The following is a 57,671-nucleotide window of genomic DNA, read 5'->3' on the forward strand; positions in this document are numbered from 1 at the left end:
GGCGTCCCTGTCTCAGAGGTATAAACGCCAAGGGCATATGGGCCGATTCGATCCGGGGTGACGAGGGTGCGAAATCATGTGTCGTTCTGCGATTGACTCCGCGCGGGCGCGCAGCCAAGGCTCGCGCGTCTGTCGGCTCCCCGCAGGGGATTCGACCGGCCGCGCGGGAGAGCGCGGGGCAGGCGACTGCACCGCCACCGAAGGAGCAACCGCCCCGGAAACTCTCAGGTCAAGGGACCGCGCAGCCGGACTGGACACTCTGGAAAGCGTCGTGGCTCGCGCCCGACCACCGAAGGGGTAACTCCATGATTGCATGGAGGAAAACTCTCAGGTTCCCGTGACAGAGGGGGCATGGCGGAAACCGCGGCACCGGGCCGTGCGTTCGCCATGTCAACGCGGGAGATTGTTATGACCGACACCGAATTGCCGGCCGAGGAAGCGGTGGAAACCGCGACGCTGCCGCTCGACGCCTGGCACCGCGCGAAGGGTGCGCGAATGGTCGAATTCGCCGGCTACTGGATGCCGATCCAGTATGAAGGCATCATGGCCGAACATCTGTGGACGCGCGAGCACGCCGGCCTGTTCGACGTCAGCCACATGGGCCAGATCAGTCTGGAGGGCGAGGGCGTCGTCGTCGCGCTCGAAGCGCTCGTCCCCGGCGACATCGCGGGGCTCAAGCCCGGCTGCATGCGCTATTCGCTGCTGCTGGCGGAAGATGGCGGCATCCTCGACGACCTGATGATCACCAACGAGGGCGACCGGCTGGGCATCGTCGTCAACGGCGCGGTCAAATGGGATGACATTGCCTATCTGCGCGAGAATCTCCCCGACGCCGTGACGCTCAACCACAACGAGGATTATGGCCTGCTCGCCTTGCAGGGACCAAAGGCCGCGACGGCGCTCGCGCGGCTGGTGCCGGAAGTGCCGGAGCTCGTCTTCATGCAGACGGCGCGGGCGACGTGGCAGGGGCACGCGATCGCGCTCAGCCGTTCGGGCTATACCGGCGAAGACGGCTTCGAAATCGCGCTGCCGAACGAGGCGCTCGCGCCCTTCGCCGACGCGCTGTGCGCGATGGAGGAAGTGAAGCCGATCGGCCTCGGCGCGCGCGATTCGCTGCGGCTGGAGGCGGGGCTGCCGCTCTATGGCCACGATCTCGACCCGGCGACCGATCCGATCGAGGGCGATCTGGCCTTCGCGATCAGCAAACGCCGCCGCGAGGAGGCCAATTTCCCCGGTGCCGCGCGCATCCTCGGCCATCTGGCCGATGGCGCGCCGCGCAAGCGCGTCGGCCTGACGGTCGATGGAAAGCTGCCGGTGCGCGAAGGCGCGAAGCTGTTCGACGGCAATGTCGAGGTCGGCATCGTGACCTCGGGCGGCTTTGCCCCCAGCGTCGGCGCGCCGATCGCGATGGCCTATGTCCCGACCGGCCTCGCCGAACCCGGTACCGCGCTCGCGGCGGAGGTGCGCGGAAAGCGCGTGCCCGTCGTCGTCGCCGCGACCCCCTTCGTTCCGCATAACTATGTCCGCAAGCAGGGAGCCTGATCGATGCCGCGTTATTTCACCGAGGAACATGAATGGATCGACGTCGACGGCGATGTCGCGACGGTCGGCATCACCGATTTCGCGCAGGGCCAACTCGGCGATATCGTCTTCGTCGAGGTGCCCGATGCGGGCGCCGAACTGACCAAGGGCGGCGACGCCGCGGTCGTCGAATCGGTGAAGGCGGCAAGCGACGTCTATGCCCCCGTCGACGGCACCGTCACCGAAGGCAATGGCCAACTCGAGGAGGACCCGGCACTGGTCAATACCGACCCCGAGGGCGAAGGCTGGTTCTTCCGGATGACGCTCGGCGACAAGAGCCAGCTCGACGGGTTGATGGACGCCAAGGAATACAAGACCTTCTGCGATAGTCTTTAGATCGGAATCGCCCCCTCCCGCTTGCGGGAGGGGCAGCGAGACTTGCGAGCTTGCTCGCTAGTCGCAGCGGGGTGGGCCCGAACGATGGGATCACCTCTGCGGCTATGCCCACCCCCAGCCCCTCCCGCTTGCAGGAGGGGGGAGACAGTGAAATGCGCTACCTTCCGCTCACTCCCGATGACCGCGCCGCGATGCTGGCGGCGGTCGGCGCCGCGTCGATCGATGATCTGTTCGCCGACGTACCCGCCGAGGCGCGGCTTTCCGGTCCGATCCCCGGCCTGCCGATGCATGCGAGCGAACTGGCGGTCGAGCGCCATATGGCCGCGCTGTCGCGCCAGAGCCGCGTCGCGGGCGATGGACCCTTCTTCCTCGGCGCCGGCGCCTATCGCCACCACGTCCCGGCAAGCGTCGACCATCTGATCCAGCGCGGCGAGTTCCTGACCGCCTATACGCCCTATCAGCCCGAGATTGCGCAGGGCACGCTGCAGATGCTGTTCGAATTCCAGAGCCAGGTCGCGCGGCTGTTCGGCACCGACGTAGCCAATGCATCGATGTACGACGGCTCGACCGCCTGCTGGGAAGCGATCGTGATGGCGCGGCGGATCACGCGGCGGGGCAAGGCGTTGCTCTCGACCGGCCTGCACCCCCATTACCGCAGCGTCGCGCGCACCATGGCGACCTATACGGGCGACACGCTCGTCGATGGTGACCCGACCCTCGAACCCGGAACCGACTGGGCGGCACTTTCGCGCGCGATCGACAAGGATACGAGCTGCGTCGTCGTCCAATATCCCGATATCCTCGGCCGCATCGACGACATGAGCGCGCTGGCGGAGGCGTGTCAGGCTGCGGGCGCGCTGCTGATCGCCGTCGTGACCGAACCCGTCGCGCTGGGGCTGATCAAGGCGCCGGGCGAGATGGGCGCCGACATTGTCGTCGGCGAGGGGCAGGCGATCGGCGTCGGACTCCAGTTCGGCGGGCCCTATGTCGGCCTGTTCGCCTGCAAGAGCAAATATGTCCGCCAGATGCCGGGACGCCTGTGCGGCGAGACGGTCGATGCGAACGGCAAGCGCGGCTTCGTGCTGACGCTCTCGACGCGCGAGCAGCATATCCGCCGCGAAAAGGCGACGAGCAATATCTGCACCAATTCCGGTCTTTGCGCGCTGGCGTTCAGCATCCACATGACCCTGCTCGGCGAGGCCGGATTGCGCCGCCTCGCGGCGATCAACCACCAGCGCGCGAAGGCGGCCGCGACCGAACTGGCGAAGGTGCCGGGGGTGTCGCTGCTCAACGCGGCCTTCTTCAACGAATTCACCCTCGTCCTGCCGACCGAGGCGCGGCCCGTGATCCACCGGCTTGCCGAAAAGGGCATCCTCGGCGGCGTGTCGCTCGGCCGCCTCTATCCCGACAATGATGCGCTGGCGAACGGGCTTGCGGTCGCCGTGACCGAAACCGTGACCGAGGACGATATCGCCGCCTTTGCCGCGGCGCTGAAGGAGGTGCTGGCATGACCGCGCTCAACCCCGCCGGCTGGCGCCCCGAAATGAACGCGGGCGGCGCCGACGACAGCACGACCTTCACCGGCAACCGCGCGCTGATGCTCGAAGAACCGCTGCTGTTCGAAATCGGTTCGACCGAAACCACCGGCGTCGATTTCGACGAGGATGTCGCCGCGGCCGACCTTGGCCCGCTCGCGCGGTCGGCGCCGATCGGCCTGCCGGGGCTCAGCGAATCCGAGACGGTGCGCCATTATACGCGCCTGTCGCGCCAGAATTATGCGATCGACCTCGGCCTCTTTCCGCTCGGAAGCTGCACGATGAAGCACAATCCGCGCCTCAATGAAAAGGTCGCGCGGATGCCCGGCTTCGCCGACGTCCACCCGCTCCAGCCGCAGGAAACGGTTCAGGGCGCCTATGCGGTGATCCACGAACTCGCCGAATGGCTGGTGACGCTGACCGGCATGCACGCGGTCGCCATGTCGCCCAAGGCGGGCGCGCACGGCGAACTGTGCGGCGTCCTGTGCATCAAGGCGGCGCTTGCGGCGCGCGGCGAGGACCGGCGCGTGCTGCTCGTCCCCGAAAGCGCGCACGGCACCAATCCCGCGACCGCCGCCTTCGCGGGCTTCACGGTCGAGGATATTCCGGCGAACGCGGAGGGTCGCGTCGATCTGGCGGCGCTCGAGGAGCGGCTGGGGCCCGACGTCGCCGGGGTGATGATCACCAATCCGAACACCTGCGGTCTGTTCGAGCGCGACCTGAAGGCCATTTCCGACGCGGTCCACGCCGCGGGGGGCTATATCTATTGCGACGGCGCGAATTTCAACGCGATCGTCGGCCGGGTGCGGCCCGGCGACCTGGGGGTCGATGCGATGCACATCAACCTCCACAAGACCTTCTCGACCCCGCACGGCGGCGGCGGACCGGGGTCTGGGCCGGTGGTGCTGTCGGCGGCGCTGGCGCCCTTCGCCCCGCTGCCCTTCGTGACGAAGGACGGCGACCGCTTCCGCCTGATCGAGGAGGAAAATGCGGGCGAGGCGCATCCCGACAGCTTCGGCCGCATGACCGCCTTCCACGGCCAGATGGGCATGTTCACCCGCGCCCTCGCCTATATCCTCAGCCACGGCGCCGACGGGCTCAAGCAGGTGTCCGAAGATGCGGTGATCAACGCAAACTACGTCCTGCGCAGCCTCGAAGACGTCCTCGAAGCGCCTTTTGCGGCGTCGGGCCCGTGCATGCACGAGGCGCTGTTCAGCGACAAGGGACTGGCCGAAGGCTTCTCGACGCTCGATATCGCCAAGGGGCTGATCGACGAGGGCTATCATCCGATGACGGTCTATTTCCCGCTCGTCGTTCACGGCGCGATGCTGATCGAGCCGACCGAGACCGAGAGCAAGGCGGTGCTCGACCAGTTCATCGGCGCGCTGCGCAGCATTGCGCTGCGCGCGAAGAACGGCGACCCGGCGCTCAAGTCGGCCCCGCATTTCGCTCCGCGCGCCCGGCTCGACGAGACGCTCGCGGCGCGCAAGCCGGTGCTGCGCTGGGAGGGGTGATGACCGAAGCGGGAGGAAGATCGCGATGAGCTGGGACAGCCTGTTTCTGCTGGCCAATTACTGGGCGGTCGCCGGGTGGCTGGTGTTGGCCTTCGCGCCGCGCAGCCCTTGGGTCCTGTCGCTGATCCTCTATGCGGTGGTGGCGCTGCTCTGCCTGCTTTACCTTGTGCTGATCGCCGGGTTCCTGAGCGGCGGCATCGATCTGGGCAGCGCGAGCCGCGGCGATTTTACCTCGCTTGCCGGGGTGATGAAGCTGTTCGGTACGCCGGGTGGGGCGACGCTGGGGTGGGTGCATTATCTGGCGTTCGATCTGTTCGCCGGGCTGTGGATCGCCCGCGACGCCGACGGCAAGGGTTTCGGCCGCATCGTTCAGTTCCCCTTCCTGCTGCTGACGCTGCTTGCGGGGCCGGTCGGCCTGTTCCTGTGGCTGGTCTGGCGCGAACGCCGCGCGCGGGCCGGAGCGCGGATTGGGTCGAGGTGACGCCGAAACCCTGGCTGTCGGCTGACGGAGGCAGCGGCGAGAAACGCCACGCCCCCGCGACGCTGCGCAACCGCGACGCGATCGCCGCGGTGCTCGCCGACTGGCTGCCCGCAGCGGGCACTGTGCTTGAAATCGCGAGCGGATCGGGCGAGCATGCCATCCATTTCGCCGCCGCCTTTCCGGCGCTGACATGGCAGCCGAGCGATCCCGATCCCGCCGCGCTGACCTCGATCGCAGCGTGGAGCAGGGATGCGGTGGCCGCGAACGTCCTGCCACCGTTGCGACTTGATGCTGCAGCGCCTGATTGGCCGGTCGCTCGCGCCGATGCAATCCTGTGCATCAACATGGTGCATATCAGCCCGTGGGAAGCGACGCTGGGGCTGTTCGCGGGCGCCGCGCGGCTGCTGCCGCCTGGCGCGCCGCTGATCCTTTATGGTCCCTATGTGGAGGCCGACGTGCCGACGGCCGAGAGCAACCGCGCGTTCGATGCCAGCCTTCGCGTCCGTAACCCCGCCTGGGGCCTGCGCGACACGGCGGCGGTCGCAGCGGCGGCGGAGCAGGCGGACCTTAGTTTGGCTGCTCGCCGCGCAATGCCGGCGAACAATCTGATGCTTCTGTTCCGCTGCCGCTGAGTCACCCTGTCACATCTGCGCGCTTTTCCCTTGCGCGCAGAGCCGCTAGCCTTGCCCTCGATTGCAAAAAGCAACGCGATTCGAGGAGAGAGGACCGATGGTCGATATTACGGACCTGGTGACGTTCGACGAATTCATCACGCATTGGGCCGCCGACCGGCCTGACCGGATCGCGATGCGCGAGGAGGATCGCGTCTTCACCTATGCCGAACTGGAAGAGCGTACCGCGCGGGTCGCGACGGCGCTCGCGGAGGCGGGGCTGGAAAAGGGCGACCGCATCGCGTGGATCGGCAAGAACAGCGATCTGTATTTTACCCTCTTTTTCGGCGCGGCGCGCGCCGGCATCGTGATGGCGCCGATCGGCTGGCGTCTGTCGCCCGCCGAATGGGCGTTCATCGTCAATGATACGAAGGCGAAGATCGTTTTCACCGGTCCGGGGTTCGATGCGGTGGCCGACCAACTCGCCGGCAAGCTTGACCATGGCCCGCGGATCATTGGCGCCGACGCGACTCGCGCGCTGATCGACGCGACGCCGCGTGGGGCCTTCATGCCGTCGGGTCCCGACGATGCGGTGCTGCAACTCTATACCTCGGGCACCACCGGCCATCCCAAGGGCGCGGTGCTGTCGAACCGCAACCTCTTTGCACTGCGCAAGAATTCGGCCGATCTCGACCTTCCCTACACCAAGTGGGAGGATGACGAGGCGGTTCTCGTCGCCATGCCGTGCGCGCATATCGGCGGCACCGGGCTCGGCATCATGGCGCTCGCCGCAGGGCTGCCCGGCGTGATCCTTGCCGAATTCAACCCCGAAGGCGTGTTCGACGCGGTCGAGCAGCACGGCGTGACGCGCTTCTTCATCGTGCCCGCCGCGTTGCAGATGCTGCTGATGCATCCGCGGTGCGCTAGCGTCGATTACAGCCGGCTCAAATATATCCTGTACGGCGCCGCGCCGATCCCGCTCGAACTACTGCGCCAATGCATCCGGATGTTCGGCGCCGAGTTCATCCAGGCCTATGGCATGACCGAGACGACCGGGACGATCTGCATGCTGCCGCCGGAGGATCACGATCCCGAAGGCAATGAGCGGATGCGATCGGCGGGCAAGCCGCTGCCCGGGGTCGAAATCCGCATCGTCGGCGCCGACGGCCGCGACGTGTCGACCGGCGAGGTGGGAGAGGTCGTCACCCGATCTTCGAACAACATGCTCGGCTACTGGAACCTGCCCGAGGCGACCGCGAAGACGATGACCGACGATGGCTGGATCCACACTGGCGACGCCGGATATATGGACGCGGACGGCTATCTCTATATCCACGACCGGGTGAAGGATATGATCATCTCGGGCGGCGAAAACGTCTATCCGGCCGAAGTGGAAAGCGCGATCTACGGCCATCCCGCGGTGCAGGAGGTCGCGGTGATCGGCGTGCCCGACGCCAAATGGGGAGAGACGGTCAAGGCAGTCTGCGTGCCGAAGCCGGGAATGACGATCGACGAGGCCGACGTCATAGCCTGGGCGCGCGAGCGCATCGCCGCGTTCAAGGCCCCGCGCAGCATCGACGTGATCGAGGCGCTGCCGCGCAACGCCAGCGGCAAGATCCTGCGCAAGGACCTGCGCGCGCCCTATTGGGAAGGTTATGAGCGGATGGTGAATTAGGGGGGGAGTCGACGGATTCCGCGCTCGTCGAAATGGTCAGATTACCCGCGACATTTTATTTCAAAGTGTATGAAAGTCACACTACGCCCCCCTCTTTTTGATCGTCTGGGCGGGAAAGGTCGCGTTGCGGAAAGGAGGAGAGGAGGCGATCGACGCGGCGCATCGCAAACGGGCTATCATAGCCGGATATTGTAGGAATGCGCAGCGGCTTCGGGATGGATTCCAGATATTCCTATCTTGTCATCCCCGCGAAAGCGGGGATCCAGAGCGTGTGTCAGCTGACCTTTCACTGGGTTCCCGCCTTTGCGGGAATGACGAAGGGAAAAGACGTGGGATCGGCCTGAAGCCATCCCGATCCTTCCCGATCACGGGCCGGAATCGCGGCGGAACGCGTTTGCCTCTCCTGTGTTGTCAGTGTAATACGCAGGCGAAAGCATGCTCTGGTCCCGTAAACCCGTCGCCATCGAAGCCGCCGCCGTGCCCGCGGCGGGCGCGTCGTTTCCCGATCCGAATGCCGCCTTTCCGCCGCCCGCCGAGACGCGGGCGCGCAAATGGCTGCGGCGGTCGGGACGGGCCTTTGCGGTGCTGTGCGCCGCTTTCATCCTGCTGATCGGGTGGCTCGCATTGACCGCGCCGCTGTCGAAATCGCTCGAGCCGATTGCGCCGCCCGAAATCACGCTGCTCGCCGCCGATGGCACGCCGATCGCGCGCATGGGGGCGGTGGTCGACACGCCGGTCGAGGTCGCGAAACTGCCGGCGCATGTTCCCGCCGCCTTCCTGGCGATCGAGGATCGGCGCTTTTACAGCCATTGGGGCGTCGATCCGCGCAGCATCGCGCGCGCCGTCTGGGCCAATGTTTCGGGCGGGCGGCGGCAGGGCGGCAGCACCATCACGCAGCAGCTCGCCAAATTCACCTTCCTGACCCCGAAGCGCACGCTGGGACGCAAAGCGCGCGAGGCGCTGATCGCCTTCTGGCTCGAAGCGTGGCTGACCAAGGACGAAATTCTCGAACGCTATCTGTCGAACGCCTATTTCGGCGACAATCGCTATGGACTGCGTGCTGCCTCGCTCCACTATTTCTCCCGTCAGCCTGAGAAGCTGACCCCGGCGCAGGCGGCGATGCTGGCGGGGCTGGTGCAGGCGCCGTCGCGGCTCGCGCCGACGAAGAACCCCGATCTCGCCGAAAAACGGATGCGGTTGGTCGTCGGTGCGATGGTCCATACCGGCGTGCTGTCCTCCGCCGAGGCGCGGGCGATCCGCACCCCGCGTATCGACGTACGGACGCGCGACGACCTGCCGACCGGGACCTATTTCGCCGACTGGGCATTGCCCGAGGCGCGCAAGCTGTCCGACGTCGGCTATGCGCGGCGCACGATCCGCACCACGCTCGACGCACGGCTTCAGGCGGTGGCGCGCCGCGTCGCCGGCCGTGCGGTGCCCGGCAAGGCGCAGGTCGCGCTGGTCGCGATGCGGCCGAACGGCGAAGTCGTCGCGATGGTCGGCGGGCGCGACTATGCTGCGTCGCCCTTCAACCGCGTGACGCAGGCGCGGCGCCAGCCGGGATCAACCTTCAAGCTGTTCGTCTATCTGGCCGCGCTGAAGGATGGCTGGCGGCCCGACGACACCATCGCCAATTCGCCGATCGCCACCGGCGCCTATCAGCCGAAGAATGCCGGCGGCGCCTATTCGGACAGCATCACGCTCGAAGAGGCATTCGCGCGGTCGAGCAACGTCGCCGCGGTGCGACTGCTGCAACAGGTCGGCGACGACAAGGTGATCCGCATGGCGCGCGAACTGGGCGTCACCGCGCCGCTCGCGAAGGGCGATCCCAGTCTGGCGCTCGGCACGTCGAGCATGACGCTGCTCGAACTCACCGCCGCCTATGCCGCGGTCGCGGCGGACAGCTATCCGGTCGTTCCGCACGCCTTTAAGGAAGCGGAGCCCGGCTGGTTCGAATCGCTTTTCTTGGGGCCGCATCATTTCGGCCGGCGCGTCCACGGCGATATCGAACGGATGCTGCGCGCCGCGGTCAACCGCGGCACCGGGCGCGCGGCGCGACTGCCGCAGGCCAATTACGGCAAGACCGGCACGACGCAGGACAGCCGCGATGCGCTGTTCGTCGGCTATGCGAACGGGCTGGTCGTCGGCGTGTGGATCGGCAACGACGACAATTCGCCGCTTAGCGGGGTGACGGGCGGGGGGCTGCCCGCGCGCATCTGGCGCGACTTCATGGTGCGGGCGCGCGGACACAATGCGCCGCGGTCCGCGCCTCCCGCCCGTGCGACCGATCCCGGCGGCCCCGTCCAGCCGCTCGACGTGCCGGAGATTCCCGCGATCCCGGTGTCCGACCGGACCAGCGTCGGGCTCGAAAAGGGAAATGCCGTGATCAGCACGGAGATCAACGGCACGCGCATCGACCTCAAGCTGCCCATCGGCGGCGACCGGCCCGCCGAGGTGCAGGCCCAGCCGGCCCAGCCGCCGCCGCAGGGGCCGCAATGACGGGCGGAGAGGATGCTTTTTCGCTGTCCCGAAGGGCGCCGCCGCGGTAGCGTCGCGGGCATGATCGCCTGCTTTCCTTCCGCCGCGTTCCGGCGCCTGTCATGCTGAGCGTTGAGACTCACCAGGCCACGCCCTGGCCCGATCCGCTCGACTGGGACGCCCGCGCGGCGGAAGCGGTCGCGGCGGCGCTGGCGCTGACGCCCTGGGCGGGGCTTGCCGACGCCGCGCCGCTCGTCGAGGTCGCGGTGCGGCTGACCGACGATGCCGAGGTGCAGGCGCTCAACCGCGATTTTCGCGGCAAGGATCGGCCGACCAACGTGCTGTCCTTTCCGCAGGTACAGGCCGACCTGCTCGACACGCTCAGCAACAGCGACGACGGCGAGATACTGCTCGGCGACATCGTGCTGGCGCGCGAGACCTGCGTGCGCGAGGCGGTGGAAAAGGCGGTGCCGATCGCCGATCATGCGACGCACCTGATTGTCCACGGCACGCTCCATCTCGTCGGATACGACCATCTCGATGACCCCGCTGCCGACGCGATGGAGGCGCTGGAGGTGAAAGCCCTTGCATCGCTGGGCATCGCCAATCCATATGCGGTGCAGGATTAACGGAAAAAGCGAGCGACATGCCCGACGAGCCTGGGGCTTCCAACCGATCGGACGAGGACAGTAGATCCGGCCTGTGGGCCGGAATCCGCACATTGCTGTTCGGCGGCAACAGCGAACCTTCGCTGCGCGAACAGATCGAAGAGGCGATCGACGAGGCCGAGGAGGAAAGCGCCGAACGCCGCGGCAGCAGCATCGTCGGCGATCTGTCGCCGATCGAGCGCAAGATGCTGCGCAACCTGCTGCATTTCGGCGAGCAGACCGTCGACGACGTCGCGGTGCCGCGCGCCGACATCATCGCGATCGACGAGAGCGCGGGCTTCGACGAGGTCGTCGCGCTGTTCGTCGATGCGGGGCACAGTCGTCTGCCGGTCTATCGCGGCAACCTCGACGAGGTGGTCGGGATGATCCACGTCAAGGACGTGTTCGCGGTGCTCGCCGAGGGACGCGACCCGCCGCCGCTGCTCGACCTGATCCGCCAGCCGCTCTATGTCCCGCAGTCGATGGGGGTGCTCGACCTGCTCGCCGACATGCGCGCGCAGCGCACCCACCTCGCGATCGTCATCGACGAATATTCGGGAACCGAGGGTCTCGTCACCATCGAGGATCTGGTCGAGGAGATCGTCGGCGAGATCGAGGACGAATATGACGACGAGCCAATGGCGCTCTTCGCGCCGGGCGAGGACGGCTGTTGGGAAGCCGACGCGCGCGCCGAACTCGACGACATCGGCGAGGCGATCGACCCACGGCTGGCCGATGTCGAGGAGGATGTCGACACGCTCGGCGGCCTGTCCGCAGTGCTCGCGGGGCATGTGCCCGGTGTCGGCGAGGTGCTGCTGCATCCTAGCGGCTGGCGGATTGAGGTGACCGAGGCCGACGAGAAGCGCGTCCACCACCTGCGCCTGCATCCGCCGGTCGAGGTCGACCTAGAAGCGCCGGGAGACCGCGGCGACGAGTTCTGACGCCGCGCGTCCGATTGCCTTTGCGCGGCGATGCTATTAGCGCAGGGGCGATGGACGTTTCCGACCTTCGCATCGCGCTGTTCAGCGGCAACTACAATATGACGGTCGATGGCGCCAACAAGGCGCTCAACCGCCTCGTCGGCTATCTGCTGGGGCAGGGCGCGGCGGTCCGTGTCTATTCGCCGACCGTCGACGACCCCGACTTTGCGCCGACCGGCGACCTCGTCAGCGTGCCGTCGATGGCGATCCCCGGCCGCAGCGAATATCGCATTCCGCTGTCCTTCTCCGCGCGCGTTCGCGAGGATATCGCCAAATTCGCGCCCAATATCCTGCACATCTCCAGCCCAGATCGCGTCTCGCGGCAGGCGGCGGCGTGGGCGCGGAGGCGCAATATTCCGGTCGCCTGTTCGGTCCACACGCGGTTCGAGACCTATTTCCGCTATTACAACCTGTCCTTCCTCGAACCGCTGGTCGTCGCATGGCTGCGGCGGCTCTATCGCCGCTGCGACGCGCTGATCGCGCCGTCGGAAAGCTTTGCGCAGGTGCTGCGCGAGCAGCGGATGAACTACGACATCGGCATCTGGACGCGCGGGGTCGAGCGCAACATCTTTCGGCCCGACCGCCGCGACGCGGCGTGGCGCCGTTCGTGGGGCATCGCCGACGACGTGCCGGTCGTCGCCTTCCTCGGCCGGCTGGTGATGGAAAAGGGGCTCGATGTCTTCGCTGACACGATCGACCTGCTCCAGCGCCGCGGCGTTCCGCACCATGTGGTGGTGATCGGCGAGGGACCGGCGGGCGACTGGTTCGAATCGCGCCTGCCGCACGCCAGCTTCGTCGGCTTTCAGGGCGGCGAGAATCTCGCGCGCGCCGTCGCATCGTGCGACATGCTGTTCAATCCTTCGGTCACCGAGACCTTTGGCAATGTGACGCTGGAAGCGATGGCGTGCGGGTTGCCGGTCGTCGCGGCGCGCGCGACCGGCAGCGCGAGCATCGTCAAGCACGGCCAGACCGGCTATCTCGTCTCGCCGGGCGCGATCACCGGCTTTGCCGACGATCTCGAGCGCTATTGCCGCGACCCCGCGCTGCGCGCGCGACACGGCGCGGCTGGACTAGCGGAAAGCGCCGCCTATCAATGGGATGCGATCAACCAGGCGGTGGCCGACACCTATCTGCGGCTGATCCGGCAAAAGCAGCGGCAACGGGGCTGAGCGCGCCATGGACCTGTTCGGCGACGATGCGGAGCAGCAGCGCGACCCGGGCGCTGCCGGCCCGATTCCGCTCGCCGAGCGGCTGCGTCCCCGCAGCCTGTCCGATGTCGTCGGGCAGGAGCATCTGACGGGTCCCGAGGGTGCGATCGGGCGCATGGTCGCGGCGGGGCAACTGGCGTCGATCATCCTCTGGGGACCGCCCGGCACCGGCAAGACGACGATCGCGCGGCTGCTCGCCGAGGCGGTAGGGATGCGCTTCGCGCCGCTTTCGGCGGTGTTCTCCGGCGTCGCCGACCTCAAGAAAGCCTTTGCCGATGCCGAGAAGATGGCGACGGCGGGCAAGCGGACGCTGTTGTTCGTGGACGAAATCCATCGCTTCAACCGCGCCCAGCAGGACGGTTTCCTGCCCTATGTCGAGCGCGGCACGGTGGTGCTCGTCGGCGCGACGACCGAAAATCCAAGTTTCGCGCTCAACGCCGCCTTGCTCAGCCGCGCGCAGGTGCTGGTGCTGCACCGGCTCGGCGAGGCGGCGCTGGCGACACTGGTCGCGCGCGCCGAGGCCGAGGTGGGGCGCCGCCTTCCCGTCACCGACGAGGCGCGCTCCGCGCTGATCGCGAGCGCCGATGGCGACGGCCGCTTTCTGCTCAACCAGGTCGAGACGCTGTTCGCCGCGGCGATCGAGACTCCGCTCGACGCGGGCGAGGTCGGGCAGTTCCTGCACCGCCGCATGCCGGTCTACGACCGCGATCGCGACGGCCACTACAATCTGATCTCCGCGCTGCACAAGGCGGTGCGCGGGTCCGACCCGCAGGCGGCACTCTATTGGCTGGCGCGGATGCTCGTCGCGGGCGAGGAGCCGCTCTATCTGCTGCGCCGGCTAACCCGCATGGCGAGTGAGGACATCGGGCTCGCCGATCCGCAGGCACTGGTGCAATGCCTTGCCGCCAAGGACGCCTTTCAGTTTCTCGGTTCGCCCGAGGGCGAACTCGCGATCGTGCAGGCATGCCTCTATCTCGCCACCGCGCCCAAGTCGAACGCCGCCTATACCGCGCAGAAGGCCGCGTGGACGGCAGCGCGCGACACCGGTAGTTTGGCGCCGCCCGCGAACATCCTCAACGCGCCGACGAAGCTGATGAAGGATCTGGGCTATGGTGCGGGCTACAACTACGACCATGACGCGCCCCAAGGGTTTTCGGGCGACGATTATTGGCCCGATGCCATGGAGGCCGCGACCTTCTATCGCCCCGTCGACCGCGGATTCGAAAAGCGTATCGCCGAACGGCTCGCCTGGTGGGACGAGCGGCGGCGCAAACGGAAGGGCGAATGACGATGGCTTTCGGTGGACAGCGCATAGGGAAGGCCGGTCGGAATCGTGCTTCCGCTTCGGTGCGCGGCCCTGACGCGAGGCGCCGCGTGCTGCTTGGGCTGGCCGCTGCGGCGCTGCCGCTTCCCACGCAGGCGGCTGAGACGAACGTCGAGTTGAACCGCGCCTGGGCGGCGGGCTATCGCGCCGCTTTCACCTGCTCGTCCCTGTGGAATGGGGCGGGCAAGACGCTCGCCGATATCGAGCGCGATGAATTGACGCATATCTATCCGGAGATCGAGGCCGATGTCCGCGCGACCCGCGCGGAGATCGACACGAAGGCGAAACGCGTCACGGTGCGCTATCGCGACGACATGCCGCCGCGGGTCGCCGAATGGACGGGGCGCGACGGTTGCGTGACGCTACCGATCGGTGTCGAGCCGGGGGCGGGAGCGCTTTTGCACGACACGCGACCGAATCTCGACGCGCAGCCGTGGCCGCTCGGCGACCGCGATGCGCGTGTCGCCGATAGAGAGGTGCGCTTCTCGGTAGTCGCGGCGGACAGGGCGCGCTTCGGCGGCCGGACGAGTTCGCTGCTGATCGTCAAGGATGGCCGGATCGCCCTCGAATGGTATCAGCCGGGGCATGGACTGCACACGGCGCAGCGCACCTTCTCGGTCGCCAAGTCGATCGCTGCGACGCTGATCGGTCATGCCGTCGAGCGCGGGCAGTTCGACGTGAAGGCGCCGGCGGGTATCGCCGAATGGCGGACGGCGGGCGATCCGCGCGAGGCGATCACCACCGAACAACTCCTGCGCATGGCCAGCGGGCTAACCAGCGACAGCGCCGGCAACCGCACCGACGCCATCTATATGGGCGGTGCGTCGGTGCGGCAGTGGACGACGCAATGGCCACTGTTGAACCCGCCGGGGACGCGCTATCGCTACGCCAACAACGATACGCTGCTCGCTGTCCTGTCGCTGAAGGCAGCGCTGGAAGAGGTCGGGGAGTCCTTCGATCCCGCCGCCTTTCTCGACCGGATCGGGATGACGCGGACTTTTGTCGAGCGCGACAAGGACGGCGATGCGATCCTGTCGAGCCAGGTTTCGACCACTGCGCGCGATCTGGCCCGGCTGGGGTTGCTCTATCAGGACGACGGCATGTGGCGGGGCGAACGGCTGCTGCCCGCCGACTGGCGACACTTCGTGACGGCGCGCGCAGGACCGCAGCCCGATGGGCCGTTCGGCTATGGCGCAGGCTTCTGGCTGCTCGATGCGTCGGAAGGCATTCCGGCCGACGCCTTCGGCGCTTTCGGAAACCGCGGCCAATATATGGTCGTCATCCCGTCGCGCCGACTTGTGATCGTCCGCCAGGGCTATGACGATACCGCCGAGCGTCTCGACATCGCCGCGCTCGTCCGAGCGGTCGTTACAGCCGACGGATCGTAACGCGTTTCGCGCAAAGCCGACCTATTGTTTCTTTCGCGTCGGTCCCTCGCTACCCAACGTGAAACCACGCTACCCCGGATAGCGCTCGAAAGCCGGAAGCGTATCGAGCCCGGCCATCCAGCCGATGCGCTCGGCGGTTTGGATCTGCAGCTGCGCGGGGATCAGGTCGGGGTCGTCGAGCGTCGCGGTCTGGACGTCGATCTGACCGGGAAAGACGGCATCGTTGGTATAGAAGAGCCCGGTGCCGCAGTCGCCGCAGAAATGGCGCCGGCCATGCTCCGATGACGCATAGATTTTAGGCGTGCCGCTGACCTCCAGCGCGTCCTGTCCGACGAGCGCCCAGCCGACCAGCGGCGCCCCCGCGTGGCGGCGACAGTCGCTGCAATGACACAAGGCATGATGCTTGACCGCAGTCGGCATCGAATAACGGATCGCGCCGCAATGGCATCCGCCATCGGCGCTGGGGGTTTGGTTGCTCATCCTCATCACTCCTCAGGAAAATTGAGCAGAACATATCAGAAACATCGTGGTGAGACAAATTTGAATGGCGCACTCACGAAGTTAACATCGAATTATCCATGATGTGCCACAGGAGGTCGATGACGCAAAAAGAGCTTCTCGGCCCGACCGTGCGGCGAACTGCCGTTCTTGCCATTATGGCTTTTTTGATCGCCGCACTGCTCGGGCCGAATGCCAATCTGACATTATTCTATCTTCACCGGCAGGACCGCTGGCTGCTGCTCGTCGCCGCCCTTTTGCTGGCATTATGTGCTTGGCGCTTGCCCGCGCGCATGCAGGCTCTGACCGGAGACCGGCAATTGGCATTCGCTGTTGGGGCTGTGATGGCGTGCGCCGCTTTCGCAGGCCACTACGGCATATTGTCCGGATATGATCTGAGCCGCGATGAACAGATGGCAAACTTCGATGCCGCCGTTTTCGCACAAGGGCGGCTGGTTGCCCCTCTGAGCGGAATCTGGCGCGATCATGCTGAAGCGCTCAATACGATGTTCATGTATCCAACCAACCATACCGCCGGTTGGATATCGGCTTATCTGCCACTGAACGCGGCGTTCCGCGCGTTCTTCGGCTTGCTTGGCGATGCCGCTCTGACGGGCCCGGCAATGCTGCTGATCGGCGCCGTTGCATTGTGGGGATGTACGCGACGTATCTGGCCCGACAATCGCGAGACCGGCGTTGTCGCCCTTCTCCTCTACATTGGATCCGGGCAAATCTTCTTCAACGGGATGACGGCATATGCTATGCCAGCGCACCTTACGCTGAATCTGTGCTGGCTCTGGCTGTTTCTGCGCCGAAAGACCGGAACTGACCTCGCAGCTCTTGCGGTGGGCTTTATTGCGGTGGGGTTGCATCAGCCGATTATGCATCCGATGTTCGCAGCGCCGATCCTGTTCACGGTGGTTCTGGACCGGGACTGGCGTCGTGCAGCCCTTTATTTGGGCGGGTATGCAGTGATTGGCGCCTTTTGGGCATGGTGGCCCACGGCTATGTGGCAATTGGTGGAAGCTGATGCGCTGGCGCCGCGCGGCGAAGGCGTCGACTATATCAGCCGGCTGGTCGCGACCGTCCTTGACGGCGACACGATGCGCGTTGCCAACATGATGTCGAACATCCTGCGCTTTTTCGCATGGCAGCATCTATTGCTCCTGCCGCTTTTGCTTTGGGGGATCGCGGTCGCACGCAAGGATCGGCTTGCGGGCGCATTGGCGGGCGGGATCGCGTTGACCGCAGTCGTGATGTTTATCATCCTGCCCTACCAAGGGCATGGGTTCGGCTATCGCTATCTGCACGGATTGATCGGTAATTTTATCCTGCTTGCAGTCTATGGCTGGGCGAGGCTAGGCGACGCGCTGCCCTGCGGGCGCAGCCTATTGTTGCGGACGACTGTGGCGGCGCTGTTTGTCACTTTCCCCTTACAGGCGTGGATGGCGCATGCCTTCTATGCCCCCGCGGCTCGGGCTTCTGAGCGCATTGTCAAAAGCGGAGCGGATTATGTAGTGATTGGCGCGGATGATGCGCCGTTTACGATTGACCTCGTCATCAATTCGCCTGACCTGGTTGGGCGACCTATACGTCTGGTGCGCAGCTCTATCGATTTCGAACTTGTGCAAGCGCTCTGCGCGCCACGACCCGCCCCGCTGGTCATTTTCGCCGGTAAAGGGTTGCTTCAGCCGATTGGCGCCACTTTTGGCCTCGACGCGGCCGAGTCGGATGCGCAAGAAGCCAATCGAGGCATCGCTTCTCACATGAGGGAATTCGGATGCCGGACGGCGATTATTGAATGATCAGCGCAGGCAGTCGAGAAGGGTAGAGGCCATTCGGCGCCAATCATAGGCCTTGGCAGCGTAATGGGCCATTGCGGTCGTATCAACCGGTGAATCGAGGAGCGCATCGATTGCCGTGGAACACCGGGTGGCCGAACCCTGCGGGTCCGCGAGGTCGATGTCGACCCCAGTGAGCCAGTGGCTGGCGGCCGGGTCCGCTCTCGCGCTGCCGTTACCACAGATTACGGGAAGTCCGCAGGCCATCGCTTCCTGTATGACGAGCGGATAGCCCTCGCCCACGCTGGGCAACAGCAACATGTCGGCGGCGCGGTAAAGGTCGGCAATCCGTTCCTGCGGCTGTTGGCAAAGAGGATGTACATTAGCCAACCCCCACTCGTGCGGATCGATCGGCCCCTGTCCGAACAGCGCGAAATGCACATCGGGCCGCTGCTTGGCGAGCAGGCGGAGAACGCGCAATCCCTTCTTCTCGACGAAACGGCCCACGAATATTGCGAGCGGTGTATTTATAGGCAAACCCCATTGCGCGCGCATTTCAGCGCGTGTGGCGCTCTGTCGATCGTTGAAAACCGACTGATCGACGCCGTTGAAAACGAGCAGTGACGGGCGTCGTGGCGGCACGCCGAGTAAATCGTCGCGCACCGTCGCGCTAATGAAGGCGAGCCGCCCGGCGGCGGCCATCATCGGTCTCGTGACTACGAGATTGGCGAGACGCATGACAAGGCTCAGCAGCGAATTGGCGAAGGGAATGGCGCCAATGTGCTGGACCATGACCGTCGGCTTTTTTTCTGCCTTAGCGAAGATCATCGCAAGGATCGATGTCACATATAACGCATCGTGGATCACGACGCCATCGACATTGCGGATTGCCTTCCGTAGCCGCGCGATCGATCGTGGACCAGGAATCGGCATCGGCAGGCCCGTTAATCGCTCAGTAGGATTCGCGCAACGAAGGCCGATCAACCGCGCCGGGCTTTCTGGTAAACCGTCGGAATCGCTTGCAGCCCAAGCCACGTCACAGCCAGCGGTAACGAATTCACGGTTCAGTTGCGCCGCAACGCGCTCCAGCCCGCCGCCGTGCGAATCATAAAAATTGCTGACGGTCAGGATGCGCATGGGAATAAGGCTTCATTCTTTCATCATGCGGGATCGAAGCGCATCGTCGTTTCGAGACGATTGGGAAAAGCAAGGGCCGCGATGCCAGTACGATAGTTCATGGGATGGGAAACTGCGCCGATATAATATCCTGTTTCGGCGGCGAGTTCGTTCCATTCAGTGCTAGACAGATATTTGGCCTCGACCATACCGCCGAATGGAATGTTGCCCCATGCGTCGAGAACCATAAGCCGCAAGTCGTCTGTCAATCCCGTCGTCAAGTGATCCTTGATATAGAGAGGACCCGCGACCGCTCGACGGACTTCACGCAAGAGGCTCCCCCGTGCTGCAGGTGGGACATGATGGAGGACATTATTGAGCGTCGCTGCATCAAACGCGCCGTCTGCACATGGGATGCGCTTACCGTCGTATTGGCGTGCTGGCACAGTAAGTGTTGAGCAAAAACGGTCAACAATATCGATCGCTTCCACCGAAACGACCGGGAATAACTGCGAAATTGCCTGCGCGATCACGCCGGTGCCGCCGCCGATATCAAGCAATCTTTCGTGCGGATCAAGCCAAACCTCAAGCAAGCTATCGAGCATGGTTGCCTGATAACGGGGCGTCTTTACTGCAAACACCGGTAGGTGCTCCGCCAGAATGCTTTGCAAATTTTGCGGATCGACCGTCATATGAACGTCGGACATGTCACGCCACTCGGGTTGGCTGGACAAGGATAGCCCAGCGGCTAAGTAAAAGGTTGATGGCGACCATAGAGAAAGTCGCAATCGGTGAAGCCCAGATCATCGCAAGCCTCACAACATCGTGCCAAACCCACAGCGCGACGAATGCGAGCGGAATGTTAGCTGACATTGCAATAACGTAGCGAAAATATGTTCGTTTATTGAGCGCCTGATTAAAGGTGAGGAGGCTTTGCAAGGCATAGCCAACTGTGGTGACGAGGCCGAAAGATATTAGAATTGAACGGGAATAAGGCCAATTCAGTTGGTCGCCGCCAATCACGATGATATTATGCAAAATCATGCAGATTGCGGAAACTGCGCCATAAGCCAAGAACGGCCTCACGATCACACCTCGCGTAACATCGAGAAGAGAGGAAGGAGGCCGCTTCATTGCACTAGGCGGCTTTTCGAATCCATGAATTGCCACCGCATGCTCTTGGCATGCACACTTGAAAGTTCCAAGTAGCGTAGCAGCTTCGCTTCCTTGCGCCCGCGCGTGACCGTGTCGAGAATCAACCCGCTGAACAGGCTGAGGAAAGCCAGGATCATCATCCCGGTGGCCAGAACGGCGGTGGGAAGGCGAGGCACCGTCCCGCTGCGCAGATACTCCGCAATGACCGGGTAGCCGAGCAGCAGCGACAAGGCGGCGAGGCCCAGACATGCGACGCCGAACAGCAGGAACGGCCTTTCCTGCTTGAGCAATGTTCCGATCGTCCACAGGATGCGCACACCGTCGGAAATGGTGCGCAACTTGCTCTCCGATCCGCTCGGGCGATCCTTGAAGCGCGTCGGCATTTCGCCGGTCGGCATGCCGAGTTGCAGGGCGTGGATCGTCAGCTCGGTTTCGATCTCGAACCCCTGCGACATCTGGGGGAAGGATTTGACGAAGCGGCGGGAAAAGATGCGATAGCCGCTCAGCATGTCGCTGAAGCCGCCGCCGAACATCGTGCGCACGAGCGACGTCAGCATCCAGTTGCCGAACCGATGCGCCGGGCGATAGGCGGTCCCGCTGACATCGACGCGCGTTCCCACGATCATGTCGAGGCCATGTTCGACCAGCCGGTCGACAAGATCGCCGGCGACGGCCGCGTCATAGGTTTCGTCGGCGTCGCACATCACATAGATGTCGGCATCGATATCCGCGAACATGCGGCGGACCACGAAACCCTTGCCTTGCCGGGGTTCGCTGCGCACCACAGCCCCGGCGGCCCGGGCGATGTCCGCCGACCCGTCGCTGCTGTTATTGTCGTAGACATAGATTTTCGCGGTCGGCAGCGCGGCGCGGAAGCGTTCGATCACCGTCCCGATCGCGAGCCCTTCGTTGTAGCACGGCAGCAGGACGGCGATGGTCGGCGCGGCGTCGTCATCCAGCGCAAGCGCCGCATCGAATTGGCCGGCACGCATGAACATGTTTCGGCAAACTCCCACTTCCGGACCGCTTCAGATGCTTTCCGGAAGCTAGAGGCAATTGGTTAACGGGCTGTTAGAATCCGGATTCCGTCTGTCCGGGACCGGTGAAATTGCGCGGCTATTCCCCCAGATCCACCCCATGCGCCTTTGCCCAGTCGAGATATTGCGCGCGCGGGGTGGAGGAGGGGTGCGCCAATATCGCCGGAATGTCGGCGCGCAGCGCGCCGAGGTCGAGCGAGCGGATCATCGCCTTGACCCGGCCGACGCCGGCCGGGGTGATCGACAGCCGCTCGATCCCGACGCCGAGCAGTGCCATCGCCTCCAGCGGGCGGCCGCCCATCTCTCCGCACACGCCGAGCTGGACCCTGCTGTCCGCGACGATCCTCACCACGCGCGCGATGTAGCGCATCACCGTCGGCGACAGCCAGTCGTAGCGCTCGGCAAGGCGCGGGTGGGCGCGGTCGGCGGCGAACAGGAACTGGGTGAGGTCGTTGGTGCCGATCGACAGGAAGTCGAGATGCGGCAGCATCAGGTCGAGCGTTTCGATCAGCCCCGGCACCTCCAGCATCGCGCCGTAGCGGATCGCGGCGGGCAGCTTCTTGTCATGCTGTTTCAGCCAGGCGCGCTGGCGAACGAACAGATCGCGCGCGGCTTCATATTCCCACGGTTCGGACACCATCGGGAACATGACGTTCAGCGTCCGCCCGGCGGCCGCCTCCATCAGCGCGCGCGCCTGGACCTTGAGCAGGCCTTCGCGGTCGAGCGCGAGGCGCAGCGCGCGCCAGCCCATCGCCGGATTCTCCTCCAGCGCATTCTCGTCGACATTCATGTAGGGCAGCGACTTGTCGCCGCCGATGTCGACGGTGCGGAAGACCACCGGGCGGTCGCCCGCCGCGTCGAGCACGTCGCGATAGAGCCGCTGCTGCCGCTCGCGCTGGGGCAGGGTGGCGGAAACGAGGAACTGGAACTCGGTGCGGAACAGCCCGATTCCGCCGGCGCCGGTCAGGTCGAGCGCGGCGATGTCCTCGCGCAATCCGGCGTTGATCATCAGTTCGATCGGCACGCCGTCGCGGGTGACCGCGGGCAGGTCGCGCAGCGCCGCGAGGCTCGCGCGGCGCTTCTGCGACAGTTCGAGCTTGGCGTCGAACGCGTCCTGCACCGCCTGCGTCGGGCGGACGTGCAGCGTCCCCGCGCCCGCGTCGAGCAGCAGCAGGTCGCCTTCGCGGACCGCGGTGCGCACCGCGCGGGCGCGGCCGAGCACCGGCACCCCCATCGCGCGCGCGACGATGATGACATGCGCGGTCAGCGAGCCTTCCTCGAGCACCACGCCCTTGAGCCGCCGCCGGTCATATTCGAGCAGTTCGGCGGGGCCCAGGTTGCGCGCGATCAGGATCGAATCGTGCCGCAGGCCCATCTGCGCCGCGGTGCCCATCTGTCCCGACACGATGCGGATCAGCCGGTTCGACAGATCCTCCAGATCGTGCATGCGGTCGCGCAGCAGCGGGTCGTCGATCTGGCGCATCCGCATCCGGGTGCGCTGCTGGACGCGCTCGATCGCCGCCTCGGCGGTCAGGCCGCTGTCGATCGCCTCGTTGATCCGCCGCGACCAGCCCTCGTCATAGGCGAACATCTTGTAGGTTTCGAGAACCTCCTCATGCTCGCCGCCGATGCCGAACTCCGCCTGGCTGGCCATCCGGTCGATCTGCTCGCGCATCTTGTCGAAGGCGGCGTAGACGCGGTGGCGCTCGGCCTCTATGTCGTCGGCGACCGTATGTTCGATCGTGATGCGCGGCTGGTGGAACACCGCGATGCCGGCCCCCATGCCGTCGACGAGCTTCTGGCCGGTCAGCCGCTGCGCCGACTGATCGGCCGCCGCGGCGTCGATCCGCGCGGTGGTGTCGACGAGGTCGGCGTTGGCGATCAGTTCGGACAGCACCATCGCGACGGTCTGCAGCGTCTCGATCTCGATCTCTTCATAGCGGCGCGGGTCGCTCTGCTGGACGCAAAGCACCCCGACCGCCTGCTCGCGGCGGATGATCGGGACGCCGGCGAAGCTGTGAAACAGTTCCTCGCCGGTTTCCGGGCGATAGGAAAAGTCCGGGTGCGCGGCCGCCTCGTCGAGGTTCAGCGTCTCGATCTGCTGCGCGATCGTGCCGACCAGCCCCTCGCCGAGCGCGAGGCGGGTGACGTGTACCGCATCCTGGTTGAGGCCGCGGGTCGCATAGAGTTCGAGCGTGCCGCCGCGCAGCAGATAGATCGAGCAGACCTCGCTGTGGAGGCATTCGCCGATGATGCCGACGACCTGGTTGAGCTTTCCCTGCGCATTGGTGCGCGACGCCATCACCTCGTGCAGCCGCGTCAGGATCGTGCGGGCCGACTGCGCGGCGGTCGAGGGCGGGGGAGGGGCATTGGTCATCGCCAGCCCTGCTATCAGAAGCCCGGCGGCAACGCCATCGCTGCCGCGCGCATCCCCCTGCGAAAAGGCTCAGCCGTCGACCGGCGCCGTGACCGTGCTGGTCGACGGCTGTACCGCGGTGTCGATCGCCGGCGTCGTCATGATCGCCGGCGCCGGGGCATATTTGGCATCCCACGCCGCGACGTCGGCCTGGTACCGGGCATAGGCCTCATAGAAATCGACGAAGGGCTGGTCGAGCCGCGCGAGCAGCGTCCCCGCCTGTTCGACGACCTGCGCGCTGGGGGAGGTCGAGACGAGCTGGGCGACCTCGTTGGCGCGCGGGCAGAAATCGCGCTGCGCCGGGGGCTGCGCGAAATAGTTGAAAAGCTGCGTCGACAGCTTGTCGCGCGCCGAGATGCCGTTGGTCTTCGTTTCCTTGCCGAGCTCGCTGATCACCGTCTTTTCGGTCGAACGGATCACCTTGGCATGCGTCTTGATGATATTGTTGTAGGCCGAGACCAGCGTCGCTTCCTCGAGCCCGCGACACCCGATCGCGGCGACGTTGAGCCCGATCTTGAGCTGCCAGAAGGCGCGGTCGCCGCTGAGGTTGCTGTTCGCGGTGACGAAGCGGCCGTCGAGCGCGCGGCCCGGCAGGATCTGGGTCAGCGAGGCGCTGCCCGGCGGCAGCGGACGCGGCGGCACCACGATCACCACCGGCGGCGGCGGCGGTGGCGGGGGTGGCGGCGGCGGCGGCTTCGGGGCGCAGGCGGCGACGCTCGCCAGCAGCCCGGCTACGATGATCTTGCGCGACAACTTCATGACCTTCTCCCCAACCGCACCTGCGATGCGGCGTCAACCCCGAGTTTGCAAGGCCGCTTCGGCCTGCCGTGCCAGCGATGCGATAATCTCTGCGACGCTCTCTTCGCCTGTTACCATGCCGACAGATTGCCCTGCCATTAACGAGCCGTTTTCGACGTCGCCGTCGATCACCGCGCGGCGCAGCGCGCCCGCCCAGTAATGCTCGATCTCCAACTGGGCGGCGGCCATGTCGACCGTTCCGGCGTCGAGCAGGTTCGCGACCTCGCGCTGCTTGGCGGTGAAGGCTTCGGTCCCGGCGTTCTTGAGCGCGCGGACCGGGATCACCGGCAGGCGCGGGTCGATCTGCACGCTGGCGATCGCGTCGCGCGCCGAGGCGCGGATGAAGGCCTTCTTGAAGGCCGGGTGCGCGATGCTTTCGGTCGCGCAGACGAAGCGCGTGCCGAGCTGGACGCCCGAAGCCCCCATTTCCAGATAGCCGGCGATCGCCTCGCCGCGGCCGATGCCGCCCGCGACGAAGATCGGCACCTCGCCCGCCAGTTCGGGCAATATCTCCTGCGCGAGGACGCTGGTCGAGACGGGGCCGATATGGCCGCCCGCCTCCATCCCCTCGATCACCAGCGCATCGACGCCTGAGCGGACCAGCTTCTTTCCCAGCGCCAGCGTCGGCGTGAAGCAGATGACCTTCGCGCCCGATGCCTTGATCGCCTCGAGGCTGCCCTTCGGCGGCAGGCCCCCCGCCAGCACGACATGCCCGATGCCGTGGCTGGTGCACACGGCGATCAGGTCGAAAAGCTGCGGGTGCATGGTGATCAGGTTGACGCCGAAGCCGCGCTTCGTGAGCGTCCTGGTCGCCGCGATCTCCGCATCGAGCAGTTCGGGGGTCATCGCGCCGCAGGCAATGACGCCGAAGCCGCCGGCATTGCTGATCGCGCTGACCAGGTGGCGCTCCGAAACCCAGCTCATCGCGCCGCAGAGGATGGCGTAATCGCTGCCGAGAAGTTCGGTGCCGCGTGCCATCAGTTCGTTCAATTTGCTCATCGCAAGCGCCTTTGCCAGCAGCGGGGCCCGCGTGCAATTGGATTGCGCCCGCGATGGCGGCATTTGCCTGCGGATATCAATCATGGCCGGTCCGTCGTCAGGCGCTGTGCGGTTCTGTTTCACGCAAAGGCGCAAAGGCGCGAAAAAAATCTTACACAAAGACACCAAGAGGGCGTGTCTGCCGCAAATGGCGACTGCCGCCGCAGGCGGTGTTTCTAAAAGGAGAAAACCGCTTCGCGGTGGGAACGCGACGGGGCAGAGCAAGTCGCCCTCTTGGTGTCTTTGTGTGAGATTTTTCTCCCTTCACACCCGTAAACCCACGTCTTCGCGCCTTTGCGTGAAATCAACCGGCACCGCCCTCTCAGGCGAGCTCCGGGCCATGGATGCAGCATGACGAGATGAGAGGGTGGGGGTGCCGTCAGCCGCCAGGATCCGTTCGGCGTGGCAATTCGTCCTTTCGCCGCAGAAAGCAAATCAATCATTGTCAACCAAAACAGTTGGCATATGCTTGGCCTCGAATCAGATCAGGGAAAGGGAAATTATGTCTGCTTCATCCGACAAGGCCCCGGGCCAGCGCGAACCGGTGCCGCGCGCGATCCAGACGGTGCTCGACGCGCTCGAAAAGCTGCGCTTCGGCGCGATCCAGCTCACCGTTCACGAAGGGCGGCTGGTGCAGGTCGATGTGACCGAACGGCACCGCTACCCCAACTGATCCAAGCTCCCGACCGGGGGATATTCCCCCACGACTGCCGCAGACCGGACCACCGGATGTGGCAATTTTCTTGCAACAGGAAATTGCCATGACTGCCCGATATTCTTCCGTCCGCCGGACCTTTCCGGCATCCTATTGGACCCTTGCCCTTGCCCTGCTGTTCGCGGCAGAGCCCGCCGCCGCACAGGAGGCCGGCGATGCGCCCCGGCCCGATGCGGCCCCCAATGCCCAAGGCAGCGGCAGCTATGGCGGCGACATCGTCGTCACCGCGCGCCGCCGCGCCGAAACCGCGCAGGACGTGCCGATCGCCATTTCGGTCGTCGGCGGCGACCAGATCGACAACACCGGCAGCTTCAACGTCGGGCGGCTCCAGCAGCTGGCGCCGACGCTGCAATTCTATTCGTCGAACCCGCGCAATACCGCGGTCAACATCCGCGGCATCGGCGCGCCTTTCGGCCTGACCAACGACGGGATCGAGCAGGGGGTCGGCATCTATGTCGACGACGTCTATTATTCGCGCGTCGCCTCCGCGACCTTCGATTTCCTCGACGTCGCGCAGATTGAGGTGCTGCGCGGGCCGCAGGGCACGCTCTATGGCAAGAACACCACCGCCGGCGCGATCAACATCACGACCAACCAGCCGACCTTCGATTTCGAGGGCAAGGCCGAGATCAGCATCGGCAATCTGAATTTCAAGCAGGCGAAGGCCGCCATCTCGGGCCCGCTCACCAACCATCTCGCGGCGCGCATCGCGCTTTCTTCGACCAGCCGCCGCGGTACCATCTATAACGTCACCACCGACCGCTGGGTCCAGAGCCAGGACAATATCGGCATTCGCGGCCAATTGCTGTGGCAGCCGAATGATGATCTCAGCGTCACCCTGTCGGGCGACTGGAGCAAGCAGGATGCGGTATGCTGCGCCTCCGTATTCGTCCGCACCGGCGCGACGCAGCGCCCGCTGAACCGCCAATATGCCGCGCTGGCCGCGGCGCAGGGCTATGCCGTGCCGAGCACCAATCCCTATGACCGGCTGACCGACCTCGACGCCAGCCTCAACGCCGGGAACGAGATCGGCGGTGTCGCGCTGCGCGTCAAATGGGACGTCGGCCCCGGCACGCTGACCTCGGTCACCGCGTGGCGCTATTGGGATTGGCAGCCCGAGAACGACCGCGACTTCACCGGCCTGCCGATCGTCACCAAGTCGCAGAACCCGTCGCAGCAGAACCAGTATACGCAGGAATTGCGCTATAATTATACCGGCGACCGCTTCGACTTCGTGCTCGGCGGCTTCTACTATTACCAGCGCATCGACACGCAGGGGACCGAACAGCACGGCCCGGCGTCGAGCCGCTGGACGCTCAATCCAGGAAGCGATTCGACGCTCTTCGATCCGCTGGTGACCGGTTGCGGTCCGAGTGCGTCGAACCAGCTTGCTTGCACCCCGTCGGTGCTCGACGGGCTGACCGCGATCAATACCCAGTTCCTGAAAAATACCAGCGCCGCGCTGTTCGTGAAGGCGAGCTGGAAGATCAGCGACCAGTTCACGATCCAGCCCGGCGTCCGGCTGAACTACGACAAGAAGGAGGGCTTTTATCAGCGGCGCGTCTTCGCGGGCGACGGGACGCCGGTCGTTTTCGGGCCGACCGACGCGGTCACGCTCGCGCGGCTCGGCGTGTTCGCGCCGCAGGAATATGCGCCCGAGTTCAGCGACTGGAACTTCAGCTATGACCTGACCGCGACATACAAGGCGACGCGCGACCTGCTCCTCTATGCGACCTATGCCAAGACGTTCAAATCGGGCGGGATCAACCAGAATGGCGTGCCGAACGATGCGAACAACAATCCGCTGCTCGGCGCCGCGACGGTGAAGCCGGAGTCGGTCAATCACTATGAGGTCGGCATCAAGGCCGAATATTGGGATCGCCGCGCGACCTTCAACCTCACTGCCTTTCGCACCGACATCGCGAATTTCCAGGCCAATGTGAACAACGGCCAGTTCGGCGTGCTGCGCGGCTATCTTGCCAATGCGGGGAAGGTGCGGACGCAGGGCGTCGAGGGCGATTTCTCGATCCGTCCGAGCGAACGCTTCCGGGCCTATGTCAACGGCGCCTATACGGACGCCAAATATGTGAAATTCGTCGATGCGCCGTGCGCGCCCGAGCAGTCGGGTGGGACGACCAGTCCGCCGAACTGCGATGTTTCGGGCCAGCGGCTGCCGGGGGTTTCGAAATGGGCCTTTTCCTTTGGGGCCGAGGTCAATGCGGAGTCGAAGCTCTTCGACCAGGATGGGCAATTCTATTTCGGCTATGACGGCAGCTATCGGTCGGACTGGTCGTCGAACCCGACGCCGTCGGCCTATACTTGGGTCAAGGGCTATTCGCTGGCGAACTTCCGCGCTGGGTTCCGGACGGAGAGTGGCTTCGACCTCTTCGCCTGGGTCCGCAATGCCTTCGATCAGAATTATATCGACCAGCTCAGCGTCGGGCCGGGCAATACGGGCCTGATCACCGGCCTGCCCGGCGATCCGCGCACATGGGGCGGAACGATCAAGGCGCGTTTCTGACCGGCGCAGCAAAAAGGGGCCGTCCCCGGCTGGGGCGGCCCCTTTTTCATGCAGTCTTGTCAGCGCTGCTGCGGTTCGCGATTCTGCTGATCGCGGCGCGGCTGTTCGCCCTGCTGGCGGTTCTGACCGCCCTGCTGCTGCTGTTGCTGCTCGCGACCCTGATCGCGGCCTCCCTTCTGGGGGTTCTGACCCTGCTGGTTCGGGTTGGCCATTTTCAGTCTCCTGCAAAATGCCGCAGGCATACCGTCATGCTGCGGCGAACAGGAAACTCGCGGGGCCGGTCCAATGTTCCCCGTCTGCGACGGACCGATGGCGATGCGTCGACAGGTCGCGGGGGAGGCTATTATTCGGCGTCGAGCCCGTAGGCGGTGTGCAGCACGCGCACCGCGAGTTCGGTCTCGTCCTCGTCGATCAGCACGCTGACCTTGATCTCGCTGGTCGAGATGGCCTGGATGTTGATGCTGCGGTCCGCGAGCGCGCGGAACATCGTGCTCGCGACGCCGGCATGGCTCTTCATCCCGACGCCGACGACGCTGATCTTCGCGACCTTGTCGTCCGACAGGATACGGTTGAAGCCGATCTTGTCCTTCGCGGCCTCCAGCAGGTCGATCGAGCGGATGAGGTCGGTTTCGGGCACGGTGAAGGTCACGTCGGTCTCGCCCTTGTCGCGGCCGACATTCTGGATGATCATGTCGACGTTGATCCCCGCCGCGGCCAGCGGGCCGAAGATGCTGGCGACCGCGCCCGGGCGGTCGGGCACGCGGGTGACGATGATCTTCGCCTCATTCTTGGCCAGAGCGATGCCGGTGATGAGCTGCCGTTCCATGTGGAGTTCCTCTATTTCCTGATCGCTGACGATCATCGTGCCCCGCTTCGGCGCCTCGTCGCCCTCGACGAAGCTGGAGAGCACCTGCACGCGCACGCCTTCCTTCATCGCGAGCCCGACCGAGCGGGTCTGGAGCACCTTGGCGCCGACGCTCGCCAGTTCGAGCATTTCCTCATAGGTCACATAATCGAGCTTGCGGGCGCGCGCGACGATGCGCGGATCGGTGGTGTAGACGCCGTCGACGTCGGTATAGATGTCGCAGCGGTCCGCCTTCACCGCGGCCGCGACCGCGACCGCGCTGGTGTCCGACCCGCCGCGGCCGAGCGTCGCGATGCGGCCGTCCTCCATCAGGCCCTGAAAGCCCGGGATCACCGCCACTTCGCCGCGCGCCATCGCCGCAGACAGCGCGCCGGTCTCGATCTCGTGGATGCGGGCGCGGGCGTGGACCTCTTCGGTGCGGATCGGCAATTGCCAGCCCAGCCAGCTTCGCGCCGGCGTGCCCATCGCCTGCAGGGTCAGCGCGAGCAGGCCCGACGTCACCTGTTCGCCCGATGCGACGACGACGTCATATTCGGCGGGGTCGTAGCGCGGGTTCGCCTCGCGGCAGAAATTGACCAGCCGATCGGTCTCGCCCGCCATCGCAGAGACGACCACGGCGACCTCGTTGCCCTGGGCCACTTCGCGCGCGACGAGTTTCGCGACGGTGCGAATCCGCTCGGTGCCCGCCATCGACGTGCCTCCGAATTTCATCACGATCCGCGCCATCTCGTCCTGCCTTCCGCAACTGGTATCGCCTGCAACTTTTCCGTGGAATCCTGCGGGCGCGCCGCTGTTAGGCAAGGGGAGGGGCTATGGCAAGGCGGCGAGCGGGCGGTGGGGATATATTTTCTTGGCCGCGGGCAATCGTAGGCGTTCCGATGCCGCGTCGACCGCGCCCGGACGGCAATTTTCTTGCGTCGCCGGGGCAGGAGTGCCACATCGCGGGGCATGAACGCCGCGACGATCGATCCGCAGGAAGCCGCCCATTTCGGGGCGCTCGCCGCCGACTGGTGGGACCCGCGCGGGTCCTCGGCGATGCTTCATCGCCTGAACCCGGTCCGCCTCGCCTATATCCGGCAGCAGATCGACGCGCACTGGCACGCCGACAGCCGCGAGCGCCGTCCGCTCGCCGGCAGGTCCGCGCTCGACGTCGGCTGCGGCGCCGGGCTGCTCGCCGAGCCGCTGGCGCGCATGGGCGCGGCGGTGACGGGCGTCGACGCGGCGCCCGAGAATATCGGCGCGGCGCGCGCGCATGCGGCGGGGCAGGGGCTGGCGATCGCCTATCACGCGGGCGAACTGGCCGCGCTGTCGCCCGCGACCTTCGACCTCGTCACCTCGATGGAGGTGGTCGAGCATGTCGCCGACCCGGCCGCCTTCGTCGCCGAACTGGCGGCGCGGCTCGCGCCGGGCGGGCTGATGATCCTGTCGACGCCGAACCGCACGACGCTGTCGAAGCTGCTGCTCGTCGAGGCGGCCGAGCGCGTCGGCGCGGTGCCGCGCGGCACCCACGACTGGGACCGCTTCCTGCGGCCCGACGAGCTGACCGGCCTGATTGAGGGGGCGGGGCTGGAGGTGGTCGACCGCACCGGCCTGTCGCCGTCGCCGGCGCGGGGGTTCAAGCTCGGCGGCAGCGAGGCGCTCAACTATCTGCTGACAGCACGGCGCCGGGGGTAGATGGAGGCCAGGCCCGGGTTGCGGTTGTCCGCCCCGATGGGACGGTGTCAGCGTGCCACCGACCCCCGCTTTCGCGGGGGTTGACGCTTCGGAACGCTTCGCATTCCGTGGCGCGTCAAAAGTCCACGTCTTCGTAGTATTTCGGCGGGGTGACGATCTCCATCCGCTCAGCGAGCAGCGGGCGGAAGCTGGGGCGCGACTTGAGTCCCGAATACCAGCCCTTGGTCTGTTCGTGCCCGGTCCAGTCGATGCCGCCCAGATAGTCGGCGACCGAGATGTGCGCGGCGGCGGCGAGGTCGGCGAGGCTCATCGTCGCGCCGGCGAGCCAGGTGCGATGGTCGATCAGATAGTCGACATAGTCGAGATGGTTGTTCGCCGCCTTCATCGCCTCGCGCAGCGCGCCGCCGTCGGGGGGCTGGCGGTGGACGATGCGCTTCTGCATCCGCTCGAACAGCAGCGGGCCCGTCACCTCGTAAAAGAAATCCTGGTCGAACCACGCGACCAGACGGCGGATCTCGGCACGCTGCGCGGCGGTGCCGTTGATCATCGCCTTGCCCTCGACCGTCTCCTCGAAATATTCGGCGATCGCATTGCTGTCGATCAGCACCTGCCCGCGACCCTCGTCGACCATCACCGGGGTGCGGCCGGCGGGATTGAGGTCGATGAACTCGTCGCGCCGCTCCCACGGCGACTCGCGCAGCAATTCATAGCCGACCCCCTTTTCGCCCAGCAAAAGCCTGATCTTGCGGGAAAAGGGACAAAGCGGAAATTGATAGAGCTGCCACATGGCTTCGACATAGCGGCTGCGGGGCGCAACGGCTATGGCGGTTTTCAGCGCCGCGCGGCGTCGCGTTCGCGTTCCCATTGGGCGGCAAGGTCGCGCGCCATATCCTTGAGAACCGGGGCATAGGCCGCCAGCGCCGAGGCCGCGTGGCCGGCCATGCGCGCGCCAGCGCGAACGTCGTCGCCCATCCGCTCGGCATAATAGGGATCGTCTTTGCCCGCGACCTCGCCCAGCGTCGCGTCGGGCGGGATGTAGGCGGCGTCGGATTCGGGGTCGATCTGCGCCACGGCCTGCGCGAGCGGGCCGACGTTGAGCTGCATCAGCGCCCCGATCAGCGCCGTCACCGTGTCGGCCATGCGATCCTGGAGCAGGGGGTCGTTCAGCGCCGCGACGGCGCCGCGCGTATCATGTTCGCCCGCCGCCGCAGGCAGCGGCGCCGCGAGCGCGAGCGCGAGCAGGGGGAGGGCAGCGATGGTCCAGCGCATGGCGTCGTCCTTTCGACCGGAAATCGAAGCGCGGATCATAGGCGCGAGTCGCTTTCGCTGCGCTGAACGCGGCATGCCGTCCATGCCGCGTCCGCGTCATTCCGCCGCTTCGACCGCGATATCGGAGTCGCTCAGCGGGTGGGCGAGGCGGGCGACCATCTCCTTCGGACAGACCTGCCAGAACTGCGCGCGGCGGCGGTCCCAGTCGGACAGGATTTCGGCCGACCAGCGGCTGCCCGTCGCCGCGGCATGCTCGGCGATCAGCGTCTTCAGCACGCCTTCCCAATGCGCGCTGTCGAGCCGCTGCCACTGGATCGATTCGCCGTTCGCATGGCGTTCGAAGCTGCCGTCCTCGTCGAGGACGAAAGCCATGCCGCCGGTCATGCCGGCGCCGAAGTTCGAGCCGACGGGGCCGAGGATCACCGCGGTGCCGCCGGTCATATATTCGCAGCCGTTCGCGCCGCAGCCCTCGATCACGACGCGCGCGCCCGAGTTGCGCACCGCGAAGCGCTCGCCCGCCTGCCCCGCGGCGAGCAGCGTGCCCGCGGTCGCGCCATAGAGGACGGTGTTGCCGACGATGCTGTTGTGCTGGCTGACCAGCGGGCTCGACACGGTCGGGCGCACGACGATGCGGCCGCCCGACAAGCCCTTGCCGACATAGTCGTTGGCGTCGCCGAACACCTCGAGCGTGATGCCGCTGCACAGAAAGGCGCCGAGCGACTGGCCCGCGGTGCCGCGCAGACGCACCTGGACATGGTCGTCGGCCAGCCCGTTCATCCCGAACCGCGCGGTGATCTCCGCCGACAGCCGGGTGCCGACGGCGCGGTGCGTGTTGCGGACATTGTAGGTGAGCTGCATCCGCTCGCCGCGCTCGAACAGCGGCTTCGCGTCGCTCAGTATCTGCGCGTCGAGGCTGTCGGGCACCGGGTTGCGGAAGTTCGGACCCTGCGACCGGCGTTCCTCGTCGGGCGCGTCGACCTTGGCCAGCAGCGGGTTGAGGTCGAGATCGTCGAGATGCTCGGCGCCGCGGCTGACCTGACGCAGCAGTTCGGTGCGCCCGATCACCTCGTCGAGGCTGCGGCAGCCGAGTCTGGCGAGGATCTCGCGCACCTCCTCGGCGATGAAGGTCATCAGATTGATGACCTTTTCGGGGCTGCCGCCGAATTTGGCGCGCAGCTTTTCGTCCTGGGTGCAGATGCCGACCGGGCAGGTGTTCGAATGGCACTGGCGCACCATGATGCAGCCCATCGCGACGAGGCTGAGCGTCCCGATGCCGAACTCCTCGGCGCCGAGGATCGCCGCGATCACGATGTCGCGGCCGGTCTTGAGCCCGCCGTCGGTGCGCAGGCGGATACGATGGCGCAGCCCGTTGAGGGTCAGCACCTGATTGACCTCCGACAGCCCCATTTCCCACGGGGTGCCGGCATATTTGATGCTGGTCTGCGGACTGGCGCCGGTACCGCCGGTGTTGCCCGAGACGAGAATGACGTCGGCGTGCGCCTTGGCGACGCCCGCCGCGACGGTGCCGATGCCCGCGGAGCTGACGAGCTTCACGCAGACGCGCGCGCGCGGGTTGATCTGCTTGAGGTCGTAGATGAGCTGCGCGAGGTCCTCGATCGAATAGATGTCGTGGTGCGGCGGCGGGGAGATCAGCATCACGCCCGGTGTCGAATGGCGCAGCCGCGCGATGAACTCGGTGACCTTGAAGCCCGGAAGCTGTCCGCCCTCGCCGGGCTTGGCGCCCTGCGCGACCTTGATCTCTATCTCGTCGCAGGCGCCCAGATATTCGGCGGTGACGCCGAAACGGCCGCTGGCGATCTGCTTGATGTTGCTGTTGGCATTGTCGCCGTTCGGATAGGGATGATAGCGCGCGCTGTCCTCGCCGCCTTCGCCCGACACCGCCTTCGCGCCGATGCGGTTCATCGCGATCGCCAGCGTCTCGTGCGCCTCCGGCGACAGCGCGCCGAGCGACATGCCGGGGGTGACGAAGCGCTTGCGAATCTCGGTGATCGCCTCGACGCTGTCGAGCGGGACGCCCTGCTGCGGAAAGTTGAATTCGAGCAGGTCGCGCAGATAGACGGGCGGCAGATCGTCGACCCCGCGCGAGAATTGCAGATAGGTCGAATAGCTGTCGGTCGCGACCGCGGTCTGGAGCAGGTGCATGAGCTGCGCCGAATAGGCGTGCGCCTCGCCCCCCGCGCGCTGGCGGTAGAAACCGCCGACGGGCAGCGCGATGACACGATTGTCGAACGCCGCCTCGTGCTTGTCGGTCGCGTTGATGAACAGCGACTGATAGCCTTCGCCCGAAATCTTTGCCGGCATGCCGGGGAAGAGATCGTTGACGAGCGCGCGCGACAGGCCGACCGCCTCGAAATTATAGCCGCCGCGATAGCTGGAGATCACCGCGATCCCCATCTTCGCCATGATCTTGAGCAGCCCGTCGTTGATCGCCTTGCGGAAGCGGGCGCGGCAGTCGTCGAGCGACAGGTCGCCGAACAGGCCGCGCGCGTGGCGGTCGGCGATGCTCGCCTCGGCCAGATAGGCGTGGACGGTGGTTGCGCCGACGCCGACCAGCACCGCGAAGGCGTGGGTGTCGAGCACCTCGGCCGAGCGGATGTTGATCGAGGCATAGCTGCGCAGCCCCTTGCGGACCAGGTGAGTGTGGACCGCGGCGGCGGCGAGCACCATCGCGACGCCGACGCGGTCGGGGCCGATGGCCTGGTCGGTCAGGAACAGCTCGCTGCGCCCGGCGCGCACCGCGTCCTCCGCCTCGCGGCGGATGCGCGCGATCGCGTCGCGCAGCGCCGAGGCGTCGTCGCCGGCGGCGAAGGTGCAGTCGATGTCGGCGACCGCGTCGCCGAAATAGGCGCGCAGCCGATCCCAGTCGTCGCCGACGAGCACCGGTGAATCGATGACGAGGACGTGCGCGCTCTGCCCCTTTTCGTCGAGGATGTTGCCGAGGTTGGAGAAGCGGGTGTTGAGGCTCATCACATGCCGTTCGCGCAGGGAGTCGATCGGCGGGTTGGTGACCTGGCTGAAATTCTGGCGAAAGAATTGCGCGACGTGGCGCGGCTTGTCCGAGATGACCGCGAGCGGCGTGTCGTCGCCCATCGATCCGATCGCTTCCTTGGCATCCTCGACCATCGGCGACAGGATCAGTTCCATGTCCTCCATCGTCAGGCCCGCCGCGACCTGGCGGCGCAGCAGTTCGGCGCGGTCCCACGCGGGAAGGCTGGCCTTGCCGCCCTTCGGCAGGTCGGCCATGGTACGGAAGCCCTTGACGCGCGAGGCATAGTCCTGCGCGCCGGCGATGCGGTCCTTGATCGCGCGATCCTCGTAAAGCGTTCCTTCGTCGAGGTCGACCGCGATCATCTGGCCGGGGCCGAGGCGGCCCTTCTTGCGGATGCTCGCCTCCGGCAGCAGCACCATGCCGCTTTCCGATCCGACGACGAGCAGATTGTCGGCGGTCAGCGTGTAGCGCAGCGGGCGCAGCGCGTTGCGGTCCATCCCCGCCACCGCCCAGCGGCCGTCGGTCATCGCCAGCGCGGCGGGGCCGTCCCACGGCTCGGTGACGCTGGCGAGATAGGCGTACATCGCCTTGTGCGCGTCGGGGATATCGTCGTCGTGCCCCCATGCCTCGGGAACGAGGATCAGCTTCGCGGTCGGCGCGTCGCGGCCGGCGCGGCACAGCGTCTCGAACACCGCGTCGAGCGCCGCGGTGTCGCTGGCGCCCGCGGGGATCACCGGCTTGATGTCCTCCGAATGCTCGCCGAAGGCGAGGCTCGCCATCTTGATCTCGTGGCTCTTCATCCAGTTGCGGTTGCCGCGGATCGTGTTGATCTCGCCGTTATGGGCGAGGCAGCGGAAGGGCTGGGCCAGCCACCATTGCGGGAAGGTGTTGGTCGAATAGCGCTGGTGGAAGATCGCGACCCGGCTTTCGAACAGGCGGTTGGTCAGGTCGGGATAGAAATCGGCCAGGCTCTCGGCCAGGAACAGCCCCTTGTAGATGATCGAGCGACCCGACAGGGAGCAGATATAGAAATCGTGGATCTGCGCCGCGATCACCTTCTTCTCGATCCGGCGGCGGACGAGATAGAGCTGCTTTTCGAATTCGGCGAGCGACTGTTCCTCGGGCAGCGGACCGGCGATCATGATCTGCTCGATCTCCGGGCGCGTGCGCTGCGCCTTGTCGCCGATCACCGACACGTCGACGGGCACCTGCCGCCAGCCGTAGATGGTGTAGCCCGCATCGATGATCTCCGCCTCGACGATCGTCCGGCACGCTTCCTGCGCGCCCAGGTCGGTGCGCGGCAGGAAGACCATGCCGACGGCGAGGCGGTTCGGGCGCACCTTGTGCCCCGACGCCGCGATCGCATCGTCGAAGAAGCGTTCGGGCAGGTCGACATGGATGCCCGCCCCGTCCCCCGTCTTGCCGTCGGCATCGACCGCGCCGCGGTGCCACACCGCGCGCAGCGCCTCGATCGCCGCATCGACGACGCGGCGCGACGGCTTGCCGTCGGTCGCGGCGACCAGCCCGACGCCGCAGGCATCGGATTCGAGGTCGGGGCGATACATGCCGGTTTCGGCGAGCCGCGCATGGTCGGGGGTGGGGTAATGGGTCATGTCTTCGTTCCTGACTATGAGGTCGGATCGGTCATGCCGAGCCGCTTGCGCGCGTTGGCGGCGGCACTCTGTTCGGCTTCGTAGGTTGCCGCTTCCAGTTCCTCGACCGCCTTGCGGTCGGCCTCGGACCAGTTGGAGCGGTCGTGGCCCGCGTCGTAATCGTCCGCGGCTGCGGCCGCCGCATCGGCGGCCGCGTCGACGGCATCGTCGGTATAGCTCCATTCGTCGCTGGCCGCGGCTTCGGTGGTCTCGACCGGCGCATTCCACGAATCGCGCGTTTCCTTGAGCGTCTTGACGTCGACCTTGAGCAGTTTGGCGAGCTTGCGCAGTTCGGCGTCGCTCAGGTCGGCCAGCGCGCGTTCCTTCGGCAGCTCCTTGAGCTGACCCTCGACCTGCGGCGCGCGGTCGATGACCTTGTCCGCCAGCGGCGGAACGGCCTTGATCATCGCCAGCATCACCTCCGGATCGGCCTGCAGTGCCATCCATTCGCGGGCATAGGCCTGGCCGGCGGGGGTGGCGAAGAAGGCGTTGAACTGGCCGAGCTGGTCGGCGGCGAAGGTGCGGGCATAGGCGCGCGCAAGCCCCGCGCGCATCGGCGGTTCGAGGTCGGCGAGCACCTCGCTGATCACCGGCTTGATGACGGCGGTCACCTGCTCTTCGCGCTGCTTGCGATGGGGGTCGAACAGGTCGGCGATCGCCTGCTTGCTCGGCGCGTCGAGCGCGGCGATCGTGTCGCTGTCGACGCCGGTCTTGATGCCGATCATCAGGTCCGACGCGCCGTCGACCTGCGCCATGATCGACTTGAAGACCTTGCCGTAGAGATTGTCGAGCATCCGCTCGAGGCTGCCCGCGGGAATCAGCGCGGCCGTCGTCTGCTGCGCGAGCGCGAGCTGCGCGGGGTCGATCGGCGGCAGCGTGTCGGTTGCGAATATCCTTTCGACGAGCGCGATGGCTTCGTCCATTTCCTTGCGCATCCGCGCCTTGGCATCGGCAAGGCTGCTTTCGCTCAGCATCGAATCGTCGGCGACGACCTCTGCCGCCGGCGCTTCCTCGGGTTCGGCCCAGGCGGGCGCGGCGGGGGACAGCAGCGCGACGGTGCCGGCGAGCGCCAGCGATTTCCAGCTCGACATGGTCATGATTCCTTCCTGTTGATCATGCCGCCTTCTTTTCGGTTTTTGCCTTGACCTTCAACCACTTTGCCATCTGTTCGCTGACGTCGCGGCCGTCGCGGATGCCCCAGACGACCAGGCTGGCGCCGCGCACGATGTCGCCCGCGGCGAACACGCCGGGCAGGCTGGTCATCATCGTCTGGTGATCGACGCGCAGCGTGCCCCAGCGCGTGACGCTGAGGTCGGGGGCGCCGAACAGGTGCGGCAGTTCCTCCGGGTCGAAACCGAGCGCCTTGATCACCATGTCGGCGGGTAGGTCGAAGCTGCGGCCCGGATCGGGCTCGGGGTTGCGGCGGCCGCTCGCGTCGGGCGCGCCGAGGCGCATGCCCTGCGCCGCGACCTGCCGGACCGCCTTGTCGGCGGTGAAGCGCTCGGGCGCCGCCAGCCACACGAACTCGACGCCTTCCTCCTCGGCATTGGCGACTTCGCGCTGCGAGCCCGGCATATTCTCCCGGTCGCGGCGATAGAGGCATTTGACCGACTTCGCGCCCTGGCGGATCGCGGTGCGAACGCAGTCCATCGCGGTGTCGCCGCCGCCGATGACGACGACATGCTTGCCCTCGGCATTCAGCCGCCCGTCGTCGAACGCGGGGACCGCATCGCCGAACCCCTTGCGGTTCGAGGCGATCAGATAGTCGAGCGCGGCGACCACGCCCTCGGCATCCTTGCCGGGGACGGCGATCTCGCGCGCCTTGTAGACGCCGGTCGCGATCAGCACCGCGTCGTGCCGCTGGCGCAGCGCGTCGAGCGTCGCGTCCCGGCCCACCTCGAACCCGGCGTGGAAGTGGATGCCGCTTTCGGCGAGCCGCTCGATGCGGCGCATCACCACCTCCTTCTCCAGCTTGAAGCCGGGAATGCCGTAGGTGAGCAGGCCGCCGGCGCGGTCGTGGCGGTCATAGACATGCACCTCGTGCCCCGCGACGCGCAGATATTCGGCGGCGGTCAGCCCGGCCGGGCCGGCGCCGACGATGCCCACCGACTGGCCCGTCGCCGGGCCCGCGCGGACCGGCTCGACCCAGCCCTCGGCCCAGGCGGTGTCGGTGATGTATTTCTCGACGCTGCCGATGGTCACAGCGCCGTGACCCGCGCTCTCGATCACGCAATTGCCTTCGCACAACCGGTCCTGCGGGCAGATGCGGCCGCAGATCTCGGGCATCGTCGAGGTCGCGTTCGACAGCTCGTACGCCTCGCGCAGCCGCCCCTCCGCGGTCAGGCGCAGCCATTCGGGGATGTGGTTGTGCAGCGGACAATGCACCGAGCAATAGGGCACGCCGCACTGCGAACAGCGCGCCGACTGATCGCGCGCATCGGGCGCGGCGTAGCGCTCGGCGATCTCGCGGAAATCGCGCGCGCGCTCCTCCGGCGAGCGCTTGTCGGGATAGGATTGGTCGTGCCCCACGAACTGGAGCATGCGATCGGCAGCCATGCATTTTTTCCCTTCGTTGCGAGGGCGGATGCAGGAGCGCCGAAAGGCTGTCATCAGGAAAAGCGGATTTAAGGCAGTAATGCTGACCTTAAATCCGCTCGATTCTGGAAAGTCGCTTATCTCACGCAATCATCTTTCAAAATTAGTAAAATATCGGACCTATCTTAGGGCCAGCCAGACCAGCGCCGCGGCGCCGACGATGATTCGATACCAGGCGAAGGGGCCGAATCCGTATCGCGTCACGACGGCGAGGAAGGCCTTGATCACCGCCCAGGCGACGATGAAGGACACGAACGCGCCGAGCGCGATCAGGCCCAGGTCGTTCCGGGTGATCGATTCGTGATGCTTGGCAAGCTGCAGCACCGTCGCGCCGGTCAGCGTCGGCAGGGCAAGGAAGAAGCTGAATTCGGCGGCGGTCTTGCGGTCGATGCCGAGCGCCATCGCGCCCATGATCGTCGCGCCCGAGCGGCTGACCCCCGGGATCATCGCGATGCACTGGACAAGGCCGACGATGATCGACTGGCGCGTCGTCAGCGCAGCGACCCCACCGCTGTCGACGGGTTTCGCGAACCGCTCGACGAGCAGGATGGCGACCCCGCCGATCACCAGCGCCCAGGCGACGACGACGGCGTTTTCGAGCAGCGCCTCGATATAATCGCCGAACGCGAGCCCCAGGACGACCGCGGGCAGGAAGGCGAGCAGCAGGTTGCGCACGAAGGCGATCGCCACCGGATCGCGCCGGAAGAAGCCGACGATCATCTCGCGGAACAGCCGCCGGTAGAGGACGACGATCGCGAGGATCGCGCCCGGCTGGATCGCGATGTTGAACACCGCCCAGCGCGCCGCGTCATAGCCGAGCAGCTCGGTCGCGAGGATCAGGTGGCCGGTCGAGGAGACGGGCAGGAATTCGGTCAGCCCCTCGACGATGCCGAGGATGATCGCGGTCAGCCACAGGCTCATCGACGCTCTCCCGCCGGCGCGTGCCCAGGGGGAGGGGCAAGCGGGGGGGGAGGGGGAGCGAACGGCAAATCGGCTGGGGGCATGAACGATCCTGCGAAGCGAAGACGAATAGGCGAAGGGGCGGCCGGCTCGGTGCCGGACGCCCCTTTCCCTGACGGACCTACGCAGCGCGTGCGGATTTTTCCAGCCGCTATTTGAAAAGCGCGCGGCCGGGCGCGCCGGAGCGGGCGGTTAACGCGCCGCGGCCCCGGCAAAGCGGCCGTGGCGGCGATACTGGACGAGCCAGCCCTCGGCGACCGCGGCGAGCGACGTCGGCGTGATGCCGAGCTGCGCGAGCCCGGCGGCGCCGGGGGCGACGACATTGTCGACCTGCAGCATCCGCCACTGATCGCGGGTGATCGGCGCGCCGGGCAGCCAGCCCAGCCCGGCGGCGAGCGCCCCCGCGACGGCGTCGGGCACCTCGACGAACAGCCGCTTTCGTCCGGTCGCGGCGGCGATCCACTGCTGCAGCGCGGCCATCGTCAGCACCTGCGGCCCGCCCAGTTCGAACAGGTCGCTTGCGGCCGGCGCGGCGAGCGCCGCGACCACCGCATCGGCGACATCGCCGACATAGACGGGCTGGAGCTTCGTCTCCGGCGCGATCACCGGGACGACCGGCGTCATGCGCATTAGCGCCGCGAAACGGTTGATGAACCGGTCCTCGCGCCCGAAGACGATCGACGGGCGCAGAATCGTCGCTTCGGGGAAGGCGGCGCGGACCGCGGCCTCGCCGTCGCCCTTGCTGCGGCCATAGGCCGAGGCACTGTCGCGATCGGCGCCGATCGCCGAAACATGGGCGAAGGCGCTCGCGCCCGCTGCTTTTGCGGCGGCGGCGGCATGGCCGGCGCCCTCCGCCTGCACCGCGTGCATCGCGTCGAAGCTGCCGGCGAGGTTGACGACGGCGTCGCTGCCCTGGACCGCGCGCGCGACGCTCGCCGCATCGCGCACGTCGGCGGCGACGAACTGCGTCTGGCCCAGGCCGCCGAGCGGCTTCAGGAACACCGCCGCGCGCGGGTCGCGCTGCGCGACGCGCACCCGCGCGCCCAGCGTCAGCAGGCGTTGCACGACATAGCGGCCGACGAACCCGCCGCCGCCCAGCACCGTGATCAATTGTCCGTCGAGGTTGCGCATCGCGTCGCCCTGTATCCGATTCTCCACCGGCGCCGCGGCGCCGCTCGCGCTCCCATGCCGCGAAGCGCCCGCGGGGGCAAGGGCATGTGTCGCGGGCGGCGACGCAAATCCGCGCTTCGGCAAAATAATCGCGCCGCGCCCGTGCAGCGCGGTTGACAAGCGCCAGCCCCCGCCGCTAAGCGCCCGCTCCTACCCCGTGCCCAGATGGCGGAATTGGTAGACGCACCAGCTTCAGGTGCTGGCGATCGCAAGGTCGTGGAGGTTCGAGTCCTCTTCTGGGCACCATTTTGCACTAGGGCTTGAAAACCCTAGGAATTAGCGGAAATCTTAGGCTTTTTACGAGCGTCTAGTACAAAGGTACGAGGACAACGGCCTATGTGTTCATACCTCCATCGCGCCCCGAACGGGGTCTATTATTTCCGCATGGGGATACCTGCGACCTGCGCCCCTCCAACAGCAACCCTAACGAATGGATCATCACCCCAGCTTGTCGGACCATCCTCTACCGCCACCTTCAAGCCACTGTTTGCGAAGGCTGTAGATAATCGCTGAGCGAACTGTATCGATACATCATTTGGGGCGGGTTCAATAACAATGCCCTCAAGATACCGAGTTCCATTATCCTGACCAAACCAAATGACTTCTGCGCCTGCTAACTTTAGCTGATTGCAGATCGAGCGGCCGAGACTCTGCATCTCATTGTCTATTCCATACACTCTAATCTGCACTTTCGGCCCGATTTTGATGGCCGATGACACAACGTCATCAAGCGGCGGAGAAAGCCGTTGCGCCGGTGCTTCATTGTATGTCTGTGATCCGTAATTAGGGGCGTCGTTGAAAATGCCCCTACGATTATCATTCTCAGTCATAGTACTATGTACCCCTAACGCTTCGCCTTCCTGTGATTTGTCATCAGTATCGCGAGTATAGAAGAATACTATAAGCCACAGGAGCGTGATAGCGATAGCGGCAAGTATGTTTGAGCGAGAAACTAGACTGAGCGCCCACGCATATTGATTGGCAACACTGCTCTTTGCCTCAGGCCAAATCGCAGCGGCGGCTATCGCGGTCGTCACATAGAACGCGAACACCCCTACCGCAGCGGCAGGAAACCAAAGCAAGAAACGATTGATTAGGTGACGATCCTTAGCGCGCATATGGAGATACTAGGCGTACAGGGCACGGTGTAAACCGGAGAGCGTTGCCAACCCGGTTCGAGACCTTAACGCGGACCCACATTGGCCAACCCCTTGCCTCGGCTAGTACAAAAGCCTAATACAACCGTCCCGACGCCCTTTTAGAAAACCGCAGAAATCCGCCATTTTTGGTGTCAACCGTAAAATCCTCTTCTGGGCTCCACTTTCCGTCCATCACCAGCCGATGACGGCACCGATAGATCGTCAAGCGACATTCAGACCCGGATAATCCGTCCGATGTTTTCACATGCGGCGATGCCACTCTTTGCGAGTGCAAAATCTTGCGACCGTCTGAATCAAGGCTTTCCACGCAAGAAATGAATCCTCCGCGTGTCGGGATTCTCCGCACCATCAAGGTTTTTCCCTTTCAGAACTGACAAATGGTGTCAGCCATCCGGATTTTCGTGGGAGCCGCGCCCTGACCGCGTAATCGAACCCGATCGAGGCAATGGCATCGGGAGGGAAGCGTGCGCGGTCGGATTTTGGGCTTTCAGGAAGAAGCGGGCGTCATTCAGGGTGACGATGATGCGCGCTATTCGTTTACGCGGACCGATTGGCGCGACGCCGGCGACCCGCAACGGGGCACACTCGTCGATTTCGTGGTCGAGGATGGCGGCGCGCGCGAAATCTATATCGCGCTCGGGTCGAAAGCACCCGGCGCGGGGGCGCTGAAGCCGGCGCCCAACCTCAGCGACGCATCCGCGATCAGCGAGGAGATCGTGGACAAGTTTCGCGCCGCATCGACCCGCGACGACGCGATCGGCGACCTGCTCGGCCGGCTGAAGCTCGCGCCGCAGATGCTGCTCGCGGCGCTCATCCTGTTCGCGGCCTTTTCCATGACCTTCATGTCGACGGGGTTCAATTATGAAAACGGGCGCATCCACAAGGATCTGAGATATCTGGCGGCAGGTGGGGACCATAGCCTGCTGGACGTGCCGTCGGCCGCCGGCGACAATCAGGCCGGGGTCGAAACGACCCGGGCCAGCATCGCGAAGGAACTCGATCAGCAGGGCGTAACGGTCGCCGGCGAGTTCGGCGATTCACCGGAGGTCGCCCAACTGCAGCGCGCGGTGGGGAAGGTCAACGCCGCGATGGACAAGTTCGACAATATCATGACCTTGTCCAAGCTCGTCTGGCTGGTTCCGCTCCTCGCTCTCCTGACGATCGCCGCCGGCTGGATGCGCAATGCCATGGTGAAACCGCTCGGAACGGCGTTGGGCGTTGTCAGCTGCGCGTCCACCTTCATCCCCTATCTGTGGGAAAAGCAGACCATCGCGTTGCTTGAAGCGGCGATGACGATGACGATGGTGCGGGACGACGTCAATCTCTCCGCCCTGAAGCGCGCGATCGAAAAGTCGATCGCCTTGCAGGGCGGCGGATGGCTGATCCTCCTGCTCGGTGCCGGCTGCATCTATCTCGGCGTGGCGAAGCGCCGCGCTGCGGCCGACTGAGGGAGGCGGCGCGTGATCGATCGCAAGAATATCGCGGTCCTTGCCGCCTGCCTGCTGGCTCTCGGCGGGGGCTATTGGTGGCTGGAGGGCGGGTCGATCCAGATCCCCGGGCTTGGGGACGATCGGAAAGCCGCCGTCGCCTCCGCGGGAACCGACGCCGCGCCGGCGGCGCCCGCCAGCGCCGGCGAGGCGGATGCGCTTTACCAGAAGGCCATCCTCGCCTGCCTCCTCGCGGCCTCCTATGGCGCGGAGCGCGGCGCCCGCATCGATCAGGTCGAGACGCTGACCGGGAGTATCGGGTCCGACCCGTCGGCGCTGTCGAGCGAGGAGCGTCGCGATTTCGATGCGCTGATCGCACAGCTTCCCGAACATCGGCGCGAGCGCGACGCGAGCTACGCCCTCTATTTCAGCGGGATCGAAGCGCTCGCCGCGGCAAAGGCCGAACAGACGGCGGCGGCCTTCGACGCGATCAGCGCCGAACTGGACCGGGCGGGGCTGCAGCGTCTGACGCGCTACGTCCCGGCCATTCGCCAGCATATCGACAATCAGCGTAGCCAGCCGCGCGACGCGGCCCGCGATCAGCGGTGGATCGAGGAGTTGAAAGATGCCGTCCGGAACTGAACGCCATATCCTTTCCCGTTCTCGCCGCCGGGCGGTTTGGCGGCATATGATAAGCGCCGTGACATTTGGCGCGCTGGTCGCGGCGGCGCCGACACCGGCCTTCGCCAAATCGACGCGCTTTACCGACAATTGCCTCGAAGCGCGTCAGCCGTTCAGTCGCATCAAAAATTTTCAGGGGAACCGGATCGCCGGCGGAGCGCTGATCGGCGCCGGGCTTGGCGCGCTGGTCGGCGTGCTGGGCAATTCGGGCAAGCAGAACAAGTCGAGCGTTCTGCCCACCGTGCTGGCCGGTGCGGCGGCCGGCGGGGCGGCGGGCTATCTGAGCTCGATTTCGCAGGATCAGCGCAACAAGGATGAGTTGCGCGCGGCGATCGACGCGGACTTCGACCCGGTGATGAATCAATATTCCGCGCTTCCGGGGCAGTTGGAGGCATTGGGCCAATGCCGCAGGACCCAGATCGAGACGGTGGAAAGAGAGGCCGGTGCCGCGACGCTGTCGAGAAAGGAAGCCGAAAAGCGGCTGGCCAGTATCGAGAAGTGGATCGCCGAGGATGATCGGGTGATCGCCAAGGCTTCGGGCATTCAGGGACAGACGGTCACGACCTTTGCGCAGGCCAATGCGGTCGCCGATGGTGCCGATCCGACGCTGGCCCAACAGGATGGCTGGGCCAGCCGCTATTATGGCATCGACGACGATGCTCCGGTGGAAACGGCCGAGGCTGCGGCCGTAACACGCTATATCCGCGCCTCCAGCGGCGCTCGCCTTCGCGATGCTCCTTCGACCGGCGGAAGGATCATCGAAACGGTCGCGAACGGGGCGGCGGTCGATGCGCTCGGCGACGGGGGCGACGGATGGATGTTCGTGCGCACCGCATCGGGCATGAACGGATATATCCACGGCGGATTGCTCGGCGCCAGCGCGATGCCGGTCGCGGTTGCGGCGAAGCCCGCGGCGGCGTCGCCCGGGCGTGCGCGCGTCGATCGGGCGGTAAAGGCCCAGCGCAGCTTCGCGGCGACGCAGGAGCGGGAGAAGAAAGCGACGACGGTGCGGCTGGCGGCGGCGCGGTCGCTGCTCGCGGGGGCCTGACGTGCGGGCCGGTCCGGATGCGGCGGAGGCGCGATTGACGACCCTTCGTCGCTCCAGTCTCCCGATCGGCGTAAGCGATCCGGTCGCGGGAGATGGCGCAACCATCCTGTCGAGATGTGCCGGTGCGGCTTTGGAAATTCTTTGAATCGGTGCCGGGGCTTCGAAGGCGGATTGCAACCGGCGGAATAGTTCGAGGGAGGCTTCCACGGCCGCTGCATCGGCAGATCGGCGGGTGCGCAAGGAGACGGAAATGGCGATTGCAAAGGTGAAATCAGCGGACGAGATTACCTATTTTACCAAAAGCGGAACGGTGCTCGACGGCCAAAATTCATCGACGACGCGCGTCTTTGGCGGGGGCGGTCAGAACAATTCTCCGGTGCATATCTCGTCCAGCACCACACAGCATCTGCACCTGTTCGTGCGCCAGGACGACGGCAAGGAGTTTGACACGACCTTCGACAATATCGGCGTGGCTGTTCGCGCCGGGCATCGCGTGTCGGTAATATTCGCGATGCCGAAGAACGATGATGGGGGTTACGCCACCGGGCTCGTCGTTCACGACACCGGCAGAACTTCGATTTGCAGGGCAACCGCCAATTCCCTGGTCAAGCGTTTCAATGAATGGCTGGGTTTGGCGATGGGCATATTCCTGCCGTTCGTCATCGCAGCCATCTTTGGTGATTGGAGCGATTGGGGGTACTTCTGGCTGTTCGGGGTTTTGGTCGTCAGCGGCTATCTTTTCTCCAGGAAGCTTCACAGCAATGCGGTGCGCGACGCCATCGTCGATGGCGTGCAAGTCGAAATGAACAAGGCGATCGAGCAGGAGAAGGCCCGTGCAAAAGCGGCGTGAACCGACCAGGGGCGGTATCGCTCGCCTGTCGGTTTTTTCCCTGGTTTCGGTGATCGCGGTTGCCATCGCCAGTTGCGGCTCGGAATCCAGTGCCGATGCGGCGGCAGGCATGTCGACCCGGCAACAGGCGGCGGAGCAAAGCGCGGGAACCGAAAGCGGCGCAACCGCAGTCGTGGCAAATTCCGTGCTCCCCGCTGCCGCGCTTTCGGCATGGGAAGGCTATGCCCGCGGCGAGTGCCGCGACATGGGGGTGCGTTTCAGCACCGTGCGCTTTGCTCCGATCCAATCCGTCGATCCCAAGCAGGAATCTGCCGCGAACGAGGGCGCTTTCATCGCCGCAGAATTCAACGGCGACGGACGGCCCGATTTTGTTGTCACCACACAGAATTGGGGGTGCGCGGAGGAGGCGGATCATGGCAAAATGGGGCCGCCTTACGACTTCATCATCTCGACCGCCGCAGGCTATCAGGTCGCCTATGGATTTAACGGCGATATCGGTCCCGAGGACGTCAAGCGCCGGGGCAAGCGCGATGTCGTCGAATATCGCCGCGGCTGGAACGGCAATTGCGGCTATATCGAAACCGCGGTGTGGGGCTGGAACGGCACTCAAATGGACGTGATCGAGCGCCGCGACGACAAGGGGAAACTCGTCGATAAGGAAGGTTGCGCCGTCGGCGCGCAAGCCGCGGCCGGGCCGGCGAGCTTCCCGCCGATCCCGAAAGGCTATTACGCCGTCGGTACGACCTGTGCGCGGGCCGCCAGCGCGCAAGCTGCCAGCGATGGGCCAGGCAGCCTGGCTTACTTCGATGAAAGCGCGCTGACTTGGTTCGATGGCGGGCCGGAGATACGGAGCTTTGAATCGCTCGGGAACAACCGCTTTCGGGTTCATGCCCGTTCGTACGGCAACGGCGATGACACCAAGGGGACAAGCACGAATTTTGTCATTCGCGTCACCGGCGCATCCAGCTTTGTCGCGGAAGCGGGGTCGACTCTCTTCGACGAGCCGGAAACTTATACGCATTGTCCCACCGGCACGGTACCCAAGGGAGTTCGCGATTGGTTTGAAGGCTAGCGGCGATCGCCCGGGGATGACGGCGCGCGCCGATTCATCGTCCCAGGCAGGCGTTGCGGCTTTTCCCGCAACAGTGTCTACCGTTCGCATGTCCACCCGCGCGGCGTCATCGAGGGCAACTTGAGCCACGAAAATCCGGGCGCTACCGTTGCAAAGATCGCAAGCGATTGGTGCGAAAGAATCACTCGATTTTTGCGCAAACCCCCCACATCAAAGGGGCTTGGCGTAAAAGCGGGGTAGGGGTGGCAATGACGGCATGTGGGGGATCGCCGAAGGGCGGATGCACGGGGTCGGCCTTCGCCGTCTTGCCCGCGCTGCTGGGAATCGCGAGCATCGCCTGGGCGACACCGGCGGGCGCCGCGGAGGCGGAAGCGGTGACGGTCGCGCCCAGCGCCGCCTATACCGCCGCCTATGAGGCCGGCGACTTTCGCACCTCGACGCGACTCGCCAAGGCGGAACTCGATGCGTGCCGGGCGCGTGCCGACCTGCCGCCCCGGTCATGCTACCAGCTTTGGAACGAACTGCTCGACAGCGGTCTGTACGCGCAGGACGATGTGCTGGTCGAAGCGGAAGGCCTGGCTTTTCTCGCGGCCGCGGAAGCCACGGACGGGCCGGACAGCGAAGCGATCGCGTCGGCGTCCGGCCTTCTGGCATCGCTGTACCTGCGCCGCGGCCGATATGAAGAGGCGGCGGTGCTTCGCGCCCGGGATATCGCGATCACGCGCAAGCTGTTCGGGTCCGACCACCCCGACCTGGCCGTCAGCCTGGGAAACGAGGGCGTGCTGCTGGATTATATGGGCCGCTACAAGGAGGCGGAGGATCGCTATCGCCAGGCCATCGCCATAGCCGAAAAGGGAGGGGAGGAGAGCGCGCCGCTGTTGGCCGCCCAGTTCAACAATCTGGCCCGCAATCTCGACAATCAGGGCCGGCTGGAGGAATCCGCCGCGCTCTCCGCCCGGGTCATCGAACTCCAGTCGCGCCTCTATCCCGCCACGCATCCCGTGCGCGCGACGACGCTCCTCAATCGCTCTATCGTGCTGCGTCAGCTCAACCGTTTCGACGAGGCGGAATCGCTGTCGCGCGAATCCTATGCCATCTATCTCGAACGGCTGGGTCCCGACAGCCGCGACACGCGCAGGGCCGAACTGGGCCTTGCCAAGACGCTTGCGACGCTTGGGCGCCCCCGCGCGGCCGAGCAATTGTTCCTCAACAACATGCGCTATGCCCGCGAACTGGCGCCGGCGCGCGAGCAACCCTTTACGCTCGTCGCCTACGCCGATTTTCTGGTGAGCGAGGCGCGGCCCGACGAAGCGATCCCGCTGCTGCGCGAGGCGCTGTCGATCCTCGACGCGAGCAGCGGGGAATCGGGCGCCGATCCCGCGCTCATCGCCAAGACCCGGCTGACGATGGCCGAAACGCTGCAGGCGGCCGACCGATTGGAAGAGGCCGAGGCCGAAGCGCGGCAAGCGCTCGCCGGGTTCGTCACCGCAAATGCGCTTCTGCGCCTCGACATCCAGGCGGTGCTGGCGTCCGTTCTGGCCCAGCGCGACAAGAGGGCCGAAGCGATCACCCTCTATCGCACCATCCTGCCCGGATATGAAAAGCTGCTTCCGGCCGCGCATTGTCAGACGCTGAACCTGCGCGCCGGGCTTGCGAAGCTGCTGGCGCGCGACCCCGCGACGCTGCGCGAAGCGCTGACATTGCTGGAAGAGGCCGCCGCGGAATCGCTGACGCGCGAGACGATCGACAGCTTCGGTTCGGCGGACGGGCTGGGCCCGGGCAAGGGTCTGTGCAACATCGCCGAGACCGAGATCGACGTCGTGGCGGCGATGCTCGATGCCGGGCAGATGACCGAAGGCGAGGCCGCGTTGCGCAGCTTCGCCGCGGCACAGCGCGCGCACCGCAGCGCCGCGATCCGCGCGCGCGATCTCGTGCAGGCGACCATCAGCGCGGGGGACGACAGGCTGGCGGGCCTCGAACGCGAGCGTTTCCTGCTCGCGCGGCAGATCGTGAAGGACGAGCGCCATCTGATCCGGGCGCTCCGCGACAACCCCGACGGCACGGAGCATCGCTATACCGCCACCAGCGTCGCCGAGGCCCGCCTCCGCTTCGATGCGCTGAGCCACCGGATCCGCGCCGACTATCCGGACTATGAAGTCGCGCTGCGACCGACCCCGCTGGACGTCGCCGTGCTTCGGCAGGGCATGCAGCGCGATGAAGCGCTGCTCCTGACGCTGCCGACGGTTCGCGCCAACCACATGTGGCTTGTCACGCCGCACGGTATCTGGTGGCGCAGGGCGGGCTTGTCGATGGAACAGTTCGGCGGTGCGATCGCCTCGCTCAATGCGTCGCTGCAGCCCACGTCGGGCGAAATCGTGCGCGGTCAAATGGACGCGCGGGCAACGACGCTGCGTGCCTTCGACCGCGCCGCCGCCGACAGGCTGGGAGAGGATATGTTCGGTCCTTTCGGCGAGCAACTCGCCGAAGTCCGAAGTCTGCGCGTGGTCCAGTCCGGTCCGCTGGCTCATCTGCCGCTATCGCTGTTGCGCTGGAACGGCGACTGGATCGTCGACCGTTTTCGGATCACGCGCCTGCCATCGGTGGCGAGCATCGCCGCCGGCAGCGGACCGGGACTGGCGGCGGGAGGAATCGTGGCCCTCGGTGCCGTGGACTCCGCGGAACCGTCGTTGCCGCCGCTCGCCGGCGCGGAACGCCAACTCGACGATCTGGCGCGCATATTCGGAGCGACGGCGACGGTGCGCAAGGGCGAAGCGGCCACGAAAGGCTGGCTGGCCACGGCGCCGGAGGTCGCATCGGCCGCCGTCATCATTTTCGCGACGCACAGCACCCGCCTTCCCGGCCCCGTTGTCGAACCGGCGCTGCAACTGGCCCCCGAAACGGGGGCGGCGGCGAACGACGGGCTATTGTCGCTGACCGACATCGGCAGCCTGCGCCTCGATCATCCGCTGGTCGTGCTGACCGCCTGCGATACGGCGACCGCGATGCCGGGGGACGCCGACCCCCTCAGCAGCTTCGCCCGGGCCTTCTTCCTGGCGCGCGCGCGCAACCTGCTGGTGAGTCACTGGCCGCTCGACGATGCCGCTGCCTATGTCCAGATGCGCGAATTTTTTTCGCAGGTCGGCGCGGACCCGCGGATCGACCTGGCTGACGCGCTGCGCAAGTCGGCGATCGCATTGCGCGACGATCCCTCCGGCCGCTGGCGCCATCCCCGTTATTGGGCGGCGCTTTCCTATGTTGCCGGCGGTCCCGGAGTTCCCGCGGATTCTGGGGCGAAACGCACCGCAACCGTCAGTCCGCCGTCCTCGCGATCGGCGAAGTGAACCAGCGCATCGTGGCGTTCGGCGATACGCAGCACCAGCGCGAGGCCAAGGCCGGTCCCCGCGACATCCTGCGTGGCCTGGCCCCGTGCAAGCAGCATCCCCGGCGTTTCGGGGAAGTTGGCGAGGCCTTGCCCCTTGTCGGATATTTCCAGCAACGCGCCGTCGGCATCGGCGCGGACGCGCAGGCGAAGCGAACTTCCCGGCGGTGAATATTTGAGGGCGTTATCGACCAGATTCGCCATGAGCCGTTCGATCAGCGCCCGTTCCCCCATGATGAAAGCGGGGTGCAGGCTCCGCTCCAGTTCGATCTCCTTGCTCTCGGCGACCTCGCCGAAGAGTTCGGCGATCTCGGAGGCGACCTCGTGCAGCGGGACGCGTTCGACCTTCAGGTCGCGAATGCGCATCCCGGTAATGAACAGGACGCCGTCGATCATCTGCAGAAGGTCGTCGATCGTCGCGCGCGCCAGCAAAGAGGCGTGGGCCGGGTCGTCCGACCGTGCCTGAATCGCCGTCGCCGCCCTTGCCACCGGTCCGCGCAATTCATGCGCGATCTGTTCGGCGATCAGTTCGTGGTGCCGCAGCTTCTCGCGCAGCAGGTCGAGCAGGGCGTTGACGCGCGCCGACACCCGGCCCAGCGGGTCGCGGCGCCGGTCTTCGATCCGAACGGAACGGCGGCCCTGGCTGAAAGCCGTGAGGGTCGCTTCGATCGCCGCGATTCGCTTCTCGGCCGTGCGGATCGAAAGGAAGGCGAAGATCAGCCCGCCCGCCAGAATGATGACGGTAAAGCCCCCGACGACCTGGATCGTCCGATCGCGCAGCGCGGCGAAACCCTCGATCCGGCGCCCGGTGAAAAGCAGGAAGTGACCGTCGAGCAGCATGACCCGGCCGATCAGGACCGGCGACTCGCCGGCGGCGACGATCGGCTTTTCGGTGGGAACGCGCGGGATGCTCCGGGGCCAATGCTCCATGTTGCCGGCCAGCGTCGCGCCATTTTCAGGATCGACCAGTAAATAGGCCAAACCGCCGCCGGCGCCGCGGGCGCCCCGGTCTTCCAGCACTTCGATCGCGGTGACGACCCCGTCGACGTCGGTCAGCCGCGTCAGCGCCGCGACATCGGCATTCACTTCATTTTCCGCGCTGCGCATCATCTGATCGCGGGTGGTGAGGAGGAAAAGCGCCGCGGCACCCGGCAGGATCGCGAGCAGCGCCAACAGCAGCAAGGCGCGTCGCCACGACCAGCGGGACAGTTGTTCGATCACCCGAGCGCCAGCCTGTAACCGACCCCGGGCACCGTCGCCACGACCTCGAAACCGGTGACTTCCCTTATGTCCTTGCGCAACCGCGATACCCCCGCCTGGATCGGCTGGGCCTGGGTGTCGAGGTTCCTCCATTTGGCCCACACCCGCTGCCACAACGCGTCCTGCGTGACGATGTCGCCGTCCGCCTCGACCAGCATCAGCAGGATGTCGAAGCCTTGCCCCCTCAGGTTGATCCGGCGGTCGAACCAGTGCGCGCACCGAAACTGGCGGCTCAGGTGCAGGGGCCCCGCGTGGACCATGTCGGCGTCGGCCACCGCGATGCGCCGCCGGATCGCGCGAATCCGCGCGCACAGTTCGTCGCCGTCGAAGGGCTTGGCCAGATAGTCGTCCGCGCCTTCGTCCAGTGCGGCGGCGGCGCTGTGCTGGCGGGCGAACTGGGTCAGCATCAGGATCGGTTCGGGCGATTTCTGGCGGCGAAGCTGCGACAGCACGTCCGCCCCCGTCATCGGGGAATTCGCGATGTGCATGTCGAGGATCACGGCATCGAACGCGGCGCGGCCGAGGCCGGCGAGCAGGTCCTCGCCGGTACGAAAGAAGCTGCCTTGCCAGCCGGCGGCGTCGAGTGTCCGGCGAATGCGATCAATCCAGTAGCTTTCATCTTCGAGTATCGCGATATGCATAGGCTGCGCTTTCCCCCCGGATCGTTTCATACTAGGCTAATCCGTCTATGGATGCATTTGACGAATCCCGTCAGGAAATGAAGTGGCGCCGGTCCTCGCGCCGATCCGCGATGGCCTTCGCCGGGCTGGTCGCCGGGGTTCTCGCGACCGGGTTCGCGGGGGCGGAGGAGGCATCGCCCAGCGCCGTCGAGTGGCTGGCGAGGGCCGATGTCGCGCGCGAACAGGCCTATTCCACGTCCGATCCGCAGCAGCGCGCCGAAGCGCTGGTCTCGTCCGCAGAGATGCTGAGCTGGGCGAAAGGACAGGTTTTCCTGCCCGGTGGCGGCGTCGCGCCGATCGATTATGAAAGGCGGTTGGCCGAAGCGCGGCAGGCGGCCGAGAAGGCGGGCGACAGCCGCGACGATCTGCTCGACCGGCTGGCCAGGCTTCCGGGCATCGACCGCGGACGCGAAGGGGGGCGGCAGAAAGTGACCCGGCCGCCCGGCGATCCGGCCTCCGTCAACATCCGCTTCGAAGGCGGCGCGCCCGCGATCGTCTATGCCCGTACGCAATTTCCGGCCCCGCTCCGCCTGCGCGTTCGCGACGAAGCCGGCAATATCCTCTGCAACGAGGAGCGCGCGCGCGGACGCGTTCTGTGCCGCTGGCGTCCGCTCAGCCCGCAGAGCGTCGTCGTCGATACCATCGCGCCCGACGGCGGCAGCGCCGGAGCGATCAGCATCTTCACCAACTGAACCCGCGCCGCCTGACAGATTTTGTCACGTGCGCCGAGGCGCCTTTCCATTGCATCGTGCCGCCGATGAAAGCCGGCGTCCGTCGGCCGGTCCGGACAGGGAGGCGCCGCAATGGGGGTGGAGGATAAAGGAGGATTGCGGGGCGAAACGGACAGGGGTGGCGGGTCCAGCCTGTTCGTACTGGCCGCCTGTGCCTTGCTGCTGGGCGGGGGCTGGTATTGGCTGGAAGGAGGTTCGGACCGAGCCGAACCGGTCGCCGCGCCCGCAGCCCCCGAAGCGAGCCCGGATCAGGATACCCCGCCGGCCATGACGGGCGAGGCCGAAGGCGAAGGCACGCCGGCAGGCGCGTCTTCCGGCAGCGCCTTGTTCGGCGGGCTGGGCGGAACGGACGTCGCCGACAATCCAGCCGAGACCCCGCCGACGCCGTCACCGGCGCCATCCTTGCCGCCGCCCTCCTCGGGCGCCGCGCCGCTGTTCCGCCAGGCGATGGTCGGAAGCTGGTCGCGGGAGAATAGATCCTGCGAAGCCGCGTCGACGATGATCCTCGGCGAAGATGGCACCTTCGTCGTGGGGAACGAGGCGGCGGGCGACTGGAAGCTGCTGGGCAACCGGCTGATCCTGCAAGCCCGGTCGACCAGGAAATCCGAAGGGGACCTGGCCGTGTTCGAGGTGGAGCCATTGGGTAACGGTCGTATCCGCGCGAAAGGCCCCGACGGCACCATCTCTGTGCTGGTGAAATGCCCTGATTTCTAGGGTTCCGGGGGGCGTCGGCGGGGCACCAGCGGCGACAAGCATCCGATATGGCAATGGAACCCCTCGAAAAGCCAGCCTCACTTACGATCAGACAAGAAATGGAGCGGCCTATATGTCCTCGTGTCATTTCCGCATATCGAGAACCGGTATCTTTGGCCTGGCCGTCGTCGCCGTGGCGGCGTGCGGGTCGCAATCCCCTGCACATGACAGCGCAAATGCAGCGACCCTGGCGACACAATCCGCCGCCAATGCGACAGGGGCTCCAGCCGTCGCGGCTGGGGCGTTGCCGATCGAGCAGGGCATCTACGGCAATGTCGAGGGAGGAAGCTGCGCGCGCGCATCGCTGGTCTTCTTCTACGATGGCGCGAATTACGGATATGTCAAACAGGCCGAGCCGGGCGCGAACGGCGCTGGCGCATATTCGGAGGTCAATCCTATCCACCGTGTCGGAGCCCCGTCACGCGACAGCGATTTCTACGATTATTATCGTGGCTACACACTCGTCTGGAATGCGGAGAATGCAGATGGCGACGAGGATATTCTGGGGATAAAAGCGGAAGGCGACGGTCGGTTTTCCAGCATCCAGGTCAGTCAGGGCGGTGCCTCGGGCGGCGAGATGATCTCGGAAGAGGCCTATCGGAAGTGCGCCTTCGCGCAGCTTTCTCCTCAGATGCAGGCGACGATCCGCGCCGAGCGGCCGCAACTGGCCGGCGCCGCAACCGGACAGGCGAGCACCGCGTCGCATATCCAGGGTTCCATTGAATTTCCTCCGATGGAGAAGGGATATTACGCCATCCAAACGAGCTGCGCGGCGGCGGTCGCAGACCCCTATCTGACGTTGATGTATATCGACGAGAAGCGCCAGAGCGCCGCCGATGGCAGTACGGAAACCCTTGGCTTCAGGAGTTTGGGTCACGGTCGCTACGAGCGAAGCTATCGCGCGGTCGATCCCAGCGGAAAATCCTACACGGACAGTCAGGTAATGGCGGTCAGGAGCCGCACCAGTTTCACCGTCGAATATGATGACGGCGAACATGTCACGCACACATATTGCCCAACCACCCAGATTCCGCGAGCCGAACGAATGGAATGGGGGGATCTTGTCCTCAATAGATGATCGCTAGCGCAGGCGGTGCCTGCCTTGTCCTCCTACCGCAGTGACATAAGCTCGCGGCGCGTCAGCTTTCCACGAATTCTCGCCAAAGGGCGCCAGTCAGCAGCCTGGCGAACGAAAGGCTCCGCCAGCCCGGCTCTTCACTTGCATGCCCTACGGCGCCCGGGCGGACGGATGCTTCCTAGAATTCGATCGAGGCCGACGCCTTGAAGGTGCGCGGGCCACCCTGCAGCAGCCGCGAGCCGAAGGCGCTGAAGGCGTTGTAGGCAGAAGCCCAGTAGCGCTTGTTCGCGACATTATCGACGTTGAAGCGCAAGGTCAGCGGGGTGTCGCCGACCAGCGCGACATAACGCGCGCCGAGGTCGAAGCGGGTCCAGTCGTTCAGTTCGAGCGTGTTGGCCGCATCGGCCGCCTGTTTGCCGGTATAAACGACGCGGCCGACCAGCGTCAGCGCGGGCAGGAAGGGCAAATCCCATTCGACGTTGGCATTCGCCAGCACGTCCGGCACGCCGACCGCGTCATTGCCCTCGTTCAGCCCACCCTCGGTCCGGCGCAGCTTGGCGTCGTTGAAGGTCAGTCCCGAGATGATCCGCAGACCGTCGACCGGCTCGCCGTCGAGCGTGATCTCGATGCCGCGGTTCCGCTGGGTGCCGTAATTGCCATAGATCAGCGTGGCGGGATCGACGAAGCTGTTGGGCTTGTCGATCTGGAACAGCGCGAGACCGGCATTGAAGCGGCCGAAGTTCAGCTTGCCGCCGACCTCATATTGTTTCGACCTGACCGGCGGCAGCGCCGCGCCGCCGTTGACGACGGGCAGGGGGGCCGTGCCTGGCAGGCCATCGTCGTCATAGGTCGGCGGCGCGCTCGAACCTGCCACCAGCCCCTCGATCCGGTTGGCGTAGAGGGATACGCCGGACACCGGCTTGACGACGAGGCCGAGGACCGGGGTTACGGCCGATTCCTTGTAGCCGCTGGTTTGGTCGCCTGCATTGAAAGATACCGGATCGAAGATGGTGCTGTCGTTATACGCATAGCCCTTCGTCTTGATCTCCTGCAGGCGCAGGCCGCCGGTGATCAGGATGCGGTCGTCCCAGAGGCCGAGCGTGTTCGAGACGAAGACGCTCGACAGGCGGCTGCGGGCGATCGGAAACACATTGTCGAGATCGCCGCCGACGAACTGGTTGGGCGCCGGTCGCGGCGCGACGACGGGATCGTAAAGGTTGGTGGCATAGCCGACGAGGTCGAAATCATAGGCGTTGCGGTTGACCTGCCAGTTCACCGCGACGCCGGCGTTGATTTCGTGACTGACGCCGCCGCCGGCCAGCTTGATCCGGATTCCCGCGGTGGCCGCTTCATTATTGTCCTCCCGCGGCACATAGGAGCCGCTGCCGGTGGCGGCGCCGGTCACCGGATCGGTGACGGTGATGCCGGCGGTGGTCTGGTCCTCGCGGCCGTCGCGTGCGCCGACCTTGGCATAGAGCATCGCCGCGTCGGACAGGTCGTATTCGAGGCTGAAGGTGCCGAAGA

The 57,671-nt window shown here is 65.9% G+C and carries 47 protein-coding genes, 1 tRNA gene and 2 riboswitches (1 of these 50 running past the window's edge); of the genes, 27 read left to right on the forward strand and 21 right to left on the reverse strand.

What is annotated here, in order from left to right:
• The first annotated feature begins 154 nt into the window (after nt 1–154).
• Nucleotides 155–250: riboswitch (glycine riboswitch) on the forward strand.
• Nucleotides 251–354: riboswitch (glycine riboswitch) on the forward strand.
• A 54-nt stretch (nt 355–408) separates the two neighbouring features.
• From gcvT to SGR02S_RS03850, 13 genes are all read left to right on the forward strand, one after another.
• Nucleotides 409–1,542: a glycine cleavage system aminomethyltransferase GcvT gene (gene gcvT / locus SGR02S_RS03790; protein ID WP_067105832.1), complete on the forward strand. Its 1,134-nt coding sequence runs from the start codon at nt 409–411 to the stop codon at nt 1,540–1,542.
• A gap of 3 nt (nt 1,543–1,545) precedes the next feature.
• Nucleotides 1,546–1,917, forward strand: a complete 372-nt coding sequence (gene gcvH, locus SGR02S_RS03795) for a glycine cleavage system protein GcvH (protein ID WP_067105834.1) — start codon at nt 1,546–1,548, stop codon at nt 1,915–1,917.
• A 152-nt stretch (nt 1,918–2,069) separates the two neighbouring features.
• Entirely contained in the window at nt 2,070–3,428 is a 1,359-nt protein-coding gene (gene gcvPA, locus SGR02S_RS03800; protein ID WP_067105836.1) for an aminomethyl-transferring glycine dehydrogenase subunit GcvPA, read from the forward strand.
• A 32-nt stretch (nt 3,429–3,460) separates the two neighbouring features.
• Nucleotides 3,461–4,966, forward strand: coding sequence for an aminomethyl-transferring glycine dehydrogenase subunit GcvPB (gene gcvPB, locus SGR02S_RS03805; protein WP_067105929.1), 1,506 nt, complete (start codon nt 3,461–3,463; stop codon nt 4,964–4,966).
• Between the two features lie 25 nt (nt 4,967–4,991).
• Complete coding sequence (locus SGR02S_RS03810; protein WP_067105838.1) at nt 4,992–5,447, forward strand: ABA4-like family protein; 456 nt, start codon at nt 4,992–4,994, stop codon at nt 5,445–5,447.
• Nucleotides 5,444–6,079, forward strand: a complete 636-nt coding sequence (locus SGR02S_RS03815) for a DUF938 domain-containing protein (protein ID WP_067105840.1) — start codon at nt 5,444–5,446, stop codon at nt 6,077–6,079. The genes SGR02S_RS03810 and SGR02S_RS03815 overlap by 4 nt, the downstream gene beginning before the upstream one ends.
• Nucleotides 6,080–6,176: 97 nt before the next feature.
• Nucleotides 6,177–7,733 carry a fatty acid--CoA ligase gene (locus tag SGR02S_RS03820; protein WP_067105842.1) on the forward strand — a complete coding sequence of 519 codons (1,557 nt, stop codon included), beginning with the start codon at nt 6,177–6,179 and terminating at the stop codon, nt 7,731–7,733.
• Nucleotides 7,734–8,168: 435 nt separating this feature from the next.
• The gene (locus SGR02S_RS03825) at nt 8,169–10,232 is read left to right on the forward strand and encodes a transglycosylase domain-containing protein (RefSeq protein ID WP_082796939.1); all 2,064 of its coding nucleotides are present in this window, start codon (nt 8,169–8,171) and stop codon (nt 10,230–10,232) included.
• 101 nt (nt 10,233–10,333) lie between these two features.
• Nucleotides 10,334–10,840, forward strand: a complete 507-nt coding sequence (gene ybeY / locus SGR02S_RS03830; protein WP_067105844.1) for an rRNA maturation RNase YbeY — start codon at nt 10,334–10,336, stop codon at nt 10,838–10,840.
• Between the two features lie 17 nt (nt 10,841–10,857).
• Entirely contained in the window at nt 10,858–11,799 is a 942-nt protein-coding gene (locus tag SGR02S_RS03835; RefSeq protein WP_067105846.1) for a hemolysin family protein, read from the forward strand.
• Nucleotides 11,800–11,849: 50 nt separating this feature from the next.
• Complete coding sequence (locus SGR02S_RS03840) at nt 11,850–13,007, forward strand: glycosyltransferase family 4 protein (RefSeq protein WP_067105848.1); 1,158 nt, start codon at nt 11,850–11,852, stop codon at nt 13,005–13,007.
• 7 nt (nt 13,008–13,014) lie between these two features.
• The gene (locus SGR02S_RS03845) at nt 13,015–14,334 is read left to right on the forward strand and encodes a replication-associated recombination protein A (RefSeq protein WP_067105850.1); all 1,320 of its coding nucleotides are present in this window, start codon (nt 13,015–13,017) and stop codon (nt 14,332–14,334) included.
• A gap of 86 nt (nt 14,335–14,420) precedes the next feature.
• Nucleotides 14,421–15,758 (forward strand): serine hydrolase domain-containing protein, encoded by a 1,338-nt coding sequence (locus tag SGR02S_RS03850; RefSeq protein WP_255211378.1) that lies wholly within the window; start codon nt 14,421–14,423, stop codon nt 15,756–15,758.
• Nucleotides 15,759–15,827: 69 nt separating this feature from the next.
• Here the strand turns inward: SGR02S_RS03850 and SGR02S_RS03855 are convergent, their stop codons facing one another.
• Complete coding sequence (locus SGR02S_RS03855) at nt 15,828–16,238, reverse strand: GFA family protein (RefSeq protein ID WP_067105852.1); 411 nt, start codon at nt 16,236–16,238, stop codon at nt 15,828–15,830.
• A 119-nt stretch (nt 16,239–16,357) separates the two neighbouring features.
• Between SGR02S_RS03855 and SGR02S_RS03860 the strand changes: the two genes are divergently transcribed.
• A complete protein-coding gene (locus tag SGR02S_RS03860) occupies nt 16,358–18,061 on the forward strand; it encodes a glycosyltransferase family protein (protein ID WP_156482961.1) in 1,704 nt (567 codons plus the stop codon).
• Here the strand turns inward: SGR02S_RS03860 and SGR02S_RS03865 are convergent, their stop codons facing one another.
• The 7 genes from SGR02S_RS03865 to SGR02S_RS03895 form a co-directional block, all read right to left on the reverse strand.
• Complete coding sequence (locus SGR02S_RS03865) at nt 18,062–19,174, reverse strand: glycosyltransferase family 4 protein (protein ID WP_082796940.1); 1,113 nt, start codon at nt 19,172–19,174, stop codon at nt 18,062–18,064.
• 23 nt (nt 19,175–19,197) lie between these two features.
• Nucleotides 19,198–19,860, reverse strand: a complete 663-nt coding sequence (locus SGR02S_RS19500; protein WP_082796941.1) for a class I SAM-dependent methyltransferase — start codon at nt 19,858–19,860, stop codon at nt 19,198–19,200.
• A 1-nt stretch (nt 19,861) separates the two neighbouring features.
• On the reverse strand, nt 19,862–20,227 hold the full coding sequence (locus SGR02S_RS03875) for a GtrA family protein (RefSeq protein ID WP_169799630.1): 366 nt from the start codon (nt 20,225–20,227) through the stop codon (nt 19,862–19,864).
• Nucleotides 20,228–20,283: 56 nt separating this feature from the next.
• Nucleotides 20,284–21,300: a glycosyltransferase family 2 protein gene (locus SGR02S_RS03880; RefSeq protein WP_156482963.1), complete on the reverse strand. Its 1,017-nt coding sequence runs from the start codon at nt 21,298–21,300 to the stop codon at nt 20,284–20,286.
• A 124-nt stretch (nt 21,301–21,424) separates the two neighbouring features.
• Nucleotides 21,425–23,722, reverse strand: coding sequence for a phosphoenolpyruvate--protein phosphotransferase (gene ptsP, locus SGR02S_RS03885; protein ID WP_067105864.1), 2,298 nt, complete (start codon nt 23,720–23,722; stop codon nt 21,425–21,427).
• Between the two features lie 69 nt (nt 23,723–23,791).
• On the reverse strand, nt 23,792–24,520 hold the full coding sequence (locus SGR02S_RS03890) for a hypothetical protein (RefSeq protein WP_067105866.1): 729 nt from the start codon (nt 24,518–24,520) through the stop codon (nt 23,792–23,794).
• A 33-nt stretch (nt 24,521–24,553) separates the two neighbouring features.
• Nucleotides 24,554–25,558, reverse strand: a complete 1,005-nt coding sequence (locus SGR02S_RS03895; protein ID WP_067105867.1) for an NAD(P)H-dependent flavin oxidoreductase — start codon at nt 25,556–25,558, stop codon at nt 24,554–24,556.
• A 541-nt stretch (nt 25,559–26,099) separates the two neighbouring features.
• On the opposite strand from SGR02S_RS03895, the gene SGR02S_RS19505 reads away from it, so the two are divergent.
• The gene (locus SGR02S_RS19505) at nt 26,100–26,270 is read left to right on the forward strand and encodes a YezD family protein (RefSeq protein WP_082796943.1); all 171 of its coding nucleotides are present in this window, start codon (nt 26,100–26,102) and stop codon (nt 26,268–26,270) included.
• A gap of 88 nt (nt 26,271–26,358) precedes the next feature.
• Nucleotides 26,359–28,833: a TonB-dependent receptor gene (locus tag SGR02S_RS03900; RefSeq protein ID WP_067105868.1), complete on the forward strand. Its 2,475-nt coding sequence runs from the start codon at nt 26,359–26,361 to the stop codon at nt 28,831–28,833.
• A 59-nt stretch (nt 28,834–28,892) separates the two neighbouring features.
• Here the strand turns inward: SGR02S_RS03900 and SGR02S_RS19950 are convergent, their stop codons facing one another.
• Nucleotides 28,893–29,045, reverse strand: a complete 153-nt coding sequence (locus SGR02S_RS19950) for a hypothetical protein (protein WP_156482964.1) — start codon at nt 29,043–29,045, stop codon at nt 28,893–28,895.
• Nucleotides 29,046–29,176: 131 nt separating this feature from the next.
• Nucleotides 29,177–30,424 carry an aspartate kinase gene (locus SGR02S_RS03905; protein WP_067105870.1) on the reverse strand — a complete coding sequence of 416 codons (1,248 nt, stop codon included), beginning with the start codon at nt 30,422–30,424 and terminating at the stop codon, nt 29,177–29,179.
• Nucleotides 30,425–30,646: 222 nt separating this feature from the next.
• Here SGR02S_RS03905 and ubiG point away from each other — a divergent pair, with 222 nt between their 5' ends.
• Nucleotides 30,647–31,372: a bifunctional 2-polyprenyl-6-hydroxyphenol methylase/3-demethylubiquinol 3-O-methyltransferase UbiG gene (gene ubiG / locus SGR02S_RS03910; RefSeq protein ID WP_067105872.1), complete on the forward strand. Its 726-nt coding sequence runs from the start codon at nt 30,647–30,649 to the stop codon at nt 31,370–31,372.
• Between the two features lie 115 nt (nt 31,373–31,487).
• Here the strand turns inward: ubiG and SGR02S_RS03915 are convergent, their stop codons facing one another.
• From SGR02S_RS03915 to SGR02S_RS03945, 7 genes are all read right to left on the reverse strand, one after another.
• Complete coding sequence (locus SGR02S_RS03915) at nt 31,488–32,159, reverse strand: glutathione S-transferase family protein (RefSeq protein WP_067105932.1); 672 nt, start codon at nt 32,157–32,159, stop codon at nt 31,488–31,490.
• A gap of 44 nt (nt 32,160–32,203) precedes the next feature.
• Nucleotides 32,204–32,641, reverse strand: coding sequence for a hypothetical protein (locus SGR02S_RS03920; protein WP_067105934.1), 438 nt, complete (start codon nt 32,639–32,641; stop codon nt 32,204–32,206).
• 96 nt (nt 32,642–32,737) lie between these two features.
• Nucleotides 32,738–37,264, reverse strand: coding sequence for a glutamate synthase large subunit (gltB, locus tag SGR02S_RS03925; RefSeq protein WP_067105874.1), 4,527 nt, complete (start codon nt 37,262–37,264; stop codon nt 32,738–32,740).
• A 14-nt stretch (nt 37,265–37,278) separates the two neighbouring features.
• Nucleotides 37,279–38,400 carry a DUF2059 domain-containing protein gene (locus SGR02S_RS03930; protein ID WP_067105876.1) on the reverse strand — a complete coding sequence of 374 codons (1,122 nt, stop codon included), beginning with the start codon at nt 38,398–38,400 and terminating at the stop codon, nt 37,279–37,281.
• 16 nt (nt 38,401–38,416) lie between these two features.
• Nucleotides 38,417–39,859 carry an NAD(P)-dependent oxidoreductase gene (locus SGR02S_RS03935; protein ID WP_067105878.1) on the reverse strand — a complete coding sequence of 481 codons (1,443 nt, stop codon included), beginning with the start codon at nt 39,857–39,859 and terminating at the stop codon, nt 38,417–38,419.
• Between the two features lie 159 nt (nt 39,860–40,018).
• Nucleotides 40,019–40,819 (reverse strand): undecaprenyl-diphosphate phosphatase, encoded by an 801-nt coding sequence (locus SGR02S_RS03940; protein WP_067105880.1) that lies wholly within the window; start codon nt 40,817–40,819, stop codon nt 40,019–40,021.
• Nucleotides 40,820–41,050: 231 nt separating this feature from the next.
• Entirely contained in the window at nt 41,051–41,989 is a 939-nt protein-coding gene (locus SGR02S_RS03945) for a complex I NDUFA9 subunit family protein (RefSeq protein ID WP_067105936.1), read from the reverse strand.
• A gap of 198 nt (nt 41,990–42,187) precedes the next feature.
• On the opposite strand from SGR02S_RS03945, the gene SGR02S_RS03950 reads away from it, so the two are divergent.
• A tRNA-Leu gene (locus SGR02S_RS03950) sits at nt 42,188–42,274 on the forward strand.
• 128 nt (nt 42,275–42,402) lie between these two features.
• On the opposite strand, the gene SGR02S_RS19955 is transcribed toward SGR02S_RS03950, so the two are convergent.
• Nucleotides 42,403–43,146, reverse strand: a complete 744-nt coding sequence (locus SGR02S_RS19955) for a hypothetical protein (RefSeq protein ID WP_156482965.1) — start codon at nt 43,144–43,146, stop codon at nt 42,403–42,405.
• 506 nt (nt 43,147–43,652) lie between these two features.
• On the opposite strand from SGR02S_RS19955, the gene SGR02S_RS03955 reads away from it, so the two are divergent.
• The 6 genes from SGR02S_RS03955 (at nt 43,653) to SGR02S_RS03980 (ending at nt 51,607) form a co-directional block, all read left to right on the forward strand.
• Entirely contained in the window at nt 43,653–44,636 is a 984-nt protein-coding gene (locus SGR02S_RS03955; RefSeq protein ID WP_156482966.1) for a hypothetical protein, read from the forward strand.
• Nucleotides 44,637–44,648: 12 nt separating this feature from the next.
• Nucleotides 44,649–45,257 (forward strand): hypothetical protein, encoded by a 609-nt coding sequence (locus SGR02S_RS03960; protein WP_067105883.1) that lies wholly within the window; start codon nt 44,649–44,651, stop codon nt 45,255–45,257.
• 46 nt (nt 45,258–45,303) lie between these two features.
• The gene (locus tag SGR02S_RS03965; protein ID WP_067105886.1) at nt 45,304–46,344 is read left to right on the forward strand and encodes an SH3 domain-containing protein; all 1,041 of its coding nucleotides are present in this window, start codon (nt 45,304–45,306) and stop codon (nt 46,342–46,344) included.
• Nucleotides 46,345–46,594: 250 nt separating this feature from the next.
• Nucleotides 46,595–47,194 carry a hypothetical protein gene (locus SGR02S_RS03970; protein ID WP_067105888.1) on the forward strand — a complete coding sequence of 200 codons (600 nt, stop codon included), beginning with the start codon at nt 46,595–46,597 and terminating at the stop codon, nt 47,192–47,194.
• Nucleotides 47,178–48,266: a hypothetical protein gene (locus SGR02S_RS03975; protein WP_067105890.1), complete on the forward strand. Its 1,089-nt coding sequence runs from the start codon at nt 47,178–47,180 to the stop codon at nt 48,264–48,266. The genes SGR02S_RS03970 and SGR02S_RS03975 overlap by 17 nt, the downstream gene beginning before the upstream one ends.
• A gap of 248 nt (nt 48,267–48,514) precedes the next feature.
• A complete protein-coding gene (locus tag SGR02S_RS03980) occupies nt 48,515–51,607 on the forward strand; it encodes a CHAT domain-containing protein (RefSeq protein ID WP_082796945.1) in 3,093 nt (1,030 codons plus the stop codon).
• Here the strand turns inward: SGR02S_RS03980 and SGR02S_RS03985 are convergent.
• Nucleotides 51,517–52,866, reverse strand: a complete 1,350-nt coding sequence (locus SGR02S_RS03985) for a sensor histidine kinase (protein ID WP_169799632.1) — start codon at nt 52,864–52,866, stop codon at nt 51,517–51,519. The two genes, SGR02S_RS03980 and SGR02S_RS03985, sit on opposite strands and share 91 nt — an antisense overlap.
• Nucleotides 52,863–53,546: a response regulator transcription factor gene (locus tag SGR02S_RS03990; RefSeq protein ID WP_067105896.1), complete on the reverse strand. Its 684-nt coding sequence runs from the start codon at nt 53,544–53,546 to the stop codon at nt 52,863–52,865. The genes SGR02S_RS03985 and SGR02S_RS03990 overlap by 4 nt, the downstream gene beginning before the upstream one ends.
• Before the next feature lie 77 nt (nt 53,547–53,623).
• On the opposite strand from SGR02S_RS03990, the gene SGR02S_RS03995 reads away from it, so the two are divergent.
• The 3 genes from SGR02S_RS03995 to SGR02S_RS04005 all read left to right on the forward strand — a co-directional run bounded on the left by SGR02S_RS03995 (nt 53,624) and on the right by SGR02S_RS04005 (nt 56,147).
• On the forward strand, nt 53,624–54,277 hold the full coding sequence (locus SGR02S_RS03995; protein ID WP_169799633.1) for a hypothetical protein: 654 nt from the start codon (nt 53,624–53,626) through the stop codon (nt 54,275–54,277).
• A gap of 135 nt (nt 54,278–54,412) precedes the next feature.
• Nucleotides 54,413–55,030 (forward strand): hypothetical protein, encoded by a 618-nt coding sequence (locus SGR02S_RS04000; protein ID WP_156482968.1) that lies wholly within the window; start codon nt 54,413–54,415, stop codon nt 55,028–55,030.
• A gap of 112 nt (nt 55,031–55,142) precedes the next feature.
• Nucleotides 55,143–56,147: a hypothetical protein gene (locus tag SGR02S_RS04005; RefSeq protein WP_156482969.1), complete on the forward strand. Its 1,005-nt coding sequence runs from the start codon at nt 55,143–55,145 to the stop codon at nt 56,145–56,147.
• 178 nt (nt 56,148–56,325) lie between these two features.
• On the opposite strand, the gene SGR02S_RS04010 is transcribed toward SGR02S_RS04005, so the two are convergent.
• Nucleotides 56,326–57,671, reverse strand: partial view of a TonB-dependent receptor gene (locus tag SGR02S_RS04010; RefSeq protein ID WP_067105905.1) — the 3' portion only. The gene runs 868 nt beyond the window's last position; the window shows 1,346 of its 2,214 coding nt (coding positions 869–2,214); its start codon lies off the right edge, out of view; its stop codon occupies nt 56,326–56,328.

Origin of the sequence: Sphingopyxis granuli NBRC 100800 (assembly GCF_001591045.1) — a bacterium.
GTDB classification, from domain to species: domain Bacteria; phylum Pseudomonadota; class Alphaproteobacteria; order Sphingomonadales; family Sphingomonadaceae; genus Sphingopyxis; species Sphingopyxis granuli.

Coding starts and splice junctions, on each gene's coding strand:
- SGR02S_RS03965 (WP_067105886.1), top strand. CDS start 45,304: ATGATAAGCGCCGTGACATTTGGCGCGCTGGTCGCGGCGGCGCCGACA.
- SGR02S_RS03820 (WP_067105842.1), top strand. CDS start 6,177: ATGGTCGATATTACGGACCTGGTGACGTTCGACGAATTCATCACGCAT.
- ybeY (WP_067105844.1), top strand. CDS start 10,334: ATGCTGAGCGTTGAGACTCACCAGGCCACGCCCTGGCCCGATCCGCTC.
- gcvH (WP_067105834.1), top strand. CDS start 1,546: ATGCCGCGTTATTTCACCGAGGAACATGAATGGATCGACGTCGACGGC.
- SGR02S_RS03995 (WP_169799633.1), top strand. CDS start 53,624: ATGAAGTGGCGCCGGTCCTCGCGCCGATCCGCGATGGCCTTCGCCGGG.
- SGR02S_RS03890 (WP_067105866.1), bottom strand. CDS start 24,520: ATGAAGTTGTCGCGCAAGATCATCGTAGCCGGGCTGCTGGCGAGCGTC.
- SGR02S_RS04005 (WP_156482969.1), top strand. CDS start 55,143: ATGTCCTCGTGTCATTTCCGCATATCGAGAACCGGTATCTTTGGCCTG.
- SGR02S_RS03980 (WP_082796945.1), top strand. CDS start 48,515: ATGACGGCATGTGGGGGATCGCCGAAGGGCGGATGCACGGGGTCGGCC.
- SGR02S_RS03905 (WP_067105870.1), bottom strand. CDS start 30,424: ATGGCGCGGATCGTGATGAAATTCGGAGGCACGTCGATGGCGGGCACC.
- SGR02S_RS03810 (WP_067105838.1), top strand. CDS start 4,992: ATGAGCTGGGACAGCCTGTTTCTGCTGGCCAATTACTGGGCGGTCGCC.
- SGR02S_RS03865 (WP_082796940.1), bottom strand. CDS start 19,174: ATGCGCATCCTGACCGTCAGCAATTTTTATGATTCGCACGGCGGCGGG.
- SGR02S_RS03920 (WP_067105934.1), bottom strand. CDS start 32,641: ATGCGCTGGACCATCGCTGCCCTCCCCCTGCTCGCGCTCGCGCTCGCG.
- SGR02S_RS03880 (WP_156482963.1), bottom strand. CDS start 21,300: ATGCGTGCCGGCCAATTCGATGCGGCGCTTGCGCTGGATGACGACGCC.
- SGR02S_RS03835 (WP_067105846.1), top strand. CDS start 10,858: ATGCCCGACGAGCCTGGGGCTTCCAACCGATCGGACGAGGACAGTAGA.
- SGR02S_RS19505 (WP_082796943.1), top strand. CDS start 26,100: ATGTCTGCTTCATCCGACAAGGCCCCGGGCCAGCGCGAACCGGTGCCG.
- SGR02S_RS19500 (WP_082796941.1), bottom strand. CDS start 19,860: ATGTCCGACGTTCATATGACGGTCGATCCGCAAAATTTGCAAAGCATT.
- SGR02S_RS03860 (WP_156482961.1), top strand. CDS start 16,358: ATGACGCAAAAAGAGCTTCTCGGCCCGACCGTGCGGCGAACTGCCGTT.
- SGR02S_RS03825 (WP_082796939.1), top strand. CDS start 8,169: ATGCTCTGGTCCCGTAAACCCGTCGCCATCGAAGCCGCCGCCGTGCCC.
- SGR02S_RS03840 (WP_067105848.1), top strand. CDS start 11,850: ATGGACGTTTCCGACCTTCGCATCGCGCTGTTCAGCGGCAACTACAAT.
- SGR02S_RS03945 (WP_067105936.1), bottom strand. CDS start 41,989: ATGCGCAACCTCGACGGACAATTGATCACGGTGCTGGGCGGCGGCGGG.
- SGR02S_RS03915 (WP_067105932.1), bottom strand. CDS start 32,159: ATGTGGCAGCTCTATCAATTTCCGCTTTGTCCCTTTTCCCGCAAGATC.
- SGR02S_RS03855 (WP_067105852.1), bottom strand. CDS start 16,238: ATGAGCAACCAAACCCCCAGCGCCGATGGCGGATGCCATTGCGGCGCG.
- SGR02S_RS19955 (WP_156482965.1), bottom strand. CDS start 43,146: ATGCGCGCTAAGGATCGTCACCTAATCAATCGTTTCTTGCTTTGGTTT.
- SGR02S_RS03935 (WP_067105878.1), bottom strand. CDS start 39,859: ATGGCTGCCGATCGCATGCTCCAGTTCGTGGGGCACGACCAATCCTAT.
- SGR02S_RS19950 (WP_156482964.1), bottom strand. CDS start 29,045: ATGGCCAACCCGAACCAGCAGGGTCAGAACCCCCAGAAGGGAGGCCGC.
- SGR02S_RS03845 (WP_067105850.1), top strand. CDS start 13,015: ATGGACCTGTTCGGCGACGATGCGGAGCAGCAGCGCGACCCGGGCGCT.
- SGR02S_RS03900 (WP_067105868.1), top strand. CDS start 26,359: ATGACTGCCCGATATTCTTCCGTCCGCCGGACCTTTCCGGCATCCTAT.
- SGR02S_RS03895 (WP_067105867.1), bottom strand. CDS start 25,558: ATGAGCAAATTGAACGAACTGATGGCACGCGGCACCGAACTTCTCGGC.
- ubiG (WP_067105872.1), top strand. CDS start 30,647: ATGAACGCCGCGACGATCGATCCGCAGGAAGCCGCCCATTTCGGGGCG.
- SGR02S_RS03940 (WP_067105880.1), bottom strand. CDS start 40,819: ATGAGCCTGTGGCTGACCGCGATCATCCTCGGCATCGTCGAGGGGCTG.
- gcvT (WP_067105832.1), top strand. CDS start 409: ATGACCGACACCGAATTGCCGGCCGAGGAAGCGGTGGAAACCGCGACG.
- gcvPA (WP_067105836.1), top strand. CDS start 2,070: ATGCGCTACCTTCCGCTCACTCCCGATGACCGCGCCGCGATGCTGGCG.
- SGR02S_RS03970 (WP_067105888.1), top strand. CDS start 46,595: ATGGCGATTGCAAAGGTGAAATCAGCGGACGAGATTACCTATTTTACC.
- gcvPB (WP_067105929.1), top strand. CDS start 3,461: ATGAACGCGGGCGGCGCCGACGACAGCACGACCTTCACCGGCAACCGC.
- ptsP (WP_067105864.1), bottom strand. CDS start 23,722: ATGACCAATGCCCCTCCCCCGCCCTCGACCGCCGCGCAGTCGGCCCGC.
- gltB (WP_067105874.1), bottom strand. CDS start 37,264: ATGACCCATTACCCCACCCCCGACCATGCGCGGCTCGCCGAAACCGGC.
- SGR02S_RS03990 (WP_067105896.1), bottom strand. CDS start 53,546: ATGCATATCGCGATACTCGAAGATGAAAGCTACTGGATTGATCGCATT.
- SGR02S_RS03930 (WP_067105876.1), bottom strand. CDS start 38,400: ATGACCATGTCGAGCTGGAAATCGCTGGCGCTCGCCGGCACCGTCGCG.